The following is a 42,532-nucleotide window of genomic DNA, read 5'->3' as shown; positions in this document are numbered from 1 at the left end:
AAGAAGAGGGTGGTCGTCATACTCCATTCCTTAACGGTTACCGTCCACAATTCTATTTCCGTACAACTGACGTAACTGGTGCGATCCAATTACAAGAAGGCGTGGAAATGGTTATGCCTGGTGACAACGTAGAAATGTCAGTAGAATTAATCCACCCAATCGCAATGGACCCAGGTCTACGTTTTGCGATCCGTGAAGGTGGTCGTACAGTTGGTGCTGGTGTAGTTGCTAAAGTAACTGTATAAGTATTGATTGTGTGAAAAGCGCTCCTTTGGGGCGCTTTTTTTTGTCAAAATTTAAAAAAAATAAATTGTTAGACAATAGTTATCAAAAGCTGTCCTTAACTGATATTTGCTTGTCCTTAATGGCGCTTATCGTAATTTTATAAAGTCGTAATATAAGAAGAGAGAAAAACAAATAAATGATTTAAGTGTGAAAATATCTTAATAGGAGTTATTGTCATGAATGCTAAAGTGAATATTTCCAATCGTGCTGGTGCAAGCTTTCCTGTACGCCGAATGAATTTTAATTTTGATTCAGTACCTGAGTATTGGATGGATGGCTCAGCGGGTTTAACGCATTTTATGACAGCATTGTCTGCACTATTTCCTGATGGTGAGCAACTCTTTATCGATTCAGTCCGTGCTGTCCGATATCACCCAGCAATCAAAGAAAATGAAGCCTTACAAAAAGAAATTAGCGCGTTTATTGGGCAGGAAGCAATGCATACCCATGAACATGTTGGATTTAATGTTGCAGCACAAAAATATGGTCATGATGTTAAAAAATTAGAAAGACAGACGGGTGTTGTGATCCAAACAGCACGTAAAGCTTTCGCAAAAGTGGTTAAACCCTTTGGTATGACTCAAGAAATGGTGGATTTAACTGCGACTACAGCTTTAGAGCATTTTACGGCAACTCTTGCTTCACAGTTATTAATGAATCAGCATATACAAAAAATAATGACGGATCCAACCATGTCTACGATGTGGTATTGGCATGCCATTGAGGAAAATGAACACAAAGCGGTTGCTTATGATGTTTATGAAGCAGTATTTGGCAAGGGGGTTAAAGCTTATGCACTACGTAACTCAGCATTAGTTTTTGCAATGGTTTTAATTTTCTTGGTTCAATCATCATTTGTGTTACGCCTTTTAAAAGATGATAAAAAATTGAATCTCAAAGAGTTAGGTACGATTTATAGTTATGCTTATAGTCCATCCAAAGGAATTATTACTGGGATGGGTAAAGAAATGTTGGCTTATTTTAAACCTAGATTTCATCCAAATGATTTGGATACAGTTAGTTTATTAGAAACGTGGAAGGCCAAGTTAGGTTTGTAACCTTTAAAGAATAAAGCGGCTCTGGGCAATAATAATTGCCCAGTTTTTATGTGTTTATTGGAATTGAATATACTATTGATTGGTAAATTACATATAATTCAAACTTTATTTTTAGATGATGAACGAAGATGATTCGTTTAATGCAAAAAGCTGATCTGGGTACAGTTGTGTCCATTGAAAATTTGGTTCAAAGCCATCCGTGGACGAGTAAACAGTTTGAAGAGTCAATTGAATCATATCAAAGTACAGTGATTGAGCAGCAAGGTGAAGTGGTTGGTTTTTGTATACTACAACCAGTATTAGATGAGGCGAATTTATTGTTGATGGCAATTCATCCAGGTCATCAAGGTAAAGGATTAGGTTTTAAGTTGTTAGATCAATCAATGACATTACTCAAGAATAATCCGATCCAAATTTTTTTAGAGGTGCGGGAGAGTAATCTATCTGCAATCGCATTATATGAAAAATCTGGATTTCACCAAATTGATTTACGTCGCAATTATTATTCAACTGCAGCTGGCCAGCGCGAGCATGCGATTATTATGGTGAAGTCATGCAGTGATGATTTTTCTCAGCTTTTTAAATCCTAATGAGACTCGGAATATCAATTGTTTAAATTTTTGATCAATAGAATATTAAACAATTGATAAGGCTGCCATATTCAAGATTATTTGATGAATAATTCATTCCATTCAGAAGATAGCGTGGTCATCAGCATATCTCCCAATTGTTTAATTTCTTTAGGGTTTAGGGTGCGGTTTAAACGGCGCCATTGACCATCTAGTAAGAGCTCAATCGGGGCATATTGTGATTTATAATTCATTTTATTGGAGTGGGGTACTAAGTAGCCTAAATATACATACTCTTGATCAATCGATTGAATATATTCAATTTGTTTTAAAATGGCAAAAACACCGAGTGAGCGGCGGCTTTCGTCTGGATCAAAGAATGTATACACAGCAGATATACCATCATCCAACATGTCACAAGTTGAAACACTGATAAGTTTGTCATCTTTCCAAAGCTCTAGAAAGAAACTTTCAGAACAACTATGGATTAAAAATTTTTCAAACTGATCATAGCTGGGAGGGAACATATCCCCGTCAGCATGACGTTCAATGATATATCTTTCATATAAATTATAATGAACAGAGCTGGCTTGTTTTGTTGGGATAATCTTCATGCTGAGGTCTTGATTACGTTTCCATGCTTTCTTTTGAATACTATTCATTTGAAAACTATTAACAGGTACGCGGCAAGACAAGCATTGACGACATAAATGACATTCTGGGCGATAGACAAAATCACCACTACGTCTAAATCCCATTCGTGAAAGTTCTGACAAGGTTACGACATCAATACGATGAACCGGATCAAGAAACACCATTCTTGCCGATTTATTTTCTAAATAACTGCAATCGTGTGGTGGCGTAATATAATATTGTAAGTCATTTAATAGGGACTTCGGATGATAAGAGTTCATAACTGTACGTCCCTCCTTTTTTGTCATTCCATTAATCGTGCATTTAACGCTATTGTTTTACTTGAAAATACACCTTCCTGATATTTTTTCCAATCTATAGGAGGGTGTTTAATTACATCTTGTAACGAATTAAGGTACGCTTGTCGAGAAAGTGTACAAGCACCGAGGCTGAGTAGGTGTTCATTGACCAATTGACAGTCAATCCAAGGCAGATGATTTTCTTGGCCAATCAGCATAAGCGTATAAAAGGCCATTTTGGACACATCCGTTTCGGTACTGAACATGGACTCACCAAAACAGCCTTGTCCAATAGTGACACCATATAACCCGCCAACAATTCTATTGCCATCCCAAACTTCAATACTATAAGCATGACCTGCATCAAAAAGTTGGCAGTATCCTTCCATAATTTCTTCGGAAATCCATGTTTCATCGGCATAACTGCGAGGTAGTGCACATGCGCGAATCACGTGGTCAAAAGCATGATTAACCGTAATTTTATAATCCATTTTTTTCATATTGCGAACTAGTGATTTACTGGGGTGGTAATCATGAGGTCGAATGATGCAACGCGGTTCAGGACACCACCAGCAAATGGGTTCACCTTCGGAAAACCACGGGAATAAGCCATGGCTATAGGCTTCAAAAAGTGTAGAAGGTGAAAGGTCAGCACCTATGCAAATCAGTCCTTGTTCATCAGGATCAGCTTCAATTGGATTTGGAAAAATATATTGAGAGGGCGCTAATGTGAGCATGGAGACCAACCTAAACCTTAAAGATTGCTATAAAGTATTCAAAATTGTGTTTTATCTTCTATTATAAAAAAACCGTCCTAGGTAGGACGGTTTTTAGTTTAGCTGAAATTACTCACCTAAAGCATCTAAATATTTCTCTGCATCTAATGCTGCCATACAGCCTGAACCAGCAGAAGTAATGGCTTGACGGTAAATACTGTCCGCAATATCCCCAGCTGCAAATACACCAGTAACAGATGTTGCAGTTGCATTACCTGTGGTACCGCTTTGAACTTGGATATAACCATTGCGTAAGTTCAACTGACCATCAAACATTTCGCTATTCGGTTTATGCCCAATGGCAACAAATAAACCTGATGCTTCTACTGTTTGAGTCGTATCATCTAAAGTTGATTTTATCCGAATACCAGTCACACCAGCAGAGCTGTCACCCAATACTTCATCAACTTGGTGGTTCCAAATAATGCTAATTTTGCCTTCTTTTTCTTTTTCAAATAAATGATTTTGTAAGATTTTTTCTGAACGTAAAAAGTCACGACGATGTACTAAAGTGACATGAGAAGCAATATTTGAAAGATAAAGTGCTTCTTCTACAGCGGTATTACCACCACCAACAACCATCACTTTTTGGTTTTTATAGAAGAAACCATCACAAGTTGCACAAGCACTGACGCCTTGCCCCATATAGGCTTGCTCAGATTCAAGACCTAAATATTGTGCAGTTGCACCTGTCGCAATAATTAAAGCATCACAGGTATATTCACCCATATCGCCTTTTAAAACGAATGGACGAACCTTTAAGTCAACCTCATTAATATGATCATACAAAATTTCTGTACCAAAACGCTCTGCATGTGCTTGCATACGTTCCATTAATGCAGGGCCTGTTAAACCTTCAGGATCTCCAGGCCAATTGTCGACTTCAGTTGTGGTGGTGAGCTGACCACCCAATTGCATGCCTGCAATCAATGTTGGTTTTAAATTCGCACGTGCTGCATAGACTGCAGCGCTATATCCTGCAGGACCTGAACCTAAAATGATTAACCTTGAGTGACGAGCGCTCATTTAGACATCCTTTTGATATAAAAAATATAGAATCTGTTAAAATTATACGTGAAACTTGAGCGCAGTTGTGTGAGTTCGATGTGGATAATATTGATCATCTAAATCGAATTGAGCTATATAGGGTTTATGTATAATAGGGTTAACAACATACATAAACTATCGTGCATCTTTTTTTTAAGAACAGGTGCATAATATAAGCATTTCTGATGTGAAGATAGTGACTCACATCTACACAAGAATATTAATGAAAAATTGGTTACAGGACAGTATATGACTGCGGTGTCGAGTGTTTATGCACAGCGTTTATTATTAACATTATTCTTGATTTCATTTGGGATCTATCTGTTTTTGGCGACAGTGACTTATACCCCATTTGATCCAGGTTGGATGCATATATCAAGCGATACTCAACAAGTGTCGAATGCCAGCGGTGTGGCAGGAGCTTGGATTGCAGATTTGCTGTTTGGTTTTTTAGGATGGGCAAGTTTACTCATCCCAGCATTATTATTTGCTGAAGCCATACACGTATGGTGGCCAAGAAGTTTCTTAAGTCGTCCATTCCGCTATGCTGCGCAATTTTTTATATTATTGACGACAGCAAGTTTATTGTATCTGCTTTGGAATGTTCCAGCAGATACTTTAGACAATGCTTCAGGCGGTATTATTGGTTATGAGTTGGGGCAAAGCCTATCACAACTTGTCAGCATTTATGGTGCAGTCACTTTTCTGGTTTTATTTTTATTACTTTTAACCACCTTGGTTTTTGGGATTCAGTGGAATAAAACTTGGGCGACTTTAAAAGCGACACCTGCATATCTACAAGATTTATTTTATAAAAATGTGCCTGAGAGCGAGTCGGCTTATGACTTAACCACATCAATTAAGCATCCAAAAACTAGCGTTGCAAGTGTGGTAGAACCAGAAGTGGAGAGGGAAGATGTCGTTCCTACTTCTGCTACTGCTTTGAAAACATCGAAACAGCATTTGGCTGCAGAACGCTTATTTGAAGATCTTATTGTCGATAAGGAACACACGCAAGAACGTGACGAAAGTGATTTCAGTGACATTGATGAGGTTGAGTTTGAAAAAACTTTAGAAAAAGCTCATCGTTTAGAACAAGAGAGTCAACGTGTTGTGCCTACAGGTGAAGTCTGGAAAGCCTTGCATCAAGAAAGTGATCATAAACGAGATATTGATGCATTACTTCGCGCTGCAGATGATGATTTAGCCATCGCTAAATCGCCACACAATTTAGACAGTTTATCGTCAACGATTCATACACCACAAAATACGACGGTTCCTTCGCAACGCTCACATGATGAAAATCATATCGATTGGGATGATGATGAAGTTTTTGATGAGCTATTGGCTGTTGTTCCTGAGGGTAAGATTGCGACTGATGTGCATAGTCCTTATCACGCAGTCAGTGAGACCACGACTCAGGCTATGACGCAAGCTTCAGTAGCTGCGGTTGCATCAACACCGTTGATTAGTCCAAATATTGCTTCACAGGTTGCACCAAAACCACAAAATTTAGCAGATGAACTTGATGATTTAGCATTGTTGGTTGAGGATGAAGAAGCGCAAGTGGTTGAAGATGAAGAACCACAAGTAGTTGAACCTGTGCGTACGACAAGTAGCTATGCACAATCTACACCATTTATAAAAGCTGAAATTCAAACCCATTTACCGCCTTCGACCACTGTTTCAGAAGAAGAGAAACAGCGTATTACTACGGATAAAGATGCTTTTAGAGAGGCTTGGCAAGAAACAGCAGGGCAGTCAGAGGACCAAGAAACTTCGCTTGAAGTCGATGACTTTGATTTTGATGCACCATTAACGGATGCATCTGGCCGACCAATGTCACGTGCCATGCAAGTCGCTGAAAAAAGACGAGATCTGCCAACTTTGCCGGGATTGGAAATACTCGACAAGGTTGATCCGAATAAAAAAGTTAATTTTACCGAGGAGCAATTGGCACGGCTTTCAGAGTTACTTGAAATTAAGTTACAAGAGTTTAATGTCAAAGCCAAGGTGATTGAAGCTCAACCCGGCCCAGTTGTAACTCGTTTTGAATTAGATTTAGCACCTGGTGTGAAAGCCTCGAAAGTGACCAATATTTCCCGTGATTTGGCCCGTTCAATGTCGATGGCATCGGTTCGTGTGGTCGAAGTCATCCCAGGTAAACCTTATATTGGAATTGAAGTTCCGAATAGTACTCGTGAAATGGTACGTTTAATTGAATTATTAGAAACTCCGACTTATCGAGATCCAAGTGGTTTAATTACTATGGCTATGGGTAAGGATATTTCAGGTAATCCAGTCCTCACTGATTTAGCAAAAGCACCTCATATGTTGGTTGCAGGAACTACAGGTTCAGGTAAATCTGTTGCCGTAAATGCTATGATTTTGTCAATGTTGTTGAAATATACTCCAGCCGACCTGCGTTTGATTTTAATCGACCCAAAACAGCTTGAACTTGCCAACTATAATGATATTCCACATTTACTTACGCCTGTCGTTACCGATATGAAAGATGCCGTAAATGCATTGAATTGGTGTGTGAATGAAATGGAACGCCGTTATAAGCTGATGTCTTATCTGAAAATTCGTAAACTGTCAGATTATAATCGTAAGGTGGATGAAGCTATTGCCAATGGTGAAGATCTGATTGATCCGACGTGGAAAGCAAGTGATTCGGCTACACGTGAACGTGCGCCACGTTTAGAGCCATTACCATCGATTGTGATTGTTGCCGATGAATTTGCAGATATGATTATGCAAGTCGGTAAGAAAGCTGAAGAAATGATTACACGTCTGGCACAAAAATCACGTGCTGCAGGGATTCATTTATTGCTGGCGACACAACGTCCATCTGTGGATGTAATTACAGGGCTGATCAAAGCCAATATTCCGACGCGTGTTGCACTGCGTGTGAATAGTAAAATTGACTCACGTACAATCCTCGATGCAGGTGGTGCGGAAGATTTGCTCGGGCATGGGGATATGTTGTTTTTAGGGCCAGGTAAAATTGAGCCTGAACGTGTTCATGGTGCATTTATTTCCGATGATGAAGTCAACCGTATTTGTGATGCATGGCGTGAACGAGGACATCCAAATTATGTGGATGAAATTTTAACGCCTTATGATGAAGAGCCAACATCACGTGGTTTTGAAGATGGTGATAGTGATCCAAGTCGTGATGCTTTATATGACCAATGTGTATCTTTTGTTTTAGAAACACGGAAAGTTTCTGTTTCATCGTTACAACGTAAATTTAGCTTAGGTTATAACCGAGCTGCACGTATTGTTGATCAAATGGAAGAGAATGGAATTGTAAGCTCGATGGGTACGAATGGTAAGCGTGAAATTTTAGTTTAATGTTTGCAGAATAAAAAAAGCCTCTTTTAATAGGGGCTTTTTTTATTACATTTTTTCTTGGAGAAATGGTAAATTTCACATTAATATAGGGCTTACGATCATAAAGGTATTCGAAAATGTTCATCGCATTATGTACCTTGGTGTTTATCCATTTTTGTGCATTGATAACACCGGGGCCAGACTTTTTTTTAGTCTCTCAAACAGCAATTAGTCGTTCACGTAAACAGTCTATGTTTGTGGTTATGGGGATTACTGTGGGAGTGATGTTTTGGGCATTTTTAGCACTAATGGGATTAAATATTATTTTTGAAAAAATGGCCTGGTTAAAACATGTCATGTTGATTGTAGGTGGTATTTATTTGTGTTGGTTAGGTTTTCAATTGTTGAAATCTGCTTTTAGTAAAAAAATAGCGACTGAAGTACATACGTTTGAATTACCACAAAGTAATTTACGCTTCTTTTTAAAAGGATTTTTGACTAATTTGTCTAATCCCAAAGCTGTGATTTATTTTGGCAGCGTTTTTTCATTATTTTTAGCGAATCCAGATTTGGACGGCGTACATTCTTTACTGTTTATTATTGTCTCTGTAGAAACTGTAATTTGGTTTGGCTTTGTCGCATTTGTTTTTTCATTACCGCGCTGTAAAGCTGCATATCAGAACTCTGCAAAATGGATTGATGGAATCTCAGGTGGTATTTTTAGCTTGTTTGGTGCGTACTTAATTAGTAGTAAATAATTTTATAAAAAACCTGCCAACAAGGCAGGTTTTTTATTTATTCATAAAAATGAACTAAGAAAACTTAGCGAGAACTTCTAAAAAACCGTCACGTTGTCGTGGGAATTCTGCGATTACATCATGAATACGTTGACCTTCATGATTGGTTGCGTTGATATTACGACCATCCGCTACAAATTGAGTGAGTAAGCGTGCATAGTCATTGGGACGCATATGTTTAAAGGCATGATAGAGCACATGAAAATCTGCATTGCTGCCTGCAGGAGGAAGTTGGGTTAAATAGGCAAAAACACGCTCGTCTGACCATTCTTCATTGAAAGTTGCTGGCTGTGAAAGTGCCATAACAGCATCTCCTCAAATTTTGATTGTAAAAAAGGCAAAATAACTCGCGCTATTTTGCCTTGAATCAATGCACTTGACTAATCAGAAATGAAATTAATGTTCTTCAGGTAAATTGATATTCATTTCAAGCATTTCGATATTCGCTTCAGAACGTACAGACATTTGAATATGTTGTTCATCAACACCACGAACATAACGATTCACGACCTGCATGATTTCTTTCTTCATTTGGTCAATTTTATCTTGGCTTAAGCGTTTGCCTAAACCTTGTTCGGATGCAACAATGACTTTTAAACGGTCTTTCGCAGTTTGAGCGCTCGATGGTTTATCATCATTGCTAAAAAGTTTACTCCAGAATCCGGCCATTATTACGCTCCAAATAGTCGTGCTAACCAACCCTTAGGTTTCACCGTGATGTGGCGATACAGGCGATCTTCACCAAGGAAGCGAGCAACAAGGTCATCATAAGCCTGACCAGCGCTGGTTTCGTCATAAAGAATGACAGGTTTACCTTCGTTAGATGCTTGTAAAACGCTAGGACATTCAGGGATTACACCTAAAGTCGGTACACGTAAAATATCTTTAGAAATATCGTCAATCGTTAACATTTCTTGTTTATCTGCACGTTCTGGGTTGAAGCGTGTGATACATAAATGCTTACGAATACGACCTTCGTTGTTTTTTACTTTCTTGGTCTTGCTATCTAGCATCCCAATAATACGATCAGAGTCACGTACTGAAGAAATTTCAGGATTGGTGACAATAATCGCTTCATCTGCATGGTACATGGCTAAAATTGCACCACGTTCAATTCCAGCAGGTGAGTCACAAATGATATAGTCGAACTCTTGTGCAAGTTCATCCATGATACGCGCGACACCATCATCAGTCAGTGCGTCTTTATCACGTGTTTGTGATGCAGGTAGAATATACAAGTTTTCGATGTCTTTATCACGAATCAGTGCTTGTTGTAAGCGTGCTTCATTATTTAAAACATTGACGAAATCGTAAACAACGCGACGTTCACACCCCATAATAAGGTCTAGGTTACGTAAACCTACATCAAAATCAATGACGACGGTTTTATGACCACGAAGGGCTAAACCTGTTGCAAAAGATGCACTAGTCGTAGTTTTGCCTACGCCACCTTTGCCTGATGTAACGACAACAATTTTGGCCACCGAATCCACTCCTGTTATGGTCATTTCTTCCCTTTATCGAGGGAAGTTTATTATGGTGTTTAATTTATACCTTAAAATTGCAAGGCTTCAAAGACAAGTTCTTGTTGGTCATTTAAGAAAATATGCACAGCTTTTTTGACAACATCCTGAGGGATATCATCTGCTACACAATAAGTCCCCGCAATAGAAACCAATTCAGCCTCTAATGAATGACAAAAAATTCTTGCAGTTGTATTTCCGCCTGCACCTGCGATTACTCTACCACGAACACTTCCGTAGATATGTATATTTCCTGATGCAATGACTTCCGAACCACTGTTAATGCCTGCACTAAGAATAATATCGCCATAGTCTTGGACTAAACTTTGTCCAGTTCTTAAAATTTCATCATGATAAGAGGTGACATGGCTAACTTTTAGTGGTTTTGGAGCAGCTTGCACTGGAGCTACTTGATCTATGACTCGCTGTTCGGTTTCAACTGGTGTTTCAATGACTTGTTCTTTGCTGGCTTTAATACGTTGTAATGGTCGGTCAGCAGCGAGCACTGGAAATTGGATCGCACGTGCCTGATCTCCAAGCAAACCATCAATGACTGCCATTGGTTGTAAATCTAAGCTTACCAAGAGCTGAATGAGCGCAATAAGTTCTTGTTCAACCGTTGTATCAATAATGACTAAAGCCCCTTGATAAGAGGTTTCAGCCATCATATTGTTCAATTGCTGGCGGATGGCATTTTGATCATTTGTATCAAAGGTTAATCGGGTAAAATTAACCATTCTGCCTGTAATCCGGATATCAGCCATAATTATTCCTTAAAAGGCTTGTGACCTATTTATGCGAGTCAAAGTCAAACTGTAAATTAGCGCAAATGCTAGACCAAATTGATTGATTTCACTAGCAAAGATACAAATAATTTTAATAAATTGCTTATTCTTTTGCTTGATCATTTTTATCCAGTACAAGTTGCCACTGTTTAATTTTGACTTGTTTGCGCAAGGATTCTAAACTTTCATAGACAGCAGATTCAACGAGTTCTTCAAGTGTCTGATTTTCTATATTTAAATTACTCACTTTTTCCGAAACTAAATGATAAATCGCATTGGGTTGCTGAACAGTACCTTGGGTGAGTGGTTCAATTAAGCCTAGCGTAATATTTTCCCCAAGATGCTGTCCAATACTTTGAATTTGATTTTCGATCATACTACCAGCAATAGGAATTAATCTGAGAAGTTGCGTCAATTGTGGCGTGTCTTCAATCGCTTTTTTTACAATTTCTCCAACATTATCTGCAATATAGCGTTGTTGTACTTTTAGTTCAGTTGCGAGTGATTCTTGTAAAAGTTCAGCAACCGCTTTGGCAAATAAGTCGCGGTGATGATCTACAAGGTTATGAATAATTTTTTTATGGCTTGAGCTGGTATTTAGTTCATGGCGAATACCATCAATCACAGTAATCACAACACGATCTGAAAGTTCTTCCATGACCACGTTATAATAAAATAAGATTTTATTTTTGATACTTTCGGGAATCACTTGATAGCCAAGTTCATGTAGTCGATAACCAATGATTGCGGCACGAATGAGTCTAAGAAAGCGTAGATAGGGGATAATCGCGAGAACTTCATACCAATGAATAAAAGGGAAAAAGAACCAACGTCGATGATGTTTATGAATGATCGAAATCAACCATCGAATGAGTAATTCAAACACTAAGAAGGTAATGAACCAACTTTCAGTTTTAATCACCCAAGGATGTAAGTCGGTTTTATAATAGGTGAGTACTGACGTTAAATGGATTTGATCAAAAAACCAAGCAGCAAAATTACTAATTAAAAAAGCATTAGCACATAAACAAACCAAGTTGACGATAATAATGAACATCATGAAAATATCGTAAACTAAAAAAAGTTTCCATGCGGCGGTGTCATGTCGTGTTGCACGGTAGCCTTTTTTATGGGGTGTTGCTGGGTCGCTCATATCAATCCTGTGTTTAACTCTATTTATGCTGCTGCACTTTGATACTGGGACTTCATTGCTGTAATCAATTGATCTTTTTCAGTCCACAGTTGGTCTACCCAGTGCTGGAAACGTTCACGGTATTCTGCATCATCTTCATAATTTCCACCATGTACCCATGCTGGAATTTGAATTTTACGCAAATTTACTGCAATACGAGAGACTTCACCTAGCCAAAAATCACCATAGCCTGGTGCTCCATCAGGATAAACAATAGTCATATCAACCAGTGCATCAATTTGATCGCCTAGAATATTCAGGGCTAAAGCCAACCCGCCAGCTTTTGGTTTTAATAAATTGCGATATGGAGACTTTTGTTGTGCATGTTTTTCAGGGCTGAAACGTGTACCTTCCAAATAGTTTAATAAAGTGAAGGGTTGGCTCAGTAATTGCTCGCAGGCTTTACGAGCTTCATTCATATCTTTGTATTTAAGCTCAGGATTTTTTTCAATTTGTGCTTTGGTATGTCGTTTCATCATGGGGAAGCCGAGAATTTTAAAGGCTTGCCCGACAAAGGGAATAAAAATGAGTTCCCATTTGGTAAAAAAGCGAGTCAGTGGCATACGGGTTAATCCAAAATATTGATTCACCGTGGTGTCGACCCAGCTTTGATGATTACAGGTCATCAGATAACGACCTTGCATATTCAGGTCTAAATCATCATCAATACTGATGTCCCAATTCAAATTGGGTAAGAGCTGATCAATCAGCCAATTATTGATGGCTAACCAACTGTTGGTAATATTGATATTGGTCGCATCAACTTTAGGTGATTGTTTAATCAGCTTGGTTAAACCTAATGCTAAAACAGGAGGGCCGTGAAAAAATGTACTTCCTGTAATGATTGTTCCAACGGTTAGACCTTTTGTTATTTTTTTTAAAATAGGTTGTTTCTGTTGTTGATATGACATAAAACTGTCCTAATGATGACGTCATGAAAATGTATTTTAGTTTAAATATAGTCGTAGTTTTATGATTTAAAAAGTATCAAATGCAAACTATGTACAAATTATGATGAATGGACATTATCTATTTAAATTATTATTACAAAGTGTAACAAAAACAAAGCTTGTTAACAAAATGTCTATGGTTGCATTTGATTTTTTCAATCAATATTGCAATATACGAAACAAATAAACATAAACTGGAGAAGCGCGATGCGTGCACTAGCAATTTCTGCTGTAGTTGGGGCTTTAGTATTATCAGGTTGTCAAACTACAGGTAATAATATTGGCGGTATGGAGTACGATAAAGCTGCTTTAGGTGGTTTGATTGGCGCAGCTGCTGGTTATGGTCTATCTCGAGGTAATGCAAATTCATCAGCACAAAATAATCGTGCCGCAGCAATTGGTGCAGCTCTAGGAGCTGGTACTGGTTTATATCTTGATAATAAAGAGAAAAAATTACGCCAACAAATGGCGGGAACAGGTGTTGAAGTAAATCGTAATCCAGATGGCTCTGTTGGTTTAATTATGCCAGGTAACATTACATTCGATACCAACCAATCAACAATTAAATCTAATTTTTATTCAACGTTAAATAAGGTAGCTCAAACTTTAACTGAAGACAATAAAAGTGCGATTTTAGTGACAGGTTATACTGATAGCACGGGGAATGACTCAATCAATATCCCATTGTCTCAGGCACGTGCTCAATCTGTTGCAAGTTATTTAGCGAATCAAGGTGTGCCTCGTTCTCGAATTAATGCGCAAGGTCATGGTTCAGCAAATCCGATTGCATCAAATGCTACTCCGGCAGGCCGTGAACAAAACCGTCGTGTAGAAATTAGTATTTATGCCGCAAACTAGTTTAAAACCGATATAATCCTAATCGAATCATATATTTCTATGATTCGATTTTTTTTCATCTAATGAATGGATAGGGTTTTAATGCGCGTACTTGTAATTTCTACTGTAATTGGGGCTTTGGCTCTTTCTGGTTGTCAAAATATGGAATATGACAAAGCAGCCATTGGTACAGGTTTAGGCGCTCTTATTGGTGCTGGTATTGCATATTCGAATGCAGATAAAGATAAAATGGGTCAAGCTGCAGCGATTGGTGCAGTTGTTGGCGGTGGTGCAGGTCTTTTGCTTGATCGAAAAGAAAAACGCTTACGCCAAGAATTGGCAGGTACTGGTGTTGATGTAAGCCGTAATCCAGATGGTTCAATTAACATGGTTATGCCAAGCGTTACTTTTGCAAGTAGCTCAGCAACCATCCAACCGAAATTCCAAGCTGCGTTGAACGATGTTGCACGTGTATTGGCTGAAGGTGGTACAGCAAGCAAATTAGCACTGGTGATTCATGGTCATACAGATAACACTGGTTCTGCGGCAATCAACAACCCATTATCACAAAACCGCGCACAATCAGTATTGAACTACTTATCAAGTCAAGGTATTTCAGCGCAACGTATGACTGCACGTGGTTATGGTGCTAGTTCACCAATCGCAGATAATTCAACTGCCGCAGGTCGTGAACAAAACCGCCGTGTCGAAATTACAGTTTATGAAACGAAATAATCTGAATTAGATTTATGGGTTTTAAAACCACCTTCGGGTGGTTTTTTATGGCTTGAAATTTGTGATGGGAAATATCATTAAGCATTAGGCAAGTCATGTTCAGAAGACTATAATCTAGCGCAGAAATGAAAGAGGAAAAACGATGTCTAAAGCAAGTCAACTGAATGACAAGCAACTTGAAGCCATGAAATATACTCAAGGACCCTTGTTAGTACTTGCAGGGGCGGGTTCTGGTAAAACTTCGGTTATTACCCGAAAAGTTGCATATTTAGTACAACAGTGTGGTATTCCTGCACACCGTATTACTGCAATGACGTTTACCAATAAAGCCGCACGTGAAATGAAAGAGCGTGTTGGTAAATTATTATCGAAAGAAGAAGGTAAAGGTCTTTCTGTTTCGACATTTCATACTTTTGGTTTAAATTTATTACGATTAGAGATCAAACATACACCTCTTAAAAATAATTTTTCAATTTTAGATGCAGATGACTGTAAACGTATTTTAATGGATTTAATGCACCGTGATAATTTATCGGGTGCAGAGAGCAAAGAATTAATTGCAAAAGCAATGAAGAAAATTTCAGATTGGAAAAATGATCTGATTATGCCTGAGCAATCGCATAGTACATGTGAAACGCCGGAAGATGTACAGTTTGCACATTTATATCAACTGTATGAGCGTAATTTACGTGCATACAATGCTGTTGATTTTGATGATTTGATCGTGATGCCAACACGTTTATTACAAGAAAATGCCGAAGTCCGCGACAAATGGCAAAATCGAGTCCGTTATCTTTTGGTGGATGAATATCAAGATACTAATACGGCGCAGTATATTTTAGTGAAATTACTGGTTGGGGTAATGGGGCAATTTACTGCCGTAGGGGATGATGATCAGTCCATTTATGCATGGCGTGGTGCAAAACCTGAAAATATGGCTTTGCTCAAAGAGGATTTTCATAATTTAAAAGTAGTCAAACTAGAACAAAACTATCGTTCAACCAGTCGTATTTTAAAAGCAGCCAATCATGTGATTGAAAATAACCCACATCTTTTTGACAAGAAATTGTGGAGTGATAAAGGGCATGGTGAGGTCATTCGAATTATTACTTGTCGTAATGATGATGATGAATCCGAACGCGTTGTAAAAGATTTACTCACGCATAAATTGATGAATGGTAAAAGCTGGAAAGATTATGCCGTGTTGTATCGTGGAAATTTCCAAGCGCGTGTTTTAGAAACTCAACTCCGTCAAATGCAAATTCCTTACAAGCTTTCAGGTGGTCAATCGTTCTTTGGCCGTGCTGAAATTAAGGATATGATGAGTTATCTCAGAATGATCATTAATCCTGAAGATGACAGCGCTTTTTTACGGATTATTAATACACCAAAACGGGCAATTGGCCCAGTTACACTAGAGAAGTTAGGCTTATTTGCACAAGAGAATCATCTTTCTCTCTTGGCAGCAGCCAGTGATCAGCGCTTAACCATGGTCATGCCAAAGAAAGCCACGACGCAATTGGCAGAATTTGCGGAATTTATTGAGAATTTCACCCGTGAATTATTAGATGATGATGAACCTGTCCCTAAAATTCGACAGATGATGCATGAAGCGGGTTATATCGACTATGTCCGTGAAACAGCGGCAACACCTGCACAGGAAAAAACCAAGCTAGATAACATGGAAATGCTATATAGCAGTATCCAAAGTCTTATCAATCGCGCAGATGATGTTGATGAGCGCAATATTGAAAGTGTGATTCGTAAAATGGTCTTACTGGATATGTTGGAGCAGCAACAAGAGGACGAAGATACCGATAAAGTCAATCTTCTGACCTTACATGCATCAAAAGGTTTGGAATTTCCATTTGTATATATTATGGGGCTGGAGGAAGAACTCCTGCCACATAAGAACTCAATCGCTGCGGAAACCATCGAAGAAGAACGTCGTTTGATGTACGTTGGCATTACTCGTGCTCAACAAGGTTTAACTTTAACGCTTGCAGAGCAGCGTAAAAATGGCGGTCAAATGAAACAAATGACCCCAAGTCGCTTCTTAGATGAATTACCGCAAGATGATTTGGATTGGTTAGGCCGTAAGAAAAAATTGGCTGAAAATATTGATCCAAAATTACAGGCACAGCATTATTTGCAAAATTTAAAAGCACTGTTAAAACGTTAAGTTTTAAAGGTGTTGTGTGAAAAGTTTTAGAAACCCATAGGATTTTATGATGAAAGTTCAAGTAAAAGTACTTGATAAACGTTTAGGTCAAGAATGGCCAATGCCAACGTATGCAACTACAGGTTCGGCTGGTTTAGATCTACGAGCTTGTGTAGATACCGCGATTCAAATTGAACCAGGTCAAACTGTGTTAGTTAAAACGGGTATGGCGATTTATATTGAAGATTCAAATTTTGCGGGTTTAATTTTACCGCGTTCAGGTCTAGGTCATAAACATGGGATCGTACTTGGAAACTTAGTTGGTCTGATTGACTCGGATTACCAAGGTGAGCTGATGGTTTCAGTTTGGAATCGCAGCCAAATAATCTTTAATTTAGAACCAGGTGAGCGTTTAGCTCAATATGTACTGGTGCCAGTGATTCAAGCTGAATTTGATTTGGTCGATGAATTTAAAGCGACCGAACGTGGTGCTGGTGGTTTTGGGCATACGGGTCAAAATTAAACTATTGGTATAGTTGATAAAGGAGCTTGAAAATTCAGGCTTCTTTATCAAAATTTGATTTTTTAACAAAAAGTATATTTATGATATATTCATCAGTTAAATCGAGTCGCTTAGAAAATTTCTAACTTCCGCAGATATCCTTTGAAAGTATCCAAATCAGAGATACGAATACTTTACTCATAGACGTGAGTGAAGGATGAAGCAACCAGAAGTATTGCTTATGAATATACCTATTGAATTTCCACATCAAATTTTCCGCGCTTATGATATTCGAGGAAAGGTGGAGTTATTAAATCCGGCAATCATTCATGCGATTGCAAGGGCATTGGTTAGTCAATTCCAAAAAATGGGACAAACGCAAATCGTCATTGGCTATGATGCACGTCTCAGCAGTCCTACCTTCGCAAAAATAATTGAGCAAGTCTTTATACAGCATCAATTTAAAGTCGTTGCGATAGGTTGTTGTTCTACTCCACAAATGTATTTTGCCGCACGTCAAACTCATGGCAATGGCATTATGGTGACTGCAAGTCACAATTCTAAGACCGATAATGGCATCAAATGGGTAATTCAAACTGAACCGCCTAGTCCTGAAATGATTCAAGATGTTGGCGAATTAGCCTCACAATTGCTATTCAATCAACCACAAATGTTTGAGTTGTTTCCAGTAGAACACGATATAAAATCTGAGTTTTGTGTGTCTTATCAGTCTGTATTACTTCAAGACATTCAGCTTAAACGTCAGTTTAAAGTGGTTATTGATGGCTTGAATGGTTCAGCAGGATATTGTGCACAACAAGTGTTGACGAAATTAGGCTGTGAGGTGATTGCATTACGCTGTAATGCCGATGGTCACTTTCCCGATCATGCACCAGATCCATCACAAGCCAAACATTTAGAGCTGCTTCGACAGAATATATTGCATTATCAAGCAGATTTTGGCATTGCCTTAGATGGTGATGGTGATCGCGTAGTATTACTAGATGAACATGCACATATTATTTCAGCTGATCGTTTATTGGCTTTGTGTGCGCAAATGTGTTTAGAAAGTCACCCAAAGCATGAAATTGTATTTGATGTGAAATGTTCAGCTATGGTTCGCCAAGTGGTCGAGCAATTAGGTGGACAAGCCAAAATGTTACGTACGGGTAGTAGCTTTCTACGCAGGTATATGTCGCAATCAAAAGGCTTTGCCGTTTTTGGTGGTGAATATGCAGGGCATTATGTATTTAATGATGGTCGAGGATTAGGCTACGATGATGGACTGTATGCTGCATTACGTGTGATGGAGTATTTAAGCCAATTTCCAGATATGACTTTATCTAAAATTTTGGCAGTCTATCCTGAACGTTTTTATACGGAAGATACTTATATCAGTACTCGCGGTATAGATCCTCAAATACTCCTACGTGAAATTGAAGAGTCTAGTCATCATTTAGATGCTGTATTGAGTAATATTGATGGGGTTAGGCTCGATTTCAAATATGGTTTTGGTATTATTCGGGCATCCAATACAGGGGAGTTTTTTACTCTGCGCTTTGATGCTGATAGTCCTGCACATTTAGATAACATTAGACAAATATTTGCTTCCATGTTGAGCGCTGGTTATCCTGTGATTGCGCAAGATATTCTGCACATGCACTAATTTTAGATTAGTTTGATTTTATAGGTTCATTGATTTAGGAGAGGGGCGAATGCCACATCAACATACTGGTACGGACAAAGCTAAAGTTTTGATTGAAGCTTTACCGTACATACAACGCTTTGCAGGTAAAACGCTAGTTGTGAAGTATGGTGGCAATGCCATGACTGATCCAGAATTGGAAAGTTCATTTGCACGCGATATTGTCTTGCTGAAAACAGTCGGTTTAAACCCCATTGTTGTACATGGTGGTGGTCCACAAGTGGATTCATTGCTGAAACAATTAGGACGTGAATCAGACCGTATTGATGGTATGCGCGTGACTGATCCAGCAACCATGGAGGTGGTTGAAATGGTACTCGGTGGCAGTGTGAATAAATCGATTGTTAATTTAATTAATCAGCACGGTGGTCGTGCAATTGGTTTAACTGGAAAAGATGGCAATTTACTGCGTGCACGTAAATTATTAATGGAAAAAATAGCTGAAGATGGTTCTGTTCAACAGATTGATTTAGGCTTAGTTGGGGAAGTTGTTGGGGTTAAAACAGATGTTTTAGAAATGTTTACCGACAGTGATTTTATTCCTGTAATTGCTCCGTTAGGGGTAGATGATGAAGGCAATACCTATAATATTAATGCTGACCTTGTCGCAGGTAAAGTTGCAGAAGCCCTAGGTGCGGAAAAATTGATTTTATTGACCAATATTTCAGGGGTATTGGATGAAAATAAAAACTTATTGACGGGTTTAAGCACGCATGAAGTCGATCGTTTGATTGAAACGGGTGTCATCTATGGCGGGATGATTCCTAAAGTCGGTTGTGCTTTAGATGCAGTGAAAGGTGGTGTGGTGAGTGCACATATAGTCGATGGACGCGTACCACATGCCACATTACTTGAAATATTTACCGATCATGGTATTGGAACGTTAATTACCAATCGAACCAAGTCACTGTAAAATCATGTTGATCATCATCAAAGTCACTTAATGTGGCTTTTTACATATTTCCAATCTGATTTTTTATGATCGCTTGAGTTGTTAAAAGGATCTGGCATCTTAAATGTGTTTGCAAGAAATCGAATAAAATACACTTGTTTGCAGTTTTTCAGATTTGCAAGCAAGGGTGTACTCATGCACAATATTGATATAACTAAAAGTTACATGAAAAAATTATGTGTCAATTGCTGGGAATGAACTGTGCAACACCAACGGATATTACATTTTCTTTCCGTGGTTTTTCGCAACGTGCGGGAATTACTTCAGATCATTGTGATGGTTTTGGGATTGCATTTTTTGAAGATAAAGGCTGCCGCTTATTTGTCGATAATCAATCTGCGGTTGAATCTCCTATTGCCGAGTTGATTCGAAATTATCCGATCAAATCTCGCAACGTCATTGCACATATTCGTAAAGCAACACAAGGTAAAATTACCTTAGAGAACTCCCACCCATTTAGCCGTGAGTTATGGGGCAGACAATGGATATTTGCACATAATGGTGATTTACATGGTTTTAACCCACGTTTATCTGGTCGTTTCACACCTGTTGGAAATACAGATAGTGAGTTAGCATTTTGCTATATGCTTGAAAAATTTGTAGAAAAATTTGGCTATGTCGAACCGAGTTTAGCGCAAATATTTGCATTACTTAAAGATATTGCACCACAAATTGCTGAATATGGGACGTTTAATTATTGTTTGTCGAATGGACAGGCTTTATTTAGTTACGCCACCACCAAGTTGCATTGGTTGGTTCGAGAATATCCATTTCAACATGCTCAATTGATCGATTTAGATGTAGAAGTCGATTTTAGTACAGTCACTACAGCAGAAGATCGCGTTGCGGTGATTACAACTGAACCTTTAACTTATAATGAAAACTGGACTCCATTTAAAGCTGGAGAAATGATTTTATTTCAATCTGGTCGTCCAATATTAACGGCTCTAACGCGGGTAGAAAGATTAATTCGTGAAGAGCAGAATCCAGAATTAAAACGCATGACTAAAGCAGATCAATACTAGTTTATTCTATATAAATAAAATTTTAAATAAAATAATTATAATTCAGTTTTTAATAAAAAATATTTGGATTTATTTATTTTAACGTCACTATAAACCGAATATTTAACATGGTTTTTGAGATATTAATTCAGTTTTTATTTATATAGATGGTTAAATAATAACTTACCCTTTTGGTCTGGTTAAAAAATAAAATAAATATTTAACAATAACTTGTGTCTAAATTCAAAATTTTTGGTTAAACCCGAGTAATACGGTTGATTTTTATTTGTTTGTTTAGTGGTTACTATGATTTTAAAAGGTGATGCAATTATTATTTTAAGGTGGTCGTATGAAGATGAAATGGGTCCCAGAATATAATACTGGAATCGATGTGATTGACGATCAACATAGAAGGATTTTAGATTATATCAATGAAATTGATGAAATCAGCGTAGGAACAGATAAAGCCAGAGTTAAACAAATTCTCAATAATATTATTGATTATACTCAGTCTCATTTTACTTTTGAAGAGAGTTTACAAGAAGAAGCTGGGTATAAATATCGTGTGCCACATAAACGCGTACATGATTTATTTATTAAAAAAATTGAAAGTTATCGGACTCGTTTTGATGAAGGCTATTCAATTGAAAGTGAACTGCATGAAGTCTTATCGAAATGGTTAATTAATCATATTCAACACGATGATGCTGATTATGTGGGTGCAGTTAAGCTCAATATGATGGGTATTATTAAAGAAAATGAAAAGAAAAAAGGAAAAAATTGGTTTGCTCGATTCTTCTCTTAGACCATCATGTTTTATGAATCAATAAGAAAAATAGCGGGGATAATAAATAAAATTTGAAGAATAAATTTAGCGTAGCAAATCATCTGATGAGATGATTTGCTTTTTTTTTTGTAATCTTTGATTTTCAGCTATGACAAAGGCAAAATAGCGTTAGACTTTTTTACGGAACTCGTCATGCAAGACAATTCTATGTCACGATGGTTATCGCCGCTGATGGCATTTTGTTTATCATTTATTATTATTGCTGGGTTAGCACCGAGTTTAGGTATTCAAATTGATCGACAAATTGATTTTTGGTTGTTATGGCTAGGCACAATGGTGCTGCTCGCTTTACCAATTGGCTATTTAGAAGTAGCTTTGGCAAAACGGTCAAAAACTACGGCTTTAAATGCACTTTCAACACTAACCCGTGATGCTGATGCATCACAAAAATGGCGTCTTGTGGGTTGGTTGGCAGTGGTATTTATTCCTTTTTTGGCTGGCGGTGTTCTTTCTAATATTAGTCAAATTGCGCTACAAGGCTCAACATTCGCGAGTCAAGCAGATTTAGTCTTAATTGGTTTGGCAATTGCTGCATTGCTACTATCCTATTTACCACGCCAAATTTTGGTACTTTTAATTGTAATAGGTGTGATTGGCTCATTGATATTGGCTAACGTGCTCGGTACTGCTTTGCAACCATGGCATGTGACCGCAATTGAATTTAAAGAATGGGGCTATGCAACAATATTAGCATTGGTGGCCAGTGGTTTAGGCTTGGGCATCTATTGGCAAACCAGTCTTTCACAAATTCAACAACAAGAGCAATCCAGTAAAACAGTGGTACCAATATGGATAGCACAGCTGATTGCAGTGATTGCATTTGGCTATTTTGCCATGAGTGCACAAGTCCCTGCATATAGCATGACTTTTGCCGCTGTAGTGGCTGCAGGGCTGATGTTACAACTTGCACGTGAACAATTGGCACAACGTCAAATTGCCCTTGTGATTCAAATCCTTATTTTACTGGCAGCATTACTTATTTGGGCGATACCAAACGTGAGTACCGTTCTTAATTCTGTCTTGATGCTATGGGGATTGGCTATTTGTTTAATTTATTCGATCTTTGCAGGTTGGATAATGAAAATTAGTCATCTACGCAAAGCGATGAATTTCAGTAATGAAATATTTTATAATATTTGGCGTATTGCAGTACGTATCGTATTGCCATTATCGATTGTACTGGCGATGATTTCATTTATTGGGCAATTCATCTAATGGCGTTTGCAGAGGAAGGTATTCAACCTAAAGTTTGGGTGGCTTATGCTGCGCCTGAACAACAATTCCATCTTGACGTGGACTATGTGGACGGAATGACCGCACAGGATGCTATTTTGAAAAGTGGAATTGAGAATTTAATTACATTACCTGAGCAGTATAGCTTAGGTATCTTTGGTACCAAAATTAAGGATAAAAATCAGGTAATTCAAGTGGGTGATCGGGTCGAAATTTATCGGGCATTGACGATTAATCCGAAAGATATTCGTCGTAATCGTGCTGCTGCAAATCCTGTTGGAAACTATTGTCGAGGCAATCGCTTTAAACAATTGAAGTGATATGAAAAACCCCTCAGTGAGGGGTTTCTTTTTATTCTAAAGTGACTATAGTGGGGGCGCATTCAAAATCGCTTCTTTAGATGCTGGCAAGCCCGGTTGAGACTCAGGAATGCTATCTAGACCTTCAATTTTGGTGACAATACCTGACTCATTAAAATAAACTTTTAAGTGTTGGCCATGTGCTGCCGGAATCTTGGCTTTTTTAGCATAAGTACCAGGGATATAGTTGTAAATGTAGTCCCAACGTAATGGATTCATTGGATCAGTGACTGTTGGGCTGCCCAGCAAGAAACGAACTTGTTGGTGTGACATACCTACTTGAATTTTTGAGGCTTGAGCTTGAGTTAACGGTGTACCTTGAGGAATATCAACTTTATATACTCCGAATACAGAACAACCACCAAGCAATGAAGCGACGAATAACGTCAGCATGATTTTTTGCATTTTGCTACACTATCCCAAATTAATTATGATGCAATTGATCCGATCATAGATCATACTGCATCTCAACTCTGTTGCATATTCCAACTTAAAATTTGTTGCGAGACCTTTTTATATGGCTATTTCAAATCAAGATTTACGCAAAGCTGGACTTAAAGTTACCCTACCACGAATCAAGATTTTGGAATTATTAGAAAATTCAAGACAACATCACTTGAGCGCAGAAGACATTTATAAAACATTACTTGAACAAGGTGAAGATGTCGGATTGGCAACTGTATATCGTGTGTTAACACAATTTGAAGCCGCTGGCATTATTCAGCGTCATCATTTTGAAAACAACCATTCAGTTTTTGAAATTATGCAAGATGATCATCATGATCATTTAGTGTGCCAAAATTGTAATAAAGTTGTTGAATTTACGAATGATACCATTGAACATGAACAACATGAAGTCGCTGAAAAGTTTGGTTTTATCCTGACAGGACATTCACTTAATCTTTACGGTTATTGTGATTCGGCTGAGTGTAAAGAAGCATATCGTAAAAAATAGAAGCACAGAAATATAACAAATCAAAAGGAGAGATAAGCTTGCTTATCTCTCCTTTTTTGCATGACTTTGAATAAATGAACGTAAATTAAAAATTATTGACCATCAAAAGTCAGTTTACTGTTGGCATTTAACAGTTGAGAACCGCCTTCTTCATCTAATTTAATTTGTAGACGTAAATCATTTGGAGAGTCAGCATGTTTTAATGCATCTTTATAGGTAATTTGCCCAGCTTTATATAGGTCAAACAAAGCTTGGTCAAAAGTTTGCATCCCCAATTCACGAGATCGTTTCATCAAATCTTTAATTTCGTGAACTTCTCCTTTACGAATTAAGTCTGAAATTAAAGGAGAGTTAATCAAAATCTCAATTGCAGCACGACGTGAATTACCATCTGGGGTAGGAATCAATTGTTGTGCAACCATTGCTCTTAGGTTTAAGGATAAATCCATAAACAATTGACTATGACGATCTGATTCAAAGAAGTGAATAATTCGGTCGATGGCTTGGTTGGCATTGTTGGCATGCAGTGTTGCAAAGACTAGATGTCCTGTCTCTGCAAAGGCAATGGCATAGTCCATGGTTTCACGTGAACGAATCTCACCAATCAAAATAACGTCAGGTGCTTGGCGTAAGGTGTTCTTTAATGCAATCTCAAAAGAATCGGTATCAATCCCAACCTCACGTTGCGTAATAATACAACCGGCATGCTCATGTACAAACTCAATCGGATCTTCAATGGTAATGATATGACCTTTAGAGTTTTTATTACGATAACCAATAATTGACGCCAGTGAAGTGGATTTACCTGTTCCCGTTGCACCAACAAAGATGATGATGCCTCGCTTAGTCATGGCTAAATCTTTTAAGATTGGAGGGAGTTTTAATTGTTCCATCGTTGGAATCACTGTTTCGATTCGACGCAGAATCATCCCTGGCATATCACGTTGTTGAAATGCACTGACACGGAAGCGTGCAGTTTTATCTTTGTTGGTAATCGCGAAGTTACATTCACGAGTATCTGCGAATTCTTTACGTTGTTTCTCACTCATAATCGAGTGAATGAGTTGCCCAACAATTTCACCGGTAAGTTTCGTTTTTGCAATCGGAACAATTTGCCCATTAATTTTCATTGATGGTTCAACATCAGCAGTGACAAATAAGTCAGAGGCTTGATGTTCAATCATTAAATTTAATAAATCATTAAAATCCATCTAAATTTCCCCAAGTTCAATTTTATAGGAATGATTCTGGTTGTTTTGCTGCATTACGTGCTATTTGAGGACTGATAACACCTTTTGATACTAAGGTTTTGAGGCTTTGATCCAGTGTGGTCATGCCATAATTGGCACCAGTCTGGATAGCAGAGTACATTTGAGCGACTTTATTTTCACGGATCAAGTTACGAATGGCTGGAACTCCAATCATAATTTCATGTGCTGCAACACGTCCGCCCCCTGTTTTTTTCAATAAGGTTTGAGAAATAACGGCTTGTAATGATTCAGATAGCATGGCACGAACCATATCTTTTTCTTCTGCTGGAAATACATCAATCACACGGTCAATGGTTTTTGCCGCAGAGGTGGTATGTAGCGTACCGAAAACCAAATGCCCCGTTTCCGCAGCAGTCAGGGCTAAACGGATGGTTTCAAGGTCACGCATCTCACCGACTAAGATAATATCCGGATCTTCACGCAATGCAGAACGCAATGCTTCGTTAAAACCATGGGTATCACGGTGTACTTCACGTTGGTTAATCAGACATTTTTTGGATTGGTGTACAAACTCGATTGGATCTTCAACGGTTAAAATATGATCATAACGATTTTCGTTAATATAATCCATCATTGCTGCAAGCGTAGTTGATTTACCCGAACCCGTTGGGCCTGTGACTAATACAATGCCACGTGGATAATCACAAATGTCTTTAAAGATTTGACCGAGTCCTAAATCTTCCATGGTCAGAACTTTTGATGGAATGGTACGAAATACTGCACCAGCACCACGGTTTTGGTTAAAGGCGTTGACACGAAAACGTGCCACGCCAGGGACTTCAAATGAAAAGTCAGTTTCTAATTTTTCTTCAAAATCACGACGCTGTTTATCATTCATAATGTCATACACCAGTTTATGTACGTCTTTATGTTCTAAAGCTGGTAAGTTAATCCGACGAACTTCACCATCTACGCGAATCAGTGGTGGCATACCTGCTGAAAGATGTAGATCTGATGCACCATTTTTTACCGAGAATGCCAGTAATTCTGTAATATCCATAATGTCCCCGAAATAAAGCTGTTAACTTAATTATTTTGTAGAATAATAAGGCTTTCACGCAGCATAACCAACAGTTTATTTAACGGGAAGCTGATTTATCTGAAATGAGACGATATCAATGAATGATCTAAACCAAGCTCGAAATCATGTACTTAAGTTAATTCAGCAAGCTTGTGTCGTTTCGAAGCGAAATGAGGATGAAGTTCAATTATTAGCTGTTTCGAAAACCCATCCAAGTGAATTGTTAAAAGAAATATATGCGACTGGGCAGCGTGCATTTGGTGAAAATTATTTACAAGAAGCTTTAGACAAAATTACAGCATTATCTGACTTAGACATTGAATGGCATTTTATTGGTCATGTACAACGTAATAAAACCAAGCATTTGGCAGAAAAGTTTGCATGGGTTCATGGTGTGGATCGTTTTATTATTGCAGAGCGATTGTCTAATCAGCGTGAAGACAATCAAGTACCTTTGAATATTTGTTTACAAGTCAATATTGATGCTCAAGAGAGCAAAGATGGTTGTAACCCTGCTGAAGTTGCAGAATTAGTGAAGTGTATCAGCCAATTACCACGGTTAAAATTACGTGGCTTAATGGTCATTCCAGCACCTAATCATCCGCATGCTTTTATGGATGCCAAGCATTTATTTGATGAGGTTAAAGTGCTGCATGCACATCCTGAAGATTGGGATACTTTAAGTATGGGAATGTCAGGAGATTTACAAGCAGCAATTGCCGCTGGTTCGACCATGGTTCGTATAGGAACAGCATTGTTTGGAAGCCGAGATTATTCGAAATAATCATATGTACAAATGCAGATGACAGCTCAATTCTAGTGGTCTGGCATATCGATTTAAGTAAATTTTAATTTCGGTTTAATCCAGCGAACGTATAAGTCATCAACAACTCTAAAGATTGAGAATATTGATGACATTATTGCATGTTCTGATTTTGGCAATTATTCAAGGTTTGGCAGAATTATTGCCAGTATCAAGCTCGGCTCATGTCATTTTAGCTGAAAAATTAATGGGTTTTGATCCGTCAGCGCCAGAGATGACCTTTTTGTTGGTGATGCTACATACAGGAACCATGTTTGCCGTGATTGCCTATTTTTGGAAGTCATGGCGACAAACCTATTTTTCTTCTTGGGAAAACTTCAAACAGCAAGCAGGATTCATTATCGTTGCGACCGGCATTACCGGTATTTTAGGGTTAACCTTACAAGAGATTATTAAGCACGTGTTTTTTGATGGAGCCAGTCATTTTGAAATAGAACAATTGTTTAGTAATTCCAAATTGATGGCGGCTGCGTTGGCTACAGTAGGTGTACTCATTATTTTATCTTCTCGTTTCGATCGTGGTCAAACAGGTGAACTAAACTTTCGTCGTGCATCCATCATTGGTGCAGTACAGGCATTTTGTTTACCTTTTAGAGGTTTTTCACGCTCAGGTGCCACTATTTCGACCAGTATATTTTTAGGTATTTCACGACAAAAAGCAGAAGAGTTTAGCTTTGCACTGGCTGTTGTGCTGACTCCAGCGGTTATTGTGAAAGAATTTTATCGATTGATTCATACACAAAATTTACAACATACACAAATTGGACACTTAATATGGCCAAGTTTAGCCGGCATGCTGTTTAGCTTTATGGCAGGTTTAGCTGCGTTAAAATGGTTGTCCGCTTGGTTAGAGCATGGACGATGGTATCTTTTTGGTATTTATTGTCTCGTTTTTTCTGGAGTGGTTTTAGCATTGAGTTAAAGTTGGACATAAATTGGCATAACATATCTTAAAGATTCAGCGCAACTTTAGTGCAGAAAGTTGAACACATGCGATCAATATATGGTTTAAAAATAGACTTTTCACGTTAATTTCAGTACAAAAATAGACTGAGAATTAAAGATACATTATTTAAACCTAAGAATAATTGAATCGAACAGGGAAGTTTATGTCTGCTTATTATCAATTGCTTGAACGAACTATCAATGATGAGGGCGTAGTTCAAGCACGTTATCAATCCACCATGAATACACAAGGTGCGTGGAATCCTGATGAACAACATATGTCACCCGCAACAGGGGTAATTTGTGCTGAATTAGAACAGTTTGCACCCCGCGAAAATATGCGTATTGGGCGGATCAGTTTTGATATTTTTGGTTTGATTTCTTTGGGTGAAATTGAGATTACGACACAAGTTATTCGGCCAGGTAAAACCATTGAGTTAATTGAGTCCATTATGACTGGACAAGGCAAAACGTTAGTCGTCGCAAGAACATGGCGAATGATCACCCAAGATAGTTCAGTCATTGCGGGTCTAGAAGATCAAGTTGTGGAAACACCTGAAAACATGCCTGATTTTGATGGTATACGAAAATGGCCGGGACGATTTATAAAAACAGTTGAGGCAAGATCTAGTCAATATCGTAATGGCAAGGGATTGGTTTGGTTGAAAACAGACTTGGAGATGGTAGAAGGACAAAAGACTTCAGACTTTGTTAATGTTGTAAGTATGGTCGATATAGCAAATGGCATCATTCCTCGCCAGAGTACCCCACTTAAATGGGGCTTCCCTAATCTAGATTTGCAATTGCATTTTTATCGTTTACCTCAAGGCAAGTGGTTAGGATTAGAGACGGTACAACAATATGGTGCCGATGGGATTGGATTGACCAGTTCTATTTTACATGATGTGCATGGGCCTTTTGGACGGAGTGAGCAGATTTTAACATTACGTAAAATAGATTAAATGCATATTTAATCTCAACACACACATCTCAAATATGGTGAATATTTACGATTATCTCCTATACCTATTTTGATTCTCGATTTATAACTCCAAATTATAAAATAAGATAAAAGGTTATAAGAGTGCTGAATCAAATTATTTATAAATTTAAAGTTTTAGTTTGGCTTTTTCTCGGGTTAGTGATTGCGGCCTGTAGTCAGCAACATATGGAGCCAGTTACGGTCGAGACTTCACAGAATATTCAAACTGAAGCAATGAAATCATCTGTCGCCAATAGTCGAGTTGCTACCAATGAAAAGCTTGGAACACGCTGGGGCGATGATATTAGCTCACATGTGACACAAGTTGATTTAAAACGGATGTCTGAAACAGCTATTTCAGAAGTTCAAGTTCGCTATGCAGGTAAGCATTATCAGGGTCAGCGTATCAATAGCATTGCATTGGCTGCGGGTAAAATTAGTTTTTCTATTATTGATGATGCTGGACGTGGTTTGCCGCTTTACCGAGATGGGCAAAATTATTATTTATCTGCCAATGACGGTCAAAGCTATCAGTTGCATTATGTAAATAGTAGCAATCAAACTTTTGAAATTGTGGCCAGTGTTGATGGTTTAGATGTGCTTGATGGTAGCCAAGCATCAAGACAAAATAGTGGTTATGTCTTACGTCCGTACGACACACTTGCGATTGAAGGTTTTCGTAAAAGTAATTCGGCTGTTGCATCATTTACCTTTTCAAAACCCAAAGATGCTTATGCTGCGAATAGTGCCAGTGGCTCAATTCGCAATACAGGCATTATTGGGACAGTCGTATATGAGTTAAAAGTGCCGAAACATAAACAAATTCCAAATAATCAGGGTTATGCACCAGCGCCGAATGCATTTCCAGCAGACTAAATGAAGTCAGTTGAATCAAGTGCTTACAGTCTAGAATAGTAGTCTTGATCCAGTTCGTTGAATATGAAGCCTCATGAAATATGGGGCATAATATTCTCTTATGTCAAACTGATAAGTAGTTTTCTGCTTAAACTTAACTCACGATTTGAATGGTACTTGCACCTGCACCTAAGGGCTTGACTTGAATTTGTACTGGAATGCGTTCGTGCATTTCCTGTATATGTGAGATTAGAACAACTTTACGCCCTTGGTTTTGTAATTGATCGAGTGCATTCATTACCATATGTAAAGATGAGGCATCTAAGGTACCGAACCCTTCATCAATAAAGAGGGATTCAATTTTCATTGAACCCGATGCCATATTGGCAATTGCTAAAGATAGGGCTAGGGCAGTCAGGAATGATTCACCGCCTGAAAGTGAAGCTACTGAACGCATTTCACCATCCATATCATGATCGATAATGGCAAGGCTAAGCGAGTGATCCAAGCGTTTTAAGGTATAACGTTGCGAAAGCATGGCCAATTGTTGGTTGGCATGTTCCAGTAAAATATCTAAATTATATTGTTGTGCATAATCACGGAATTTTTTACCGTTCGCATCACCCATGAGTCCTGAAATTTTGCCCCAACGATGTTCTTCCTGTTGAATCGCTTGAATCTGATCTGAAAATTTAGCTTGATTTGCTAAACTATCCTGATGTCGTGCTAGATCAACTTTCAGTTTATCCAATACTTCAGATTGGGCCGCTAAAGCCTCTAGGTTGTCTTTTACATTCTGTATTAAGACAGATAGTTCAATACTTGGTTGATGACTGAGGTGTGCTGTCTGTTGCTCTTGTAAGGTTTTTAATGCGGACGCACTTTCATTGAGTAAGCGTTCACTACTTTGAAGCTTGCTACGAAGCTCTTGTTCTTGCACAGTACTGATTTGAACCAAATTGATTAAATCATGAGTGGTGAACTCTGGATGTATGTTTAACCAATTTTCAATGTCAATATGGGTCTGATCAAGACTAGTTTGATTCTCAATTTGTCTAGAGAGTAATTGTTTTAACTCATTCTGTTGTTTTTCAAAATCGATCCTCAACTGTTCAAAGCTTTGCTTTTGCTGTTGGTAGATATGTTGTTTTTGTTGGCGCTCTGCATCATGTTGAATTAACCATTCATGCGGTTTTACTTCAGATAAATTCGTTATTTCATGAATCAGTTGAGTAGCAATCTGAGTATTTTGTTGTCCTTTAGCATAAGTATCATCACGAGCTTGCATTGTTTCAGCCATAAGTTTGGTTAAATTATTCTGATCTACATCAATTAAGCTTAAATTTCGATTCAGGAGATCTAAGTTTTTAACCAACTTATCTAAGCTCATTAAATGTTGAGCTCGATTCGATAATGCGGTTAAAACATGCTTTGCATACGTCGTAGTTTGCATTGCCCACTGCTCTTGTTCAGTGTCGCTCAAACACGCCGTAATATGTTGTATTTGCTGCTGTAAATTTTTTGCATGACTCAGTTGATACTGAATATTTTGAACTTGTTGCACTAAAGCATTTTGCTGTTGGATTGTTTGATTGAGTGTTTTTAACTGGGTCTCAACCTGCTGTTTGTCATTTTGAAATTGAGTTTCAGACTCTATAACTTGTCTTTCAATCTGATTCGATGTTTGTTCAAAGTTAATTTGAATCTGCAAATTAGAAAATTGTTGTGCTAATTCATTTTGTTGAATTTCTAGTTTTCCAAGATTGCTTTTAAGGGTATTTGTGAGCTGCTCAAGTTCAGATTGTACTTTCGTGGTTTGTTGTTGTGCCGTTTGCCACAGTTGAAAAGTCTGTTGCTCCTTTAGAATGGCTCGCTGTTCTTGCTGTTGTTGCAATTCAAACATGGCTTTTGAGACTTGTGATACATCATCTCGATAGGGGTGAGCCAGACTACCACACACCAAACAAGGCTCATTCGCAACTAAATTTTCACGTAACTTTTCGATATTTTCAGCATGTAATAAACGCTGTTGTTGCAAAATCTGCTGTAGATTAATTCGCTCATTTTTCGCCGTTTCAAAGGCTTGCTCAGCTTGGCTACTGGTTTGATTGAGTTCGATGGAGTGTGTCTGGAATGTCTGTAATTTAGCTTGATGTTTGGATAGATCCGTATGTAATTCAAAATATTGCTTTAATTTTTGTTTTGCAAGATCAAACTGATTGAGCTGTGAAATTTTTATTTCACGCTCAGTATTGAGTTGCGTTAACTGTGGTTCAATCTGTGGGATTGAACCAAACGCAGTGTTGAGCTGATTAAGCTTGAATTGATCATCTGTAAGTTTAGACTGCGCTTGGGTAATATCACCTAAGCTATTTTCAATATTTCGATACTGAATAATAAACTGTTGTAATTGTTGGATGTGTGCCTGAATGCCTTGATCAAGGGGATTAAAATTTATTGTTTCAGATAACTGCTTTTGCGTAATTTCTTGCTGATCGGTCAGCTTTGAAATTTCTAATTCAATCTTCTGCTTTTGTGCAATTAAAGGCTGTTGTTGAGCATCTAATTCGAAACATCGAGTTTTTAACTTATTAAATTCTGCACCAATGAAATCACGCTCTTGAATACAGCTGCGAACTTGCTTTAATGCATCTACGTGGATAATTTCAAAATCTTGTAAAGTTTTGAGTGCTGTTTCAGCTTGTTGATAGTTTTGTTTTTCAAGATTAAATTGTTTAGCCACGACATCAAAAGATTGCTGTAATTGCTGAATTTGTGGTTTAAGTTGTCGCTCAATGGTTATAAGTTGAGTTTGCTGAGAAACAACAGGGCGAATACTTGAAAATATTTCTAAACGGTTCAGTTGCTGACGTTCAGGTGCTAACTGTTGCTGAATATTCAGTTGAGTATCATAAGATTGTTGTTTAAGGACAATCTCGTAATTTAAATCTTGTTTACGCTCAAACCAAAGTTGCTGTTTGGCTAAATGTGCTTTTTCAATGTCTAGTTTTTTATATTCTGTCTCAACAGTTATAAATTGTTGATTCAGCTCAGCAGCAGCTTCATCCGATAAAATTTCAATATGACCGAGCACATTTTCTAATGCTTTACGTTGATTAGTAATCGCTTTGGTTTTTTCATAGGCCAATTGACCAATTTTTCCAAAAATATTCGAATTCGTTAAATATTCAAGTAATTCACCACGTTCATTGTCACGAGCTTTTAAGAATACAGTGACTTCCGACTGCGCTAATAACACCGCACGGGTAAATTGCTCAAAACTCAGTTGAGTGATTTTATTAATTGCAGAATCAACTGCTTTGGCTTTGTCTGCAATCACTATACCATCGGTTTCACATTTTAAATAACGTTGTACACTTTGTAATTTACCATTGGCATTTTCACGGGCACGCTTAATTTCCCAACGTGCTAAATAGTGTTTTTGGTCTTGTGCAACAAAACGAAGTTCTGCAAAACCATGTGCAGTACCTCGACGTAAGACCGTCAGTGGGGAGTTGGTTAAAAGCTCTGATCCATCCACATCTTGTAACTTACCATCGCTATCTTTTAAGCGTGGAATTTTATTAAAGAGTGCTAAACACATTGCATCTAAAATGGTGGATTTCCCAGCACCTGTTTTCCCGACAATAGCGACTAAGCCCGCACTGGCTAAAGGCTCAGTTTCAAAATCAATAAAATGTTCCCCAGAAAGAGATGCCAAGTTTTTTATGCGAATAGATAAAATTTTCATGGCAGTCCTTAATCCGAATGTTCATCTTCAAGTGTTTTTTGTGCATCATTCATTAAGCTTATAAAGTCTTTTAAAACATTATCATCTGCTGAATAGCCTTGTTTCTCCCAAATTTGTTGGAATAATTTTTCAGGCGTAGGTGGCTCAAGGCTCATACTTGAAGCTTCTATATTGTGAGCTTCATGATTCAAATACTGACGTGAAATACGTACCAAACGATAACGATCTTTGGGTAAAGCATCTTCAAACTGTTGTCTTAAATTCGGTTGGGGCGGAGTTAGGGTATGGTATTCAATATCGACATATTCACGCTGATCAATATTGCTGATTTCACCACTGGCTAAAGCCTTGAGTTTTTCAAAAACCTCATTCAGCTCACCTTTGATTTTATGGAGTTGCACACTGCGTGGAATAGCAATGGCCTGAAATTGAAATCGTGACTCATCTTCTTTAGTGGGGGCGATAGTCACATCAACCACCTGATGCTTATAGTTGATTTCACTAAAAGATAGCGGGATAGGCGAGCCACTATAGCGAATATGCGCATGCTGAACTTTTTGTGGTTTATGTAAATGTCCAAGTGCGACGTAATCAATCACCTCATCAAATAAGGCAATCGACAGCGCTTCTTCATTACCAATAATAATCGGGCGTTCTGAATCGGAGGTTTCACCGCCTTGCATATGGGCGTGTGACATTAAAATTAAAGCTTGATCAGCAGTCTTCCGCTGCTTAGCTTCAGCAATCAATTGTTGATGCAAGTAGGCAATTGCACTTTGACTATTGCTGGTTTGTTCATTAATGCCAGTAATTTCCGCAGCGCGTAAAAAAGGCAGGCTTAAACACCAAGCGACAATATTTTTTTGTGCATCATAAATGGGTACAAGTAACCGTTCTAAGTCAATTTGCCCATCGGCTTGTTTATGAATGACACCGACTGTCTTGGCATTGTATTTCTCTAACAGGGGCTCAACTTGTTCAATCCGATAACCTGAGTCGTGATTGCCCGCAATCATTAAGGTTTGCATATGAGGTGCAAGATCATGTGCGTCGGCTAAAAATTGATAAAGTTGTTTTTGTGCTTTGGATGCAGGATTAATCACATCAAAAATATCACCAGCGATGAGCAGGGCATTCGGTTGTTTTTCTTGAATCTGTTTAAGTAACCATATTAAAAATTGTTCATGTTCATAGTCACGAGAATGGTTATAAAAAAATTGCCCTAAATGCCAATCAGATGTATGTAAAAAACGAACTGTCATAATTTTTGTCCTATGCCCCGAAGAACATAGTAGCGAAACTGAGTCCTGTTATTCTAGTCTTTAATGTATTTATCACGTCAAAGACTGACGTTGGGCTGATGCACTTTTTGCAAGGCATGCAGCATCTTCAGTACCATTTTATGGATTTCGTAGCTGCTGTCATCATTCAATCAAATTTCTTTATTTTAGAAATAAAAACAGCATTCGATTAGGGAAATTGTAAATTGCAGATAAAATAAAGCCGACGATTCGAGTGATATTAAATCGTCGGCCAAAATACTTCATTTACTTCGATTTAGGCTGCTGTTCCAAATCTATGTCTGAAGTATGAGTTTATTGGTCTCATGGAAGCTAAGGTCAGTGAAGTTTTCTACCGATGCCAGTGTAAAAAACTCGTACTGTAAGCTTTATACCTATATAACGACATGACTTTTGAATTGGTTGACAAGAAAATCAAAAAAAATTAGAAAAACTTTCTATAATGTATTTTTAAGATATTTCGGTCGTTATCATGGTCTCTCTAAACCAATATTATGTGTGGTTTTTTATACTTTGTTTCGTATTGACCCTAATTGCTGGTGTGTTAATGGTTTTTTTACCAAATGAGATTGCTGGTGTTTTAACGGCAATACCTTATTTAATCGCCATGATTATCGTATTACATAAGTTTTTAAAACAACAACAGCGTGCACCGACTCATGAAGAACGGAAAAAAATTACATTTGCATTTACTTTGATATTTTGGGGTTATAACTTAATTGGTATGCTTGCAGGCGTGACTTATTTTTCTAGAAATGATCCAGAAATTTGGTCGACTTTTGTAATGTATATGCAAAACCCTCAATTTTTGGTGACTGCGCTGATCATGATGCTATTTCTGGCTGTTCCTTTATATTTAATTACCTATTGGTTTTATGGTAAACAAGCGCAGCGAATGGCAAATAAAATGTTTCGATAAAATCTATTTTAAATTATTTGCATCAGTATTGATCTTCGCTTATATCTGAACTTTGCCAGCAATGTAAAAACAAGCTCTATCTAAATGTTTTAAAGCGGAAACCCTTATTGCCTTTACCGAGTTTTATAATGCGCTTCATGATGGGGGCAGCCGCAATTAGTATTAAATGGGCAATATGTCAAACCTCAGGCATTGCAGAATGAAGGGTTTTATTTTAAATATCCTAATCTAAAGAATGCTTTGCAACAAATCCTAGTCGCTGATTGACGATTGAAGTCGATTGGTGCTGTAAGCAAGAGGCGAGATCAAAGTCGGTTGTTTTAATATGAACTGTCTCAGTAAGCGTGCAGATGATGGTCCCATACATAAACCATTCCGATAATGTCCAAAATTGGCCCATAAATTGTTGAGTTCAGGCATTTGCCCAATATAAGGGATCCCAGTAGGTGAGCTTGGACGTAGACCTGCCCATTGTTTAACAATAGGAAAATCAGCAAGTTCAGGAACCATTTTAACACAAGCTTTAAAAATATTTTGTTGGGTCTGTACGGATGGTCGTTGGTCAAAGCCGATATTATCCATACTTGAACCACAAACCACATGGCCATCTAAACGTGGAATAAGATACATGACCTTATTCATACACATGGTTGGTAACCAATTTTCAGGGGTTTTAAATAGCAGCATTTGTCCCTGAACGGGGTTCACAGGGATGTTTAAATGGAGTTGTTCTGACCAATGGTTTGACCACGCACCAGTAGCAATCACATAGTGATCTGCGTAAATTTTTTGTCCACTTTGTGTTTGAATAAATTCAATCTGTTGACTGTTTTTTTGAAATTTATCGATCCAGGTATTTTCATAAAATTGTACCTGTGGATGCTGTTTGAGATAGGTGATAAGTGATTTTAACAAGCGCGGATTACGAACATTGGCCAGTTGTGGAAAATAAAGGGCGTGTTTGAAGTGTTCTGAAACGTGTGGATTTACTTTTTTAAGTTGTTCTTGTTGTAAATATTCACAATGTTGCATGGGGTGTTGATGTTGGTCTTTATAGTTTAAGCCAATTTCAAAATCCTCTTCATCAAAAATCAGCATTCCTGATTCATGGATTTGAAAATCAATCCCTGTGTGGGGTAGGAGTTTTTCGTTCCATTCCTGATAGAAAGCTTTACCAAATTGAGCCAATTGATTGACCGCATCAGGATATCGCCATGGATACATGGGCGAGAGAATTCCTCCCCCAGCCCATGATGCAGCATTGCCAGCATGTTGTTGATCAAAAATACTAACGCTACAACCTTGCTCTACAAGTTCTACAGCAGACAATAAACCACTTATCCCTGCTCCAATAATGGCGATATGCATCGTGCATCCAATTTTTAAAGGTGAGTCAGTAAAGCTTTCTACAGAAATAACAATTAATGAATTTCTTTGAGTTTTCGTGCGGCATCTTCCGCAAAATAGGTCCAAATTCCATCTGCACCAGCACGACGGCAGCACATCAACGATTCCATGATCACGCTATCTGATAACCAACCATTTTGAATAGCCGCAGCTAACATCGCATACTCACCACTGACTTGATAAACAAACGTCGGTACACCAAAGGTATCTTTCACTTCACGCACTACATCTAAATATGGCATACCTGGTTTAACAATCACCATATCTGCACCTTCTTGAATATCGAGTGCGATTTCATGCAATGCTTCAGCACGGTTGCCAACATCCATTTGGTAATTATATTTATTGTCACCTTTGAGATTGGAGGATGAGCCGACGGCATCACGGAATGGGCCATAGAAACTAGAAGCATATTTGGCAGAATACGCCATAATACTGGTGTAGATATGACCATTTGCTTCTAAAGCTTGGCGGATTGCACCGATACGGCCATCCATCATATCACTCGGTGCAATAACATCTGCACCTGCTTCTGCATGGCTTAAAGCCTGTTTAATGAGGCAGTCAACGGTTTCATCATTGAGTACATAACCAGTCTCATCGATGATGCCATCTTGGCCATGTGTGGTATATGGGTCAAGTGCACCATCGGTGATTAAAACCATTTCAGGTAATTCTTTTTTTAAAAGTCGTAAGGTATTTTGTACCAAACCATCTGCATGCCATGCGGCTTCAGCCGTCAGGCTTTTGTCTTGTTGTGGTGTAACAGGAAATAAAGCCAGTTTAGATACACCCAGTTCAAGTAGGGTTTCAGCTTTTTTGAGTAATAAGTCAGCCGAAAGACGCTGAACGTTGGGCATGCTCGGAATATCTTGCGTTTGATTCTGTCCCGGAAGTACAAATACTGGATAAATCAGATGATCAGCAGTTAAATGCGTTTCGCTGACCATGGCTCTTAGTTTGTCATTCTTGCGAATACGACGCATGCGAGTAGCTGGAAAAGCAGGACGATTGAACGTATAGGTCATAACAATCTCAGTGATCAGTATTAAACTTTTATATATTGTAGCCTTATAATCGTATTTTTGGGAAAAGGCAGTCAGTTTTTTCTCAATATCTGAATTTTGAGTAGGTTTTTAGTATTTTATGAGTGATTCTCCTAAAAGTGATTCTCCTAAAAGTGAGTCACAAAAAAAATGGACAGGTAATATCCATTTAGGTTCTAAGGTCGATTTGAATGTCGTCTTAAATCAATTGACCCAAGCTTTTAATGGTTCGCCTTATTTTTCGCATAACACCATGCAAATGCGAGTCGTTGACGGTGAAATTGAAGGCTATATTGAAATGAAACCCTTTTTGATTGGCAATGTGGCCTTTCAAATTTTGCATGGTGGCGTTGCTGCAACGCTGCTCGATAGTATTGGTGGCATTGTGGCAATGGGCGAGTTGTATCAGCGTTCAGAACCTGAAACTTTAGCCGATACTTTGAAAAAAGTGGCACGTTTGGCAACAGTAGATATGCGGGTTGATTATCTTGCACCTGGACGGGGTGAGTATTTTATTGCCAAAGCAGAAACGCTGCGTATGGGGCGTAAAGGATGTACCATGCGTATGACCATGACCAATAATGAAGGTAAAGCGATTGCGACGGCCATTGCTTCATATGCCTATTAAGTCATCAATACATTTATAAAATAACGCAAAAATAAGTCATCAAAATAATCATTTTGATGACTTATTTTTTATTTGAAATAAGAATAATATTGAGGATTATCAAAATATTTAATCTAAATAAACTCTAGAGTTATATTTTTATTCTCGTAATATGATTTTTAACTGTAAAATTGGTTTTCAAAATTTGAAGAAAATCGACTTTCTCATCAATCTTATCTCTCATACATTTTGAAGCAACGGGTCAAGCTTTGTTTTTAAAAGTGCTGTAGAGATGGATGTGACCAAGTCCATACCTAGACCTAGGAACATGCGATGACGGATGCCCCAAATACCCCTGCACCCCAAAATGAATCAGCCGATACAGATGAGGCGATGAAAGCTAAACGTAAAAAAATGTTGGTGATTGTTGCTTTAGTGATCATTGTTGCTGCGGTTATTTATGCGCTTTGGGCTTTTATTTTTAGTGGCTCAGTGAATACAGACAATGCTTATGTGGGTGCTGAAACTGCTGAAATTACATCGATGGTCAGTGGTCAGGTTGCTGAAGTTAAAGTGAGTAATACCCAACAAGTGAAAAAGGGTGACTTACTTGCAGTCATTGATAACCGTGATGCCAGAATCGCTTTAGCACAAGCACAAGCAGAATTGGCAAAAGCACAACGTCAATATACGCAAAGTTCAGCCAATAGTAATTCTTTAACTTCTCAAGTGTTAGTCAGTAGTGATGATATTAATAGTGCAAAAGCACAAGTCGCTCAAGCACAGGTTGAAGTTGAACGTGCACAGGCAGAATTGGCACGTCGTATACAATTAGGTGCATCAGGCGCAATTTCTAAAGAAGAGCTGGCTACATCGCAAAGTGCATTTAATACAACAAAAGCAAATCTTGAAGTCGCGAAAGCAGGTTTGGCGCAAGCAGAGTCAAAACGTAAAGCTGCTGAAAGTAATTTGGCCGCCAATGATGCATTAATTAAAGGTGCAAATCAGGCATCAACGCCAGATGTATTAGTTGCTCAGGCAAAAGTTGATCAAGCTAAGTTGGACTTACAGCGTACTGAAATACGTGCACCTTTAAATGGTGTGGTTGCCCAACGGAGTGTCCAAGTTGGTCAACGTGTCGCACCTGGGTCAATGCTCATGAGTGTTGTTCCAGTTTCAGATGTTTATGTTGATGCCAATTTCAAAGAAAGCCAATTGGAAAAAGTTCGAGTTGGGCAAAAGGCCACATTAACTTCTGACTTATACGGTAAGAGCGTTGAATACCACGGTACTGTTGTTGGCTTCTCAGGCGGTACGGGCGCTGCATTTGCGTTAATTCCCGCACAGAATGCGACAGGGAACTGGATTAAAGTGGTACAGCGTTTACCTGTTCGTATTCAGCTTGATCCAAAAGAACTGGCGGAACACCCATTACGAGTAGGCTTGTCTATGGATGCTACCATTGACTTGACTTCGAAGTAATGACTTATGAATAGCACAGCACTGTATGGTGATTTGAAAGGCGGCAAATTATTGCTCGCAGCTTTCGTATTGGCTTTAGCCAATTTTATGGTGGTGCTTGATATGACCATCGCCAATGTTTCTGTGCCCCATATTACGGGAAGTCTGGCTGTTTCTAGCTCGCAAGGCACGTGGGTGATTACCTCATATGCTGTTGCGGAAGCAATTTGTGTACCTTTAACAGGCTGGCTGGCTGGGCGCTTTGGAGCTGTTCGGATCTTTACCGTGAGTTTGATTGGATTTACAGTTTTTTCAGTACTCTGTGGATTATCAAATAGCTTGGCAATGTTAGTGATTTGCCGTATTGGGCAGGGGATCTTCGGTGGTCCAATTATGCCACTTACGCAAATGTTGCTGATGCGAATATTTCCACCTGAAAAACAATCTCAGGCAATGGGGATGTGGGCAATGACCACGGTTGTTGGTCCGATTCTTGGGCCAATCCTTGGGGGGACGATTAGTGACAACCTCTCTTGGCACTGGATTTTCTTTATTAATATTCCAGTTGGAATATTTTGTGCGGTTGGTGCAATGCGTTTATTAAAAGTCGCTGAAACCCCGATTGCAAAATTAAAAGTTGATAGCATTGGCTTAGCACTATTAATTCTTTGGATTGGTGCGTTACAACTTATGCTAGATTTAGGGCATGAGCGTGATTGGTTTAATAGCGGTTTTATCTGCGCCTTAGCTGTGATTATGGTGATTGGCTTTGTGGTCTTTGTGATCTGGGAAATGACCGAAAAGCATCCCGTCGTCAATATTCACATCTTTAAACATAAAGGTTTTACCATTGCGACCATGTCATTGGCGTTTGCTTTCGGTGCATTCTTTGGCAGTATCGTGCTTATTCCACAGTGGCTACAGTATAACTTAGGTTATACCGCGACATGGGCGGGTTATCTCACGGCAACCATGGGTTTTGGTAGTTTAACCATGTCACCTATAGTTGCAAAACTTGCAACTAAACATGATCCGCGGGCTTTAGCCAGTTTCGGATTGATGATTTTAGGTGGCGTAACTCTAATGCGAGCCTTTTGGACGACAGATGCTGATTTTATGTCTTTAGCATGGCCGCAAATTATTCAGGGCTTTGCAGTCCCATTCTTCTTTATCCCATTAACCAATATTGCTTTGGGAGCAGTACGACCTGATGAAATTGCATCAGCTGCAGGTCTAATGAATTTCGTCCGTACTATGGCAGGGGCGATTGGTGCATCCATTGCAGTAACGATTTGGGATGATCATAGTAAATTGGCGCGTAGCGAAATTGTATCAACCATGCATACTGAGTCAACACAGCAGCAGTTGGTTCAACATGGATTAAGTCCTGAAAGTGCATTAGGGGTGATTTCTAGTTTAGTTGATAAAGAAGCACTGACTTTGTCGGTGAATCATGTCTTTTTAATTTTTGCGATGATTTTTATTTTTGCTGGACTGATTATTTGGTTATGCCCTAAGCCGAAAGGAAGTGTTGGTGCTGAGCATGTGCATTGATGAGTATGAAAGCTGTTAATTTAGGGAAAGCTTAAGTATTGAAATA

Annotated in this window: 41 protein-coding genes; 25 read left to right on the top strand and 16 right to left on the bottom strand. The window is 38.4% G+C overall.

All coding sequences use genetic code 11. The features are described 5' to 3' along the window. The 3 genes from B9T28_RS13480 to rimI all read left to right on the top strand — a co-directional run. On the top strand, positions 1 to 245 hold a 245-nt coding region (locus tag B9T28_RS13480; protein ID WP_491046957.1), incomplete at its 5' end, for an EF-Tu C-terminal domain-related protein. Positions 246 to 461: 216 nt separating this feature from the next. Beyond that, a complete protein-coding gene (locus B9T28_RS13475; protein WP_086204497.1) occupies positions 462 to 1,343 on the top strand; it encodes a metal-dependent hydrolase in 882 nt (293 codons plus the stop codon). Positions 1,344 to 1,471: 128 nt separating this feature from the next. Then, on the top strand, positions 1,472 to 1,933 hold the full coding sequence (rimI, locus tag B9T28_RS13470; RefSeq protein WP_086204496.1) for a ribosomal protein S18-alanine N-acetyltransferase: 462 nt from the start codon (positions 1,472 to 1,474) through the stop codon (positions 1,931 to 1,933). A 77-nt stretch (positions 1,934 to 2,010) separates the two neighbouring features. On the opposite strand, the gene B9T28_RS13465 is transcribed toward rimI, so the two are convergent. The 3 genes from B9T28_RS13465 to trxB form a co-directional block, all read right to left on the bottom strand. After that, the gene (locus B9T28_RS13465; RefSeq protein ID WP_086204495.1) at positions 2,011 to 2,826 is read right to left on the bottom strand and encodes an arginyltransferase; all 816 of its coding nucleotides are present in this window, start codon (positions 2,824 to 2,826) and stop codon (positions 2,011 to 2,013) included. A gap of 23 nt (positions 2,827 to 2,849) precedes the next feature. Continuing rightward, positions 2,850 to 3,581 (bottom strand): leucyl/phenylalanyl-tRNA--protein transferase, encoded by a 732-nt coding sequence (gene aat / locus B9T28_RS13460; RefSeq protein WP_086204494.1) that lies wholly within the window; start codon positions 3,579 to 3,581, stop codon positions 2,850 to 2,852. 108 nt (positions 3,582 to 3,689) lie between these two features. Then, positions 3,690 to 4,646 (bottom strand): thioredoxin-disulfide reductase, encoded by a 957-nt coding sequence (gene trxB / locus B9T28_RS13455; RefSeq protein WP_086204493.1) that lies wholly within the window; start codon positions 4,644 to 4,646, stop codon positions 3,690 to 3,692. 270 nt (positions 4,647 to 4,916) lie between these two features. Between trxB and B9T28_RS13450 the strand changes: the two genes are divergently transcribed. Together B9T28_RS13450 and rhtC are read left to right on the top strand one after the other, a co-directional pair. After that, the gene (locus B9T28_RS13450) at positions 4,917 to 8,027 is read left to right on the top strand and encodes a DNA translocase FtsK (protein ID WP_086204492.1); all 3,111 of its coding nucleotides are present in this window, start codon (positions 4,917 to 4,919) and stop codon (positions 8,025 to 8,027) included. Positions 8,028 to 8,143: 116 nt separating this feature from the next. Further along, positions 8,144 to 8,764 carry a threonine export protein RhtC gene (gene rhtC, locus B9T28_RS13445; protein ID WP_086204491.1) on the top strand — a complete coding sequence of 207 codons (621 nt, stop codon included), beginning with the start codon at positions 8,144 to 8,146 and terminating at the stop codon, positions 8,762 to 8,764. Positions 8,765 to 8,818: 54 nt separating this feature from the next. Here the strand turns inward: rhtC and B9T28_RS13440 are convergent, their stop codons facing one another. From B9T28_RS13440 to yihG, 6 genes are all read right to left on the bottom strand, one after another. Beyond that, entirely contained in the window at positions 8,819 to 9,106 is a 288-nt protein-coding gene (locus B9T28_RS13440; protein ID WP_086204490.1) for a PA4642 family protein, read from the bottom strand. 93 nt (positions 9,107 to 9,199) lie between these two features. Next, positions 9,200 to 9,472 (bottom strand): cell division topological specificity factor MinE, encoded by a 273-nt coding sequence (gene minE / locus B9T28_RS13435; RefSeq protein ID WP_086204489.1) that lies wholly within the window; start codon positions 9,470 to 9,472, stop codon positions 9,200 to 9,202. A gap of 2 nt (positions 9,473 to 9,474) precedes the next feature. Next, positions 9,475 to 10,287: a septum site-determining protein MinD gene (gene minD / locus B9T28_RS13430; protein ID WP_086204488.1), complete on the bottom strand. Its 813-nt coding sequence runs from the start codon at positions 10,285 to 10,287 to the stop codon at positions 9,475 to 9,477. Positions 10,288 to 10,358: 71 nt separating this feature from the next. After that, entirely contained in the window at positions 10,359 to 11,090 is a 732-nt protein-coding gene (minC, locus tag B9T28_RS13425) for a septum site-determining protein MinC (protein ID WP_086204487.1), read from the bottom strand. 124 nt (positions 11,091 to 11,214) lie between these two features. Further along, the gene (locus tag B9T28_RS13420) at positions 11,215 to 12,264 is read right to left on the bottom strand and encodes a hypothetical protein (protein WP_086204486.1); all 1,050 of its coding nucleotides are present in this window, start codon (positions 12,262 to 12,264) and stop codon (positions 11,215 to 11,217) included. A gap of 23 nt (positions 12,265 to 12,287) precedes the next feature. Next, positions 12,288 to 13,214: a 1-acylglycerol-3-phosphate O-acyltransferase, YihG family gene (yihG, locus tag B9T28_RS13415; protein ID WP_086204485.1), complete on the bottom strand. Its 927-nt coding sequence runs from the start codon at positions 13,212 to 13,214 to the stop codon at positions 12,288 to 12,290. 246 nt (positions 13,215 to 13,460) lie between these two features. Here yihG and B9T28_RS13410 point away from each other — a divergent pair, with 246 nt between their 5' ends. From B9T28_RS13410 to B9T28_RS13365, 10 genes are all read left to right on the top strand, one after another. After that, a complete protein-coding gene (locus B9T28_RS13410; RefSeq protein ID WP_086204484.1) occupies positions 13,461 to 14,111 on the top strand; it encodes a YiaD family glycine zipper/OmpA-like lipoprotein in 651 nt (216 codons plus the stop codon). A gap of 81 nt (positions 14,112 to 14,192) precedes the next feature. After that, positions 14,193 to 14,825, top strand: a complete 633-nt coding sequence (locus B9T28_RS13405; protein WP_086204483.1) for a YiaD family glycine zipper/OmpA-like lipoprotein — start codon at positions 14,193 to 14,195, stop codon at positions 14,823 to 14,825. 142 nt (positions 14,826 to 14,967) lie between these two features. Beyond that, positions 14,968 to 17,007, top strand: a complete 2,040-nt coding sequence (locus B9T28_RS13400; RefSeq protein ID WP_086204482.1) for a UvrD-helicase domain-containing protein — start codon at positions 14,968 to 14,970, stop codon at positions 17,005 to 17,007. Between the two features lie 49 nt (positions 17,008 to 17,056). Beyond that, on the top strand, positions 17,057 to 17,509 hold the full coding sequence (gene dut / locus B9T28_RS13395) for a dUTP diphosphatase (protein WP_086204481.1): 453 nt from the start codon (positions 17,057 to 17,059) through the stop codon (positions 17,507 to 17,509). Positions 17,510 to 17,729: 220 nt separating this feature from the next. Beyond that, positions 17,730 to 19,154 carry a phosphomannomutase/phosphoglucomutase gene (locus B9T28_RS13390; protein ID WP_086204504.1) on the top strand — a complete coding sequence of 475 codons (1,425 nt, stop codon included), beginning with the start codon at positions 17,730 to 17,732 and terminating at the stop codon, positions 19,152 to 19,154. 49 nt (positions 19,155 to 19,203) lie between these two features. Further along, positions 19,204 to 20,106, top strand: a complete 903-nt coding sequence (argB, locus tag B9T28_RS13385) for an acetylglutamate kinase (RefSeq protein WP_086204480.1) — start codon at positions 19,204 to 19,206, stop codon at positions 20,104 to 20,106. Between the two features lie 215 nt (positions 20,107 to 20,321). After that, on the top strand, positions 20,322 to 21,170 hold the full coding sequence (locus B9T28_RS13380; protein ID WP_086204479.1) for a class II glutamine amidotransferase: 849 nt from the start codon (positions 20,322 to 20,324) through the stop codon (positions 21,168 to 21,170). Between the two features lie 328 nt (positions 21,171 to 21,498). Further along, on the top strand, positions 21,499 to 21,954 hold the full coding sequence (locus tag B9T28_RS13375; RefSeq protein WP_086204478.1) for a bacteriohemerythrin: 456 nt from the start codon (positions 21,499 to 21,501) through the stop codon (positions 21,952 to 21,954). Between the two features lie 174 nt (positions 21,955 to 22,128). Next, positions 22,129 to 23,211: a hypothetical protein gene (locus tag B9T28_RS13370; RefSeq protein ID WP_213032979.1), complete on the top strand. Its 1,083-nt coding sequence runs from the start codon at positions 22,129 to 22,131 to the stop codon at positions 23,209 to 23,211. Continuing rightward, positions 23,211 to 23,549: an RnfH family protein gene (locus tag B9T28_RS13365; protein ID WP_086204477.1), complete on the top strand. Its 339-nt coding sequence runs from the start codon at positions 23,211 to 23,213 to the stop codon at positions 23,547 to 23,549. Before B9T28_RS13370 ends, B9T28_RS13365 begins: the two co-directional genes overlap by 1 nt. 45 nt (positions 23,550 to 23,594) lie before the next feature. Here the strand turns inward: B9T28_RS13365 and B9T28_RS13360 are convergent, their stop codons facing one another. Further along, entirely contained in the window at positions 23,595 to 23,993 is a 399-nt protein-coding gene (locus B9T28_RS13360) for an outer membrane protein assembly factor BamE (protein ID WP_086204476.1), read from the bottom strand. Between the two features lie 112 nt (positions 23,994 to 24,105). Here B9T28_RS13360 and fur point away from each other — a divergent pair, with 112 nt between their 5' ends. Further along, positions 24,106 to 24,543, top strand: coding sequence for a ferric iron uptake transcriptional regulator (fur, locus tag B9T28_RS13355; RefSeq protein WP_086204475.1), 438 nt, complete (start codon positions 24,106 to 24,108; stop codon positions 24,541 to 24,543). 92 nt (positions 24,544 to 24,635) lie between these two features. Here fur and B9T28_RS13350 read toward each other — a convergent pair whose 3' ends face one another. Together B9T28_RS13350 and B9T28_RS13345 are read right to left on the bottom strand one after the other, a co-directional pair. Continuing rightward, the gene (locus B9T28_RS13350; protein WP_086204474.1) at positions 24,636 to 25,754 is read right to left on the bottom strand and encodes a PilT/PilU family type 4a pilus ATPase; all 1,119 of its coding nucleotides are present in this window, start codon (positions 25,752 to 25,754) and stop codon (positions 24,636 to 24,638) included. A gap of 22 nt (positions 25,755 to 25,776) precedes the next feature. Then, positions 25,777 to 26,814 (bottom strand): type IV pilus twitching motility protein PilT, encoded by a 1,038-nt coding sequence (locus B9T28_RS13345; RefSeq protein ID WP_086204473.1) that lies wholly within the window; start codon positions 26,812 to 26,814, stop codon positions 25,777 to 25,779. A gap of 118 nt (positions 26,815 to 26,932) precedes the next feature. Here B9T28_RS13345 and B9T28_RS13340 point away from each other — a divergent pair, with 118 nt between their 5' ends. The 4 genes from B9T28_RS13340 (at position 26,933) to B9T28_RS13325 (ending at position 30,461) form a co-directional block, all read left to right on the top strand. Further along, complete coding sequence (locus B9T28_RS13340) at positions 26,933 to 27,619, top strand: YggS family pyridoxal phosphate-dependent enzyme (RefSeq protein WP_086204472.1); 687 nt, start codon at positions 26,933 to 26,935, stop codon at positions 27,617 to 27,619. A 127-nt stretch (positions 27,620 to 27,746) separates the two neighbouring features. Further along, complete coding sequence (locus tag B9T28_RS13335) at positions 27,747 to 28,580, top strand: undecaprenyl-diphosphate phosphatase (protein ID WP_086204471.1); 834 nt, start codon at positions 27,747 to 27,749, stop codon at positions 28,578 to 28,580. A gap of 187 nt (positions 28,581 to 28,767) precedes the next feature. Continuing rightward, complete coding sequence (locus B9T28_RS13330; RefSeq protein ID WP_086204470.1) at positions 28,768 to 29,565, top strand: thioesterase family protein; 798 nt, start codon at positions 28,768 to 28,770, stop codon at positions 29,563 to 29,565. 137 nt (positions 29,566 to 29,702) lie between these two features. Next, entirely contained in the window at positions 29,703 to 30,461 is a 759-nt protein-coding gene (locus B9T28_RS13325; RefSeq protein ID WP_086204502.1) for a hypothetical protein, read from the top strand. A gap of 133 nt (positions 30,462 to 30,594) precedes the next feature. On the opposite strand, the gene B9T28_RS13320 is transcribed toward B9T28_RS13325, so the two are convergent. Continuing rightward, positions 30,595 to 34,191 carry an AAA family ATPase gene (locus tag B9T28_RS13320; protein ID WP_086204469.1) on the bottom strand — a complete coding sequence of 1,199 codons (3,597 nt, stop codon included), beginning with the start codon at positions 34,189 to 34,191 and terminating at the stop codon, positions 30,595 to 30,597. A gap of 8 nt (positions 34,192 to 34,199) precedes the next feature. Next, positions 34,200 to 35,453: an exonuclease SbcCD subunit D C-terminal domain-containing protein gene (locus tag B9T28_RS13315; RefSeq protein WP_086204468.1), complete on the bottom strand. Its 1,254-nt coding sequence runs from the start codon at positions 35,451 to 35,453 to the stop codon at positions 34,200 to 34,202. Positions 35,454 to 35,964: 511 nt separating this feature from the next. Between B9T28_RS13315 and B9T28_RS13310 the strand changes: the two genes are divergently transcribed. Then, positions 35,965 to 36,411, top strand: a complete 447-nt coding sequence (locus tag B9T28_RS13310) for an ABZJ_00895 family protein (RefSeq protein WP_086204467.1) — start codon at positions 35,965 to 35,967, stop codon at positions 36,409 to 36,411. Between the two features lie 192 nt (positions 36,412 to 36,603). After that, the gene (locus B9T28_RS15165; RefSeq protein WP_350308300.1) at positions 36,604 to 36,678 is read left to right on the top strand and encodes a hypothetical protein; all 75 of its coding nucleotides are present in this window, start codon (positions 36,604 to 36,606) and stop codon (positions 36,676 to 36,678) included. Here B9T28_RS15165 and thiO read toward each other — a convergent pair. Continuing rightward, positions 36,664 to 37,779 (bottom strand): glycine oxidase ThiO, encoded by a 1,116-nt coding sequence (gene thiO / locus B9T28_RS13300; protein ID WP_086204466.1) that lies wholly within the window; start codon positions 37,777 to 37,779, stop codon positions 36,664 to 36,666. The two genes, B9T28_RS15165 and thiO, sit on opposite strands and share 15 nt — an antisense overlap. 53 nt (positions 37,780 to 37,832) lie before the next feature. After that, entirely contained in the window at positions 37,833 to 38,846 is a 1,014-nt protein-coding gene (gene hemB, locus B9T28_RS13295; protein ID WP_086204465.1) for a porphobilinogen synthase, read from the bottom strand. 118 nt (positions 38,847 to 38,964) lie between these two features. On the opposite strand from hemB, the gene B9T28_RS13290 reads away from it, so the two are divergent. The 3 genes from B9T28_RS13290 to B9T28_RS13280 all read left to right on the top strand — a co-directional run bounded on the left by B9T28_RS13290 (position 38,965) and on the right by B9T28_RS13280 (position 42,486). Further along, positions 38,965 to 39,492: a thioesterase family protein gene (locus B9T28_RS13290; RefSeq protein WP_086204464.1), complete on the top strand. Its 528-nt coding sequence runs from the start codon at positions 38,965 to 38,967 to the stop codon at positions 39,490 to 39,492. Between the two features lie 312 nt (positions 39,493 to 39,804). Beyond that, a complete protein-coding gene (locus B9T28_RS13285) occupies positions 39,805 to 40,953 on the top strand; it encodes an HlyD family secretion protein (RefSeq protein ID WP_086204463.1) in 1,149 nt (382 codons plus the stop codon). Between the two features lie 6 nt (positions 40,954 to 40,959). After that, positions 40,960 to 42,486: a DHA2 family efflux MFS transporter permease subunit gene (locus tag B9T28_RS13280; protein ID WP_086204462.1), complete on the top strand. Its 1,527-nt coding sequence runs from the start codon at positions 40,960 to 40,962 to the stop codon at positions 42,484 to 42,486. The last annotated feature ends 46 nt before the right edge of the window (positions 42,487 to 42,532 follow it).

Origin of the sequence: Acinetobacter silvestris, assembly GCF_002135235.1 — a bacterium.
Lineage (GTDB): Bacteria > Pseudomonadota > Gammaproteobacteria > Pseudomonadales > Moraxellaceae > Acinetobacter > Acinetobacter silvestris.
This window is presented reverse-complemented; position numbering and strand designations above follow the sequence as displayed.

Coding starts and splice junctions, on each gene's coding strand:
- hemB (WP_086204465.1), bottom strand. CDS start 38,846: ATGACCTATACGTTCAATCGTCCTGCTTTTCCAGCTACTCGCATGCGT.
- B9T28_RS13315 (WP_086204468.1), bottom strand. CDS start 35,453: ATGACAGTTCGTTTTTTACATACATCTGATTGGCATTTAGGGCAATTT.
- B9T28_RS13335 (WP_086204471.1), top strand. CDS start 27,747: ATGACATTATTGCATGTTCTGATTTTGGCAATTATTCAAGGTTTGGCA.
- B9T28_RS13340 (WP_086204472.1), top strand. CDS start 26,933: ATGAATGATCTAAACCAAGCTCGAAATCATGTACTTAAGTTAATTCAG.
- B9T28_RS13280 (WP_086204462.1), top strand. CDS start 40,960: ATGAATAGCACAGCACTGTATGGTGATTTGAAAGGCGGCAAATTATTG.
- B9T28_RS13330 (WP_086204470.1), top strand. CDS start 28,768: ATGTCTGCTTATTATCAATTGCTTGAACGAACTATCAATGATGAGGGC.
- B9T28_RS13285 (WP_086204463.1), top strand. CDS start 39,805: ATGACGGATGCCCCAAATACCCCTGCACCCCAAAATGAATCAGCCGAT.
- B9T28_RS13420 (WP_086204486.1), bottom strand. CDS start 12,264: ATGAGCGACCCAGCAACACCCCATAAAAAAGGCTACCGTGCAACACGA.
- B9T28_RS13375 (WP_086204478.1), top strand. CDS start 21,499: ATGAAGATGAAATGGGTCCCAGAATATAATACTGGAATCGATGTGATT.
- thiO (WP_086204466.1), bottom strand. CDS start 37,779: ATGCATATCGCCATTATTGGAGCAGGGATAAGTGGTTTATTGTCTGCT.
- B9T28_RS13320 (WP_086204469.1), bottom strand. CDS start 34,191: ATGAAAATTTTATCTATTCGCATAAAAAACTTGGCATCTCTTTCTGGG.
- aat (WP_086204494.1), bottom strand. CDS start 3,581: ATGCTCACATTAGCGCCCTCTCAATATATTTTTCCAAATCCAATTGAA.
- B9T28_RS13405 (WP_086204483.1), top strand. CDS start 14,193: ATGCGCGTACTTGTAATTTCTACTGTAATTGGGGCTTTGGCTCTTTCT.
- B9T28_RS13350 (WP_086204474.1), bottom strand. CDS start 25,754: ATGGATTTTAATGATTTATTAAATTTAATGATTGAACATCAAGCCTCT.
- trxB (WP_086204493.1), bottom strand. CDS start 4,646: ATGAGCGCTCGTCACTCAAGGTTAATCATTTTAGGTTCAGGTCCTGCA.
- dut (WP_086204481.1), top strand. CDS start 17,057: ATGAAAGTTCAAGTAAAAGTACTTGATAAACGTTTAGGTCAAGAATGG.
- B9T28_RS13345 (WP_086204473.1), bottom strand. CDS start 26,814: ATGGATATTACAGAATTACTGGCATTCTCGGTAAAAAATGGTGCATCA.
- B9T28_RS13390 (WP_086204504.1), top strand. CDS start 17,730: ATGAATATACCTATTGAATTTCCACATCAAATTTTCCGCGCTTATGAT.
- B9T28_RS13475 (WP_086204497.1), top strand. CDS start 462: ATGAATGCTAAAGTGAATATTTCCAATCGTGCTGGTGCAAGCTTTCCT.
- rimI (WP_086204496.1), top strand. CDS start 1,472: ATGATTCGTTTAATGCAAAAAGCTGATCTGGGTACAGTTGTGTCCATT.
- fur (WP_086204475.1), top strand. CDS start 24,106: ATGGCTATTTCAAATCAAGATTTACGCAAAGCTGGACTTAAAGTTACC.
- minE (WP_086204489.1), bottom strand. CDS start 9,472: ATGGCCGGATTCTGGAGTAAACTTTTTAGCAATGATGATAAACCATCG.
- yihG (WP_086204485.1), bottom strand. CDS start 13,214: ATGTCATATCAACAACAGAAACAACCTATTTTAAAAAAAATAACAAAA.
- B9T28_RS13290 (WP_086204464.1), top strand. CDS start 38,965: ATGAGTGATTCTCCTAAAAGTGATTCTCCTAAAAGTGAGTCACAAAAA.
- B9T28_RS13360 (WP_086204476.1), bottom strand. CDS start 23,993: ATGCAAAAAATCATGCTGACGTTATTCGTCGCTTCATTGCTTGGTGGT.
- argB (WP_086204480.1), top strand. CDS start 19,204: ATGCCACATCAACATACTGGTACGGACAAAGCTAAAGTTTTGATTGAA.
- B9T28_RS13450 (WP_086204492.1), top strand. CDS start 4,917: ATGACTGCGGTGTCGAGTGTTTATGCACAGCGTTTATTATTAACATTA.
- B9T28_RS13380 (WP_086204479.1), top strand. CDS start 20,322: ATGTGTCAATTGCTGGGAATGAACTGTGCAACACCAACGGATATTACA.
- B9T28_RS13410 (WP_086204484.1), top strand. CDS start 13,461: ATGCGTGCACTAGCAATTTCTGCTGTAGTTGGGGCTTTAGTATTATCA.
- B9T28_RS13365 (WP_086204477.1), top strand. CDS start 23,211: ATGGCGTTTGCAGAGGAAGGTATTCAACCTAAAGTTTGGGTGGCTTAT.
- B9T28_RS13400 (WP_086204482.1), top strand. CDS start 14,968: ATGTCTAAAGCAAGTCAACTGAATGACAAGCAACTTGAAGCCATGAAA.
- B9T28_RS13310 (WP_086204467.1), top strand. CDS start 35,965: ATGGTCTCTCTAAACCAATATTATGTGTGGTTTTTTATACTTTGTTTC.
- minC (WP_086204487.1), bottom strand. CDS start 11,090: ATGGCTGATATCCGGATTACAGGCAGAATGGTTAATTTTACCCGATTA.
- rhtC (WP_086204491.1), top strand. CDS start 8,144: ATGTTCATCGCATTATGTACCTTGGTGTTTATCCATTTTTGTGCATTG.
- B9T28_RS13465 (WP_086204495.1), bottom strand. CDS start 2,826: ATGAACTCTTATCATCCGAAGTCCCTATTAAATGACTTACAATATTAT.
- B9T28_RS13440 (WP_086204490.1), bottom strand. CDS start 9,106: ATGGCACTTTCACAGCCAGCAACTTTCAATGAAGAATGGTCAGACGAG.
- B9T28_RS13370 (WP_213032979.1), top strand. CDS start 22,129: ATGCAAGACAATTCTATGTCACGATGGTTATCGCCGCTGATGGCATTT.